Raw genomic sequence first — 55,463 nt, 5'->3', positions numbered from 1 at the left:
GCGACCGACGGCGACGCCGTCTTAGCTCACCGCGTCGCGACCGCGGTGGAGTCGGCTCGCACGATACGCGAAGCAGAGCGCCGGCGAGATCGTCTCGAGCGGTTCGTCGAGGTGGTCTCACACGACCTCCGCAACCCGCTTTCGGTCGCGCAGGGGCGGTTGGAACTCGCCCGTGCCGAGCGCGACGACGAGCACCTCGAGCCGGCCGCCGACGCGGTCGATCGGAGCCTCGCGCTGATCGGCGACCTCCTGACGCTCGCCCGCGAGGGCGAGACGATCGCCGAGATCGAACCGATCGCGCTCGCGGACGCGGTCGAGGCGTCGTGGACGAGCGTCGAGACGGCCGACGCGACGCTCGTTGTCGAGACCGACGGCGAGATCCGCGGACACCCCGGACGCGTGAGACAGCTTCTCGAGAACCTGCTCGGCAACGGCGTCCACCACGGCGGCGACGACGTGACGGTCAGGGTCGGGACCGTCGAGCCGATGTACACCTCGACGCGGGCTGAGAGCCACGGCGGGGCCGGGTTCTACGTCGCCGACGACGGCCCCGGGATCCCGAAGACCGACCGCGAGCGAGTGTTCGAGACGGGCTACACCACCGCCGAGGACGGTACCGGGTTCGGACTCAACATCGCGAAGGAGATCGCCGAGGCACACGGCTGGGAGATACGGGTCGAGGAGAGCCGCGAGGGCGGGGCGCGCTTCGAGGTCACCGGCGTCGACGTCGTCGGGTAGGCGGTCGCGGGGGCGGACGGAGCCGCGGTTACCGTTCCGAGAAGTAGTCGACCAGCCGCTCGGCGGCCTCGAGCGACCGCGGGGTGACGAGGGCGAACCGGAGCCAGTCGTCGCGGGCGGTTCCGAAGGTGTCGCCGGGCATGCCCGCGACGCCCGCCTCGTCGATCAGCCGCTTCACGTTCTCCATGGTGCCGGGAAAGCCCTCGAACCGCGCCAGCACGTAGAAGCCGCCGTCGGGCCGGGTGTACTCCGCGCCCGCTGCGTCGAGCGCCTCCGTGAACGCGTCGATCCGGTCGGCGAGCCGCTCGCGCGCCTCCGCGTAGTACTCCTCCTCGGTCGCCTCCAGGGCGTGTGAGACCGCGTACTGGGCGGGCCGCGAGCCCGCGATGTTCACGAGCATGTGGCGGGTCTTCGCGGCGTCGACGTGGGCGTCCGGGAGGATCGCGTAGCCGACGCGGAAGCCCGTGATCGCCATCGACTTCGAGAAGCCGCTGGTGACGATCACGCGGTCCGAGTCGAGCGAGAGCGCCGACTCGAAGGAGCCGGTGTGATCGAAGCGGTCGTACACCTCGTCGACGACGACGAGCGCGTCAACCGACTCCGCGATCTCGACGACCTCCCGCACCTTCTCGAGGTCGTAGACGGCCCCCGTGGGGTTGTTCGGGGTGTTGAGGACGATCAGCGCGGTCTCGGCGCTCGCCGCCTCCCGGACCGCGTCGACGTCGAGCCCGCCGTCGCGCTCGGTCGGGACGAGCGTCGGGTCGCCGTCGAGCAACTCGGTCTTGCCGGGGTAGTACGGGTAGACGGGGTCCATCAACAGCGCCTCGTCGCCGGCGTCGCGCTCCAGCGCCCGCGCCATCCCGAGGTAGTTGGCCTCGCCCGTCCCGTTCGTGAGGACGATCCGGTCGACGTCGACGCCTCGCCTGACCGCGATCGCCTCGCGAAGCTCCCGGATCCCCTCGCTCGGCGGGTACTGGAACTCGGCGGACGGCAGCTCAGCGTACGCCGCGACGGCCTCGCGGAGCGCGGCGGGCGGCTCCCAGTCGGGGTTGCCGCTCACCATGTCGATGACGTCGCGGTCGGCGTCCGCGCCGTACTTCATCACCTGAAAGAACTTGGGCTCCTCGTACTCCATGCCCGTTCATGGGGTGTGGCCCCCGTGGCTCTTTCGACGCCGGATCCGCGGCGTTCCCTCGACCCGGTTCCGCGGCGTTCCCCCGACCCGGTTTCGTGGCGTTCCCCTGACCCGGTTTCGAGTCGTCCCCGTCGGCTCCCGGTCGTCCCCGTCGGCCGCGATCCGTGCCTTTTCGGTCGACGCCGCGAGAGACGGGGGCATGAACAAACGCGGTCACGTGTTGAACGCGCTGCTTCTCGCCGTCGGACTCGGGTTCGTGCTGGAGCCCGGAGTCGACGTCGACACCGCCCGGAAGGTCGCCCAGATCACGGTGCCGATCGTGTTGGGCGCGCTCTTCCCCGACGTCGACACCGCCTTCGGCAAACACCGGAAGACGCTCCACAGCCTCCCGGTGCTCGCGGTCGTCTCCGCGTACCCGATCGTCTTCGACAACCTCCACTTCGTCTGGGTCGGCGTGGTGACTCACTACCTGCTCGACCTGTTCGGTAGTCGCCGGGGGATCGCGCTCTTTCACCCCCTCTCGGACGAGGAGTTCTCGATCCCGTTCGGCGTCACCACGAGCAGCAAGTACGCGGACCTCGTGACCGTGATCATCACCGCCCTCGAGATAGCCGCCTTCTGGGCGGTCACCACCTACGTCGTCTCGCTCGACGTGGACCTCTCGTCGGCGACCGCCGGATTCGGGATCTGAGGGCGGACGCAACTTCTGGGAAGAAGACGATCAGCGTGTTCGATCGGAAATCGGGGGAGATGCGCTGGCACTACGCGTTCGATCCGGACCTTCATCATCAAGTGATATCTCCACCAGTACTGGTCGACGGAGCTGTATTCTCTACCGCCACGCACACCGACGGCCCGGGCACCCTTGGCGACCTTCCTCCACGGGACGGATCGTGACTCACTGCCGTGTCTCTGCGGTGGTGTTCCCAAACTGAATGACGAGCTCCTCCACCGAGAGGGCGTAGACCGTCATCTCGATCCCCTTTCTAGAGTACCATGTGTCTACCGCCTCGATCAGGTCGGCCTCACGGAGGTGTCCCAAATGGTATTTGGCGTTCTGTACGGATGTACCGATAGCATCAGCGATGTCGGAGGCCGTCGCTGGTTCGTCATCGAGCGTTGCCAGTATCTGCTGTGCGGTATCCGAGGAAACGACCTGAAGCGTGTCGGTCGGCTGGTCGTCGATGACGATTCTCGACCGTTCACGCGGTGTGTGTTCGACAGGAGTCTGGTGGGGGAATGCGGTTGGCATGAGTTCGTCCGAGATGTGTTACCGTCCGGTGTACGCAGTCACACGATCGTCGAGTTCGATCTTCCCGTCGCGTCGGCGTATATACGCAACCAGTAGCAAGCCACCAAGGATGGCGAAGCCGACAAAAACGAGTCCCTCCTCACCAACCCAACGCGATGGCCCGACGATGTCGACAGCGAAGAGCTCTGGAGTTTGCTGTGAGTGACCGAGACCGAAAATCGCGGTTTGAGTGAAATTGTAGAACACATGAAAGCCGATACTGAGGGCGAGTTCGCCGGTCAGGACGTACGCTCCACTCAGTACCAGTCCAGCGATCAGGTAGTACCCGTATTGACTGAGATGCGTTACCTTCCCACCGTGTAGAAACGCGAACACGAGGGTGCTCAGAGCCACAGCAAGGCCGACAGCAACCCACTTGGGAACGTATCCGTTCGATCCCTCAGCGAGATTCTTCACCATCGCACCACGCAGAACGAACTCTTCCCATGCGGCCGCAAAAGCGATATACCCGAACACGATCCCCATCGCAGGCAAGAACGGTAGGTCGCCGGACCCACGCATTACGCCAGCGAACGTAGCCCAGTCGGCGCCGAGTGCCACGACGAGTGCGCCACCGTTGATCGCAGTGGCGACGAATCCACCGACGACAAACGAGCGCCACCAATCTCGGTCGAACGAGAGGCCGAATCCGCTCATGGGACGCCGGTCGATGATTCGTGTACTAAGAAGCACCGCGCCAATGAGAATGATGGCGATTCCAGTCAATTCGAGGAGCTCTCGTACCGGATGGACGAACCTGGCTCGGATCGTGGTCTGGAGGATTGCGAGGAGAAGAAAGGTAAGTACCGTCGGTAGGAGCGCACGGAGCGGCGCGCGCAAGCGGCGTTGTTCGGCGTTCCAGACCGGCCAGCAGAGTTGACGGATCCTCTCCGGGAGGGTAGTCGATAGGACCCGGCCAACCGTCGATTGTAACGACATACCTGGCGCAAGTATCCGGATATACCTAGCACCCCAGGCACGACTTCCGACCCGGAAGCTGTGACGGGTTTTTTACTGTTACCCGGATCTGGCATGGACATGGGCGAGGACGAGGACGCCGTCCTAGCGTTACTCGACGACGAGTACGCCCGAGCGATCCTCGCACACCTCACGATCGAACCGATGTCAGTCGATGAACTCTGTACGGCCTGTGAAATGTCCGATTCGACGGCGTACCGCCGTCTCGATCGGTTACATGACGCAGGCCTCGTGACCGAACGGCAGGAGTTCGATCCCGACGGCCATCACTACAAGCGGTACGTGGCCACCGTGGAGAACGTTACCGTCACGTTCACCGACGGGAGCTACGAGGTAGCCGTGTCACGCTCGACGGACCCTGCCGACCGGTTCACAGAACTGTTCGAGGGGTTATCTTAAGATGCTCGTAGGACAGGTGGAGACCACGGGGAGCGACCCACTCATCGCACTTGCCGTGCTTGCTCTCTCGGTGGTTTCGGTGGTGTTGTCGGTGACCATCGCCGCGGTGCTGATCCGTGGCTATCGTCGAGGACCGGCTCACCGCGAGATGCTCTGGCTCGCGGTGGGGCTCATCTTCCTGATCACGGTGCCCGAACTGCTTCGTGTCGCGTTGCCGACGGCGACGGACATCGGGAGTACCGGGCGTTCGATACTCGTTAGTGGCTGTGAATTAGTCGGATTGGGGACGATCCTGTGGACGGTGTACGGCGGTGAGATGCGATGATACCAGCGAGTTTGCTGACGATAGAACCGCTCAGTGTGGAGTTAGTAGCCCGTAGCGTAACTGCCGTTGTGGGACTGTTCGTCGCGACGCTGGCCTATCGTGGATACCGACGTAACGGCTCCACCAAGATGCGAGCGCTTGCCGTCGGTATCGCGTTACTAACCGCGGGCGTATACGTGGCAGTCATACTCACAGATCTGACCGGGGTGGAGGGAGGCATCGTCCTTCTGGTACGAGGTCTCGTGACAGTTCTCGGCCTTTGTGTCGTATTGTATGCGATGGTCGTAGCGTGACTTCTGGGAGAGAAGAGAACCGCACCTGAGACCGGCCGTCCTACTCCATGGAGTTCACGGCCCGATTCACGACGAGGAAAATGTCACCACGTCCTGTACGCAGATCGGGCATTTCGATCGGAATCTGGAAAATCAAGTCTCTCCAGCTCGTCCGCTGCCAGATCAGCGTGCCCGAGCGCGACGTTTGCTCGGTTCTCGACGTTGTGTCGGATCCGTTTATCTGCCCAGAGAGTGCTATCTCTCGGCTCGGACGGGGTCAATTCACAGATATTACCCAGTGGAGAGACGACGTCCAGATATGTATGAGACCGCGTTGTACTTGATGCTAATCGGATTATCTATCATCCTCGTTTTTTCGGGATCCTCAGATGGTACCCTTCCAGCCGTCCTCCAAGCTATCGGTGGATTCCTCGCTATCAGTAGTGGTGGGATGCTCCTCAGAGATGTGTTCAGTCACTCGAGAACTACCGAGTGAGCGCACTCGATCTAGCGATCGGTTCGAACGAAAACGGGTCGAACGATCGCCGCCTCGCTACTCGTAGACGGCCACGTCGTCGAACCGGCCCCGGTAAGCGACGTTCGAGGGAAGAGTGGGCTCCTCGCCGGAGAGGAACAGCCGGTCGGCCTTCATCCAGGTGTTCTCGTAGGCCAGATGCCCGAACTCGATCAGACCACGGAGTCGGTGCCCGGGACCGCTGCGCCGAACGACCGTTCGGGAACGTCCCTCGCGAAACGCCTCGACTACCGCCTCGGCGTCGGGGAGGACTCCCTCGAAAGCGGTCCAGGCCTCGCCGACGGTCGACCCGAGGTGCGCGTACGAGGACCCGAACCCGTGGAGGTCGAGGTCGTCCGCGATGTCGCGTGCGCGGTCGTTCTGGTGAGAGAGCAGCTTCGTGTTGTACGTCTCGATGGCATCGATCCGAGGGTCGTGAGCCGCGAGTTCGGGCCGGGTGAGCGAGATGGTCGCGAACGACGGGTGTGGGACGAGGACTGCCGCGTCCTGGCGTTCGAACTCCGCCATCGCCCCCTCGAAGGTGATGTAATCGGGGACGGGTTCCGCGAGCCCGATCGCGAGGAGGTGTCGGCGGTTTCCCCAGTCGCCGGTGAACACCTCGCGGCCGGGAACCACCGTCAGATCGTCGTCGGAGAACCGGGTCGCGCGCTCGCGGATCGTCGGCAGCCGGGTGAAATGCGGCGCGTACACGAGCGCGTCGATCCCGCGCTCCTTCGCGCGGGCGACGACGCGGTCGTCGAGGACCTTGACGTGGGCGTCGACGCGCGTTCGAGATCGGCTCACGATCGGAGGTACACACAGTCGCCCAAAGGCGTATCGTTCGTCGACGACTTCGGGTCTCACCGTTCGTCGCCGATCCGGGGTCCTCGGGGGAAACCGTTAATCCGCTCGGCGGGAACCGTGGAACATGGTTCCCTGGGCGTGCGGTATCGACGGGTGCGACGCCGTCTTCGAGGACGTGGAGTCGGCCGTGCTCCACCAGACGCGAGAACACCAGCGCCACGAGTGTAAGGTGTGCGGCACGATCGTTCCGGACGGCTACTTCGCGATCCGACACGCGTTCGACGAACACACCCGCGCGGAGTACGTCCGCGCGTACGACGCCGACTCCGCGGCGGTCCGCCGCCGAGAGAAAGTGAAACGAGAGATCGAGACCGAAGCGGACCTCCAGACTGTCGTCGAACGGCTCGACGGGTCGCCGTAGCCCGCTCGCCTTTCGGCCCCCGTCCCACCCGTCCCACCCGTGATCCCGGACCGACGGGTACACAAGTGCGCCGCCGCCAGTAGGGAGCATGGACGACATCGACGTCGAGCCCGTCGAACGCGTCGACGACGAGGACACGGGAAGCGAGGACCTTCCTCGGGGCGTCGACGCCCCGGAGTACGTGCTGTACGGCGGGAAGGGCGGCGTGGGGAAGACGACGATGGCGGCCGCGACCGGACTCTCCTCTGCGGCGGGAGGCGTCCCGACGCTCGTCGTCTCGACGGACCCGGCCCACTCGCTTTCGGACACCTTCGGAATCGACGTGCCCGCCGAGCCGGCAGTGGTCCACGAGGACGTGCCGCTTTACGCCGCCGAGATCGACCCCGACGCCGCGATGGAGGAGGGGATGTTCGGCGCGGACGGTGACCCGCTCGGCGGGCTGGGCGAGATGGGCGAGGCGATGGGCGGCATGCCGGGGATGGGCGGGATGGCGGACGCCGCCGACGGCACCGGCGGAGGCGACGGGGTCGACGGCGAGCCCGGTTCGCTGCTCGGCGGGACGATGCCCGGCGCGGACGAGGCCGCGGCGATGCGCCAGCTGCTCGAGTACCTCGACGACCCGCGGTTCGACCGGGTCGTCGTCGACACCGCACCCACCGGCCACACCCTCCGTCTCCTCCAACTCCCCGAGATCATGGACTCGATGATCGGGCGCGTGATGTCGCTCCGTCAGCGCTTCTCGGGGATGATGGACGGGATCAAGGGGATGTTCGGCGGGGACGACGACGGCCCCGATCCGAGCGCCGACCTCGAGGAGTTACGGACGCGGATCGAGCGCCTCAGGAACGTGTTACGCGACCCCGAACGGACCGACTTCCGCGTCGTGATGATCCCCGAGGAGATGAGCGTCGTCGAGTCCGAGCGACTCGTCGCCCGCCTCGACGAGTTCGGAATACCGGTGAACACCCTCGTCGTCAACCGCGTGATGGAGCGGGTGAGCGAGGTTGCCGACGTCGATCCGGAGTGGATCGTCGAGCCGGATCCCGAACACTGCGAGTTCTGCGCGCGACGGTGGGACGTCCAGCAGGCGGCGCTCCGGGACGCGACCGACCTCTTCCGCGGCCGCGACGTCAAACGGGTTCCGCTTCTGGCGAAGGAGGTTCGCGGTGAGGCCGCCCTACGCGTCGTCGCGGCCTGTCTCGACTGACGGAGGGACTCTCGCGTCAGCGGTCCGACTCACTTCCCGGAGCCGTCCGACCGCGCGAGGAGCCCCTCGCGGAACCGTTCCGCGACGCCGGTGAGGTGCGCCTGTCCGAAAGTCGCGACGAGGAGCGCCCCGACCGAGTTGTACATCAGGTCGAGGACGGTGTCGTCGAGCCCGTGTTGTGCCAGTGGCATGGTGACGCCGGTCGTGGCGGCGACGATGTCGAGCGCGAACTCGAACAGCTCCCAGACGACGCCGAACGCGAGGACGACGAGGAGGATGAAGACGAACGCGAACCGACTCGGGATCCGGATCCGGTCGCTGTGGAGGTCGACGGCGCGCAATGCCGTGTAGCCGACCCCGGCGACGAGCGAGGCCGAAAGCGAGTGCGTGAGGTGGTCCCACCACTCGATCCGCGTGTAGAGGGCGGCCGATCCCAAGGTGTGAAAGAAGACGGCGCTCGTGATCCACACGCCGAGCCAGGGGTCGATCGGGACCTCGTAGTTCCGCTCGAGCGCCGCCGGAACGAACGTGATGAGCAGCGCGATCCCGCCGTTGGAGATCGCCTTCGGCGCGCCCGCGACGACGCCGTAGACGAGGATCCCAGCGAGGACCGCCTGCATCGTCCGAGTGAGCCGTTTCTGGTCCCGGATCGACGGGCGGGGCAGGAGCGTCATTTTCGGACCACCCGTCGGATCGCCCGGCGGAGCCGAAGCCCGCGACGCCGGAAGTACGCGTCGAAGAGGACGCCGGCGGCGAGTCCGGCCAGCGTCACGTAGAGCCACTCGATCATGAGCGCCTCGTTCGTCGTCAGGAACTCGGTTCCGAGGGTCCGGTCCGCGTTCCAGCGGAGGATCGTCCACGCCGCCGCGGTGGCCATCGTGGTCATCACGACGAGGACGACCGCGAACCAGTGGGTCACCCGCAGCGACGTGAACATGTGTAAATCGACGGTGATGACGAGCGCGAGCGCGGCGATCGCGAGGTACACCGCGAAGACGCCGAGATCCCCGCCGAAGAGCGCGCGCACTAACACGGGCAACAGCGCGAGTCCGAGCAGCTCCCACGGGAGCATCGCTCGGGGGTCGCCGGCGGCGATCGCGGGCGCGACCACGACCGCGACCATGGCCGCGACGAGCGCCATCGAGAGGAGGTCGAACCCGAGCAGGCTCTCGAGGAAGACGCCGACGAGCACCGCGACCATCGCCCACGCGATCAGCGCGTTCCTCCGGCCGCTGCGGAACAGATCGATCGCCCAGCCGCCGTCGACCGCGTGCTCGGCGAGTTCCTCCTCCGGGGAGGCGCTCTCTCGCTCTTCAGTGTCGCCCAGTCGGTCCGATCCGTCCGACTCGGAGTCGCCCGGCCGGTCCGATCCGTCCGACTCGGAGTCGGTCCCGTCCGACCCGTCGTCGCTCCCGTCCGGTCCGGCGCGGTCGGCGTCCATACCGTCGATCCGAGGGGCGGACACTAATATCGGTTGCTCCGGTCGCTTCGGGCGCTCGAGCCGACCGGAACGAACGGCCTTTTATCGGACACGTGCCTCCGGTCGGTATGAACTGCCGGCGGTGTGGGATCCCCCTGGAGAAGCCCGGGGACTACTGTCTGACCTGTAACACCGCCAACAGCGACGCGGTCGTCGTCGAGTTCTCCGAGGAGCGCGCGGAGTTGACGGTGCTCGACGAGGACGACGTCGTCGGGGAGACGGCGGTCACGACCCGACCCGAGGCCGACGAGGAGCTGACGCACGTCCAACTGCGCAACTTCGCCGGCCGCGTCGCCGACGAGATCCGCCGGAAGCGCCCCGAGACGGTGTACGCGGCCGGCGCGCGCGAGCCCCTCCGGGAGACGCGCGCGCAGATCCACCACGAGTTCTACCGCGTGCCCGACGGGGACGCCGACGGCGACGTGGTCGCGTGGGTGCTCGACCGCCGCGGCGACCGCGCGCTGGAGGTGGTCGAGACGCCGCCGCGCGAGAAGATCGGCGGGTCGCACTCGACGCTCATCGGCGACCGCAAGGGTCGGCGGGCGGTACAGACGGTGGCCGAACACCCCCACGTCAAGAAGGTCGTTCCCGGGCCGATCGACGCCGGCGGCACCGGCTCGCGGACGGGGCTGCGCGCGAAGGCGACGCGCGCGGGCACGAACGGGAACGTCCGGCTCCTCCTCCGGGACGGCTCCAGCGTCCAGGAGAACCGGATCGTCACGACCGCGATGGACCGCGAGACGGGCGAGCGCGTCCGCGAGGACTTAAACGAGGCGCTGCGGGAGGCCGACCTCCAGGACGAGTAGGTTCGGTCGCGTTCAGTCGACGGCTCCCGACCGCGTCAGTCGACGGCTCCCGGCCGCGTCAGTCGTCGGCTTCGGGCTCCGGCGCGGGCTCGGCCGCACAGCGGTTCGGTCCCATCTCGAGTTCGATCGCCGCGACCTCGTCGGCCGGCGATTCGACCCCGCGGTTGGCCGCTATCACCGACTCGTAGTTCGGCGGTTTCTCCGGCAACGTCGCCGTGATCTCCTCGACGAACGCCTCCCGGTCCCGGTCGAGGATCCCGATTCCCGTTCGGGCCTCGCCCACCGTCGTCGCCACGGGCTCTCCCGGGACCGCGTCGCCGGTGGTCCCGTCGTTCGCGACCGAGAAGTGACCGGGCAACACGACGACGTCGTCGGGCTCCGCGAGGAGCGTGCCGTGGAGCGAGTCGTGGAGTCGCTCCGCGCCGGTTCGCGAGCCGGCGGATTCGCGTTCTCTCCCCTCGTCGCCCGCCGCGAACTGGAGTTCCGTCCGGCCGACGCTGTCGGTGAAGAGGGCGTCGCCGGTGAGAACCGCGGAGCGCCCGACGAGGTAGCTCGCGCCGTCGTCGGTGTGGCCGGGGGTCGCGAGCGCCTTCACGTCGACCCCGCCGACGTCGAGGACCTCGTTGCGCTCGAGCGCGTCGAAGTCGTACGCCACGTCGCGGTCGGCTGCCGCGGCCGGGAGGACGTAGGGGACGCCGAGGTCGTCCGCGAGCGCCCGGCCGCCGGAGAGGTGGTCGGCGTGGACGTGGGTGTCGAGCACGGCCGCGATCGACGCGTCGCGGGCGGCGGCCGCGGTCCGCCACTCCTCGCCGTGGCGGGAGACGTCGATAGCGACGGCGATACGGGAGCCGTCGGAATCAGCGACTGCGACGCGATCGTCGTCCTCGCCGTCCTCGCCGTCCTCGCCGTCGGCCGCGCGGCCGCCGACGATCAGGTACCCCAGACATCCCTTCGCGCGGCGCTGGATCTGGACGATCTCGAGAGTGTCGTCGCCGGCGTCGGGGAGGGGAATCTCGGCGTGGTCGTACACTGCCGACCAGCCGCGCATCCCGTCGTCGATGGCGTACACGTCCTCGTAGCCGGCGGCGGCGAGGTCGTCGGCGAGCGCGTGCGACGACTTCCCCTTCGCGCAGACGGTCACGACGGTCTCCTCGGGGCCGATCCCGGTCTCCGCCTCGAACCCGTCGCGGTCGAAGTCGTGGAAGGGCTTGTAGACGTAGTTGATCGACCCGGCGATCCGCCAGCCCGCGTAGCTCTCCTCCGGTCTGGTGTCGACGACGACGAACTCGCGTTCGCCACGTCGCGCCGCGTCGACCATGTCGCGGAACTCGTTCGCGGATATCGTCTCGACCATGGCGGAGTATTGATCCGAGTGAACAAAAGCGCTGTTCTCGGAGACGCCGAGGACGCTTCCCTCATGGACGGGATCTCGGGGAAGTCCGGCCACGTGCCGTTGGCGTGCCGATCGGACCGGCAACGGACACCTTTTAACGCGCCGACGCGGACGAGAGGGCATGGTCGAGGCGTTCGCGGTCGCCAGCGGAAAGGGCGGCACCGGCAAGACGACGAGCACGCTCGCGCTCGGCATGGCGCTCTCCGAGGAGCACGACGTGACCGTCGTCGACGCCGACACCGGGATGGCGAACCTGCTGTTTCACACCGGACTCGACGACGCGGCGGTCACCCTCCACGACCTCCTCGTCGAGGGGACCGCGACCGACGTCTCGGAGGCGACCTACGAGCGGTTCGGGCTCTCCGTCGTCCCCTGTGGCACCTCGCTCGCGGGCTTTTCGGCGGCCGATCCCGCGCGGCTCCGCGAGGTCGTCGCCGAACTCGCCCGCGACACCGACGTGCTCCTCCTCGATTCGCCGGCCGCGCTCGGATCGAAGTCCGCGGTGTTGCCTGTCGTCCTCGCCGACCGCGTCGTGATCGTGGTCGAGCCGACGATCCCCGCGCTCTCGGACGGGCTGAAGGTCCAGGAGTACGCCCGGTCGTACGGCACCGAGACCGCGGGCGTCCTGCTCAACAAGGTGCGGGATCCGGCGGCCGCGGTCGCGGAGCAGGCCGGCCGCCACTTCGGCGGTCCGGTGCTCGCGGAGGTGCCCGACAGCGACGTGGTCCGCGCGGCACGGCGGGCCGGGAAGCCCCTTCTCGCGCACGCGCCCGACAGCGAGCCCGCGGCGCGGTACCGCGAGGCGGCCGCCCGCCTCGAGGTGCGCGACGGCGACGAGGACGCGGTGGCGGCGCGGTTCAAGAGCGCGGTCGTCCCGGACACGCCATGAGCGGGCCGTCGGGCGGGTCGGGACGGTCGACCGACGCGACGGGATCGACGGACGGAGTAGGGGGCTCGACCGACCAGCCGGTCCTCGAGATCCCCCGTGGCGACCTCCTCCGGTCGCGAGTCGTCTCCGACATCGGGACCACCCTCGCCGCCGCGCTCGACCGCGATCTGACCGGCTACGCCACCGTCGTCCCCCAGGAGACGCTGCTGCTCGCCGGCGACGCCCGCGGCGTGCTCACCTTCGAGGCGGGCGTCCCCGTGTTGGCGTACAACACCGTGACGGACAGCGGCGGCCCCGACGCGCTCGCCGAGCTGGCCGTGCCCGGCCCGTACCGCGTCGAGCTGTACGCGGTCGCGCCCGACGCCCTCCGGGCGGCCCACGCCGAGGAGTCGCTCAGGATCCCGCCGGCCGCGGCGGCGACGGAGCTCGCCGACGATCCCGACCTCGCGGACCGGACCCGCGAGGCCGCACCGGCCGAGCGACTGGCGGACGACGACGGCGAGGAGGCCGATGCGGTCGCGGCGTTCCTCGCGGACGACGACCGGATTGCGGCGATCCGCGAGCAGGCGCGCGCCGAAGCCGAAGCGCGCGCGAGCGAGTGGGGACTGGACGACGCGCTCGCGGACGGCGGGGACGACGAGCCGAGCGGCGACGACGAGCCGAACGACGACGACGCGCTCGCGGACGGCGGGGACGACGAGCCGAGCGGCGACGACGAGCCGAACGACGACGACGCGGACCGGGCGGAGCGGTTTTGACCCGGCCGCCCCTACGCTCCCCATCACCGTCCTCCGCCTCCTCCGATCGACCGAACCGCAGGACTTCGCCGACTGGTACGCCGCGAGCCGCGCGTACACCCGCCACGTCGCCGAGGGGATGGGATTTCCGGGTGCCGCCGACCTCGACGGGGACCGGATCGCGGCGCGGCTCGCCGCGGACCCGACCGACCTCTCGCCGGCGTCGGCGCGCTCGGTGGCGACGACGCTGCTCGCGGACGGCGTCTTCTCGGAACCCTACTGCGAGTGGATGCCGCTGTGGTACGAACTCGGCCTCATCGCGCCGGTCCGATACGGCGAGTGGCGGCTCCGCCGGGTGGCGCGCGAGGTCGCCGCCGCCGGAGGCGTCACCGTGAGCGCCCCGCACTTCTCGCGCCCGCGGGACGTCGTCGTCGACGGCCGCCCCGCGCTCGCGGGGCTCTCCGGCTTCCGCGAGCGATTTTTGGCGGCGGCCGCGCTGTTACACCTCGAGTGGTTCGTCCACGTCGCGGCCGCAGACGGGATCGCGGTCCCGAGCGACCTCGTCGAGCGGACGCGCGAGGAGTCGCTGTCGTACTACGCCGGCGACCGCGACCGCCTCTCCCCGGAGGTCCGGCGGTTCCAGCGACTGCTCTTCGCCGACGACGCTTGGGTCGCTCGGGTGGACGAAGCCTACGGCCTCGACAGCCGCCTGTTCGGACTCTGGGAGCGTCTCCTTCGGACGGAGCGGCGGCGGCTGGCGGGCGAGTGATCCGTCTGCCGCGCCGGTCGCGCTCGCCGTCCGTGTCGACAGTGATGTTACAGCACCTGTAACACGTGTTCGGACCGATCATTCGATCAGCAAGTAAGTATAGGTCACCCGAAGGCGTGTGGGAAGGTACGGACCGTCTCTCGGTTCGTCACACCCGCGACGAACTCGGCCCTCTTTCGCTTTCGAACCGCCGTTTACCTCCTTCCATCGAAACACGACGATCTCGAGTCGAGACGACGGACGGCCGCTGACAACTCGCTCGCGAGTAACATTTATTCGGCGCCGTTCGGTTCGGAAGATTCATACGGCGGGTCGTGGATCCACCGGACATACGAATGGCAGTACTCTGGCTGGACGACGTCGACGCCGACGACATCGGGACCGTCGGTGGCAAGGGGGCTTCGCTCGGCGAACTCATCGGCGCGGGGCTGCCGGTCCCGCCGGGATTCGTCGTCACGGCGGGGACCTACCGCGAGTTCATCGAGGAGGCGGAGATAGACGAGGAGCTGTTCGCCGCCGTCGACGTGGACCCCGAGGATTCCGCCGCGCTCCGGGAGGCGGAGGCGACCGCTCGGGAGCTGATCACCGAGACCCCGTTCCCCGACGAGGTCCGCGAAGGCATCGTGGAGAGCTACCGCGAGATGGGCGAAGACGGCGAGGAGGCGTTCGTCGCCGTGCGCTCGTCGGCGACCGCCGAGGACCTTCCCGACTCGTCGTTCGCCGGCCAGCAGGAGACGTTCCTCAACGTCCGCGAGGCCGACCTCCTCCGGCGCGTGAAGGAGTGCTGGGCGTCGCTTTTCACCCAGCGGGCGATCTACTACCGCCAACAGCGCGGGTTCCCCCACGAGGACGTCGACATCGCGGTGGTCGTCCAACGGATGGTCGACGCCGAGAAGTCGGGCGTGCTGTTCACGAGCCACCCCTCGACGGGCGACCCACAGATGACGATCGAGGCCGCTTGGGGGCTCGGCGAGGCGGTCGTCTCCGGCACCGTCTCCCCGGACAACTACGTGTACGACCGCGGCCGCGACCGCGTCGAGGACGTGACGGTCGCGGACAAGAAAGTCGAGATGGTGAAAGACCCCGAGTCGGGCGAGACGGTCCAGCTCGACGTCGAGGAGGACCGGCGCACGGCGCGGGTGCTCTCCGACGACGAGATCGACGAGCTGGTCGGACTCGGCGAACTCGTCGAGGACCACTACGGCACGCCACAGGACGTCGAGTGGGCGATCTACGACGACGAGGTGTACATGCTCCAGTCGCGGCCGATCACCACGATCCGCGAGGACGACGACGCAAACGGGTCGGTCGACGACGAGTCCGGCGGCGACGACCTCAGCGCGGCGGTGGCCGGCAACGGCGGCGGGGAAGCCGGCGACGGCGGCGACGGAGACGGAGACGCGGCGGACGTGCTCGTGGACGGTCTCGGCGCGAGTCCCGGCGTGGTCTCCGGCACCGTCCGGATCGTCACGAAGCTCGACCACCTCGACCAGGTCCAGGAGGGCGACGTGCTCGTGACCGAGATGACGATGCCGGACATGGTTCCCGCCATGAAACGCGCCGCGGGGATCGTGACCGACGAGGGCGGGATGACGAGTCACGCCGCGATAATCTCCCGCGAGCTCGGCGTCCCGGCCGTCGTCGGCACGGGCAACGGGACCCGCGTGCTGGAGGAGGGCGGCGGCGTCACGATCGACGGCGACAAGGGGAGCGTCCGGGCCGGGGCCGACGAGACGGCCGAGCCCGCGGAGGAGTTCGAACCGGTGGAGGCCGCGCGGCCGGAGACCCCCGTCAAGCCGATGACGGCGACGGAGGTGAAGGTGAACGTCTCGATCCCGGAGGCCGCCGAGCGTGCGGCCGCGACCGGCGCGGACGGCGTCGGACTGCTCCGGATCGAGCACATGGTACTCTCGCTCGGGAAGACGCCGGAGAAGTACATCGCGGACCACGGCAAGCGGGCGTACCAGGACGAGCTCATCGACGGCGTTCGACGGGTCGCCGACGAGTTCTACCCGCGACCGGTCCGGGTCCGGACCATCGATGCGCCGACGGACGAGTTCAGCGAGCTGGAGGGCGGCGACGGCGAGCCGAACGAGCACAACCCGATGCTGGGCTGGCGCGGGATCCGCCGGAGCCTCGACAAACCCGAGCCGTTCCGCCAGGAGCTCGCCGCGTTCGCGCGGCTCATCGACATGGGCTATGACAACCTCGAAGTGATGTTCCCGCTCGTCAACGACGCGGCCGACCTCGAGGGCGTGAAACGCCACATGCGCGAGGCGGGGATCGATCCCGAGACGCATCGGTGGGGCGTGATGATCGAAACGCCGGCGAGCGCGCTCCAGATCGACGAGCTCGCCGAGGCGGGGATCGACTTCGCCTCCTTCGGCACCAACGACCTCACCCAGTACACCCTCGCGGTCGACCGCAACAACGAGCACGTCGCCGACCGCTTCGACGAGCTTCACCCCGCCGTCTTGCGACTCATCGGCGACACCATCGAGCGGTGTCGCGAGCTGGACGTCGACACCAGCATCTGCGGGCAGGCGGGCTCGAAATCGGAGATGGTCGACTTCCTCGTCGAGGAGGGCGTCTCCTCCATCTCCGCGAACATCGACGCCGTCCGCGACGTTCAACACGAGGTGAAGCGGGTCGAACAGCGGCTGCTCCTCGACTCGGTTCGCTGAGGCCGATCGGGGGCGAACGACGGACGCGGAACGACGGACGTGGGCGATCGGAACCCGTCCCTCGTCGTTTCCGAGCGAGCGGAACCAACATATTCACTATCGGCGGTGACGAACTCGGATCTATGAGCACGGACGACGTCTCTCGGCGCACGTTCATGCGGACCGCCGGCGGCACGGCTGCCGCCGTCGGCGGAGCCACGGCCGCGACGGGAACTGCCGCGGGACAGGAGGGTGGCGGCGGCAGCGTGGAGCCGGACTGGCCGAGCGGGGCGAACCAGAACCTCGGGACCTACCAGGACGCCCGCGGACAGGACGCGGTGACGATATCGGTCGGTGCCGGCGATCAGGGGCTCGCGTTCGATCCCTCACTGGTGTGGGTCGATCCGGGGACGACGGTCACCTGGGAGTGGACCGGAAGCGGCGGCGCGCACAACGTCCAGACCGTCGAGGAGGGCGGCCCCGCCTCGCTCGACAGCGGCGACGCGATCGACGAGGAGGGTCACACCTACGAGTACGAGACGAGCGAGGAGGACGTCGGCATCACCCACTACCACTGCGTGCCCCACACCGCGGTCGGGATGCACGGCGGGCTCGCCGTCGGCGAGGACATCCCGACGGTCGACACCGGCGGCGGGGAGAGCAGCGCGGTGTTCGTCCCCGACGGCGCGCGCGCGCTGACTATCGCCACCTTCATCGCCATGGTGAGCACGCTCGGGCTCGCGTTCGTCTTCATGAAGTACGGCGGGACGATCGCTCCCGACGAGGCCTGACCGGCGGCGCCGTCCGCTCCGTTCTCTCCGTTCGTTGGCTCGGAAGATCGCGAGCCGTCAGCTCTCGTCGAGTTCGCGGTAGGCCTCGACGTATCGGTCGAGAACCGCACCGCGATCGTACGTCTCGAATCCGGTATCGATCGTTCGTCGATCGAGGTCGCCGACGGTCGCGATCGCGTCGGCCAGCTCCGCCGGACTGGTGACGAGCCGTCCGCGCTCCCGCCCCTCGACGAGTTCGTGTGCGCTCGAATCGGCCTGATACTCGACGAGCCCGACGCACCCGCAGGCTAACGCCCACAGTAGCTCCGTCGGGAACGTCTCCCAGCTCGCGGTCTGCGCGAAGACGTGGGTCCCCTTGAACACCGAGACTCGCTCGTCGAGCGGCAGGTCTCCGAGGAAGGTGACCCGGTCGTCGAGCCGGAGGTCCTCGGCCGTCGATTCGATCCGGTTTCGCTCGGGACCGTCGCCGATCACCGCGGCGCTCCAGTCGCGACCGCGACGCTCGGCGAGCGCCAGCAGGAACGTCTCGACGTTCGCGTGGCGGTCGAGTCGTCGGGAGTAGACCGCGTCGAAGCGGTCGTCCGGCTCCGCCTCCTCGACCAGGTCGAAGTCGACGCTCTCGGGGATCACGCGGACCGTCGACCCGTCCGCGCCGTGTTCGCGGATCCGCGTCTTCGTCGTGCGCGAGGGCGTCGAGACCGCGTCCGCGCCGCGTGCGAGAAGCGGGTAGACCCGCCTCGAGTCCGCCGGATGGTCGCGCCACCAGTCGACGAGGACCGGCGACCCGCCGAGCCGGCCGGCGAGCGTGGTCGCGAGCGCCGGCGTCGGCGGGCTGTTGACCGCGTGGACGACGTCCGGGTCGAGCCGACGGACCGCCGCCGGAACCCGCGCCGCGAACGCCGAAGGCGACGGGTCGACGACGACGGAGCGATACGTGATCCCGTCCGTCTCGAACGTCGACGCCTCGCCGCCCCACCAGCGGGCACACAGCCACGTCACGTCGTGGCCGCGGTCCGCGAGTCCCGCGGCGGTCCGGCGCGTCCGGGAACGCGCCGGCGTGTCGCCGTGTTCGGGGGTGAAAAGCGAGACGAACGCGACGCGCATACGCCGACCGGAGGACGGGGCCGAACAAAAAGACCCGCGATCCGCCCGGAACGCGCACGCCTCGTCCGCCGAGAGGGCTCGGCCGATCCACCCGAAACGGTTTCTCCCCGGCGGCGGAACGATGCGTATGCACAGATACGACGTCGAACGCTACCTCAACGTGCGGGGCGCGGGCGGCGCGACGCTGGGTCCCGACGGTCGGCTCTCCTTCCTGCTCGACGCCACCGGCACCTCGCAGGTGTGGTCCGTCGACCGCCCGCTCGGGTGGCCCGAACAGCACACGTTTTTCGAGGAGCGCGTCACGTTCGTCGACGCCTCGCCGGAGCGCTCGGAGGCCGTCTTCGGCATGGATGAGGGCGGCAACGAGCGCGCACAGCTGTACCGGCTCGAGTTCGGATCTGGAGAGATCACCGACCTCACCGAGCGTCCGGGAGCCAAACACCGGTGGGGCGGCTGGGCGGGCGACGGCGAGCGCTTCGCGTTCGCGTCGAACCGGCGCGACGAGTCCGTCTTCGACGTCTACGTACAGGGACGCGAGGGAACGGGCGACGACGCGGAGCTCGTCCACGAGGGCGACGGCTGGCTCTCGGTGGCCGGCTGGTCGCCCGACGACGACCGACTGATCGTCCACGAGGCGCACTCCTCGTTCGATCACGACCTGTACACCCTCGACGTCGAATCGGAGGAGTTGACACACCACACGCCCCACGAGGGCGACGTTCGGTACGGCAGCCCCGAATGGGGGCCCGACGGGGAGGCGATCTACCTCGTCACCGACCGCGAGAGCGACACGCTCCGGCTCGAGCGGCTCGATCTGGAGACCGGCGAGTTCTCCGTCGTCGTCGACGGCAACGCCGGGGACGGGAACGTGCCGGGTGGTTCCCCGCCCGGCGGCGACGGCTGGAACGTCGACGGCGTCGCGGTCCACGAGGAGTCCCGCCGGGTCGTCTACTCGCGCAACGTCGACGGCTACACCGAGGTCACGGTCGGCGAGCTGGTCGCGCCCGATCGGATCGACGAGTTCCCCGCCCCCGACCTGCCGCGGGGCGTCGCCGGCGGCGTGAGCTTCGGCCCCGCCGGGGACCGGTTCGCGATCACCGCCACGGGCGGCACCGACAACGCGAACGTTCACGTCGTCGAGACGACCACGGGCGAGACCGAGCGGTGGACGAACGCCTCCACGGCGGGGATCCCGCGTGACACGTTCGTCGAGCCCGAACTCGTCCACTACCCGACCTTCGACGGGCGGGAGATCCCCGCGTTCTTCTCGACCCCCGAGAGCGAGGCGCCCGAGTCGGGCTACCCCGTCGTCGTGGACGTCCACGGCGGGCCGGAGTCACAGCGCCGCCCCTCCTTCGGCGCGGTCAAACAGTACCTGTTGAACGGCGGATACGCCGTCCTCGAGCCGAACGTCCGCGGATCATCCGGGTACGGGAAGGCGTACGCCGCGCTCGACGACGTCGAGAAGCGGATGGACTCGGTGGCTGACCTGCGGGCCGGCGTCGAGTGGCTCCACGACCACCCCGAGGTCGACCCCGACCGGATCGTCGCGATGGGCGGATCCTACGGCGGGTTCATGGTGCTCGCGGCGCTGACGGAATATCCCGAGCTGTGGGCCGCCGGCGTCGACGTCGTCGGCATCGCGAACTTCGTCACCTTCCTCGAGAACACCGGCGACTGGCGGCGCGAGCTCCGCGAGGCCGAGTATGGCTCGCTCGCCGAGGACCGGGAGTTCCTGGAGTCGATCTCGCCGATCAACAACGTCGACCGGATCGAGTCGCCGCTCTTCGTCCTCCACGGCGCGAACGACCCGCGGGTCCCCGTGAGCGAGGCCGAACGGATCGTCGAGGAGGCGCGTGAACGGGACGTCCCGGTGCGGAAGCTGATCTTCGAGGACGAAGGGCACGGCTTCTCGAAGCTGGAGAACCGGATCGAGGCGTACCGCGCGATCGTCGAGTTCCTCGAGGAGCACGTGTAGGGCGGACCGCGGCGCTCGGTTCGCGCCTCCGCTGGGCGACGCCCGCGGTCCGAAACGACCTTACCCCGCCGGCCCGCCTCACCGGTATGGTCGAGAACGTCGTGTATCCCGCGTACTTCGACGCCGACCGCTCGCGCTCGGAGGGTCGCCGCGTCCCGACGGATCTCGCCGTCGAGGAGCCGACCGTCGACGAGATCGCGAAGGCGGTCCAGCAGGTCGGCTACGACGCGGTGATCGAACGGGAGAAGACGTACTCGAGAGAGTACGAACCCCGCGGCGCGGTGGTGGTGCGCGGCACCGACGACACCGCGAAGAACGACCTCGTACAGGCGATCGCCGCCTACCTCGGGATCCTCCGCGAGTGACGATGCGTCGCGTCGGAACCGTGGTCCGAACCGCTCAGGGCCTCGCGATCGCCCGGGCCGATCCCGGGGAGGAACCGCCGGACATCGGTGCCGGCGTCGTCGACGAGTCCCTCTCGCGTGTCGGCCGGGTCGTCGACGTGTTCGGCCCGGTCGGACACCCGTACGTCGCCGTCAGCCCCGACGACGGAACGTCGCTCGCCACGCTCGTCGGCGGACCCTTGTACGCGCGGTAGAACCGACTCGAACCGCGGAGCGGCGCCGCCCCTCACTCCACGATCGTGAAGTCCGCGAGCGTCTTCGTCGACCGCACGAGACGTTCACACACCACGAGCTTCTCGGTCCGGTCCAGTCGCTCCCAGTCGATCCCCGCGGGTGCCGACTCCTCGAACGTCCGGAACTGCCGGTACACTTCCTCGTTGACGAACCGCTGGAAGGAGCCGCAGTTCGGACACGTCACGGAGAGGTGGGAGACGTCGAACGCCCGATCGATCGTGTGCTCGAGACAGTTCAGACAGCGGTACTCCCTGTTGGTCACGCCCCCACTCGGGCCCGCGCTCGGTAATACCTGCGGATACCGGCGGGCGAGAAGCGAAGCGAAAAGTGGGTGACGACCCGATCAGAACAGCGCCGCGGCCGCGGCCTCGGCCGCCTCGATGACGGGCCCGAAGCCGGGCAGGAGCAGCACGGTCGCGACCGCCGCGAAGACGACCGCCGCGTACAGGGCGGTCGGCCGCACGTCGATCGCGTCCAGCGCGCTCGGCGTCGCGGGGTCGTCGAGGAACATCGCCCGGACGACCCGGCTGTAGTAGTACAGCGACACGACGCTGTTCACCGCGCCGAGCCCCGCGAGCCAGAGGAAGCCGTTCTCGATCGCTCCCATGAACAGGAAGTACTTCGAGAAGAACCCGGCGAAGGGCGGGAGCCCGGCCAGCGAGAACATGAAGACGGCCATCGCCGTACACGCCACGGGGGCGCGCCGAGCGAGGCCGGCGTAGTCCTCGAACGTCCGGCCGATGCCCCACCGCTCGGCCATCGCGACGAAGAGGAACGCGCCGGTGTTCATGAAGCCGTAGACGAGCAGGTGCGCCATCGCGGCACCCATCACGGCCTCGTTTCCGGCGCTGCCCGTCGAGAGCGCCGCGAGCCCGATGAGCGCGTAGCCGGCGTGGCCGATCGAGGAGTACGCCAACATCCGCTTGACCTCCTCTTGAACGGCCGCCGCGAAGTTACCGAGCGTCATCGTCACCGCCGCGACGACGGCGAACGCGAGCGCCCAGTCGATGCCCGCCGCGACCGACGCCCCGAGCGGGAACGCCTCCGTGAACACGCGGAAGGCGACGACGAACCCGGCGGCCTTCGAGGCCGACGAGAGGAACGCGCTCACTGGCGCGGGCGCCCCCTCGTACGCCTCCGGCGCCCAGAAGTGGAACGGCACGGAGGCGGTCTTGAACGCGACGCCGCCGACGATCATCACGATCCCGACGCCGGCGACGCCGGCGAGCGCGTCGAGCGACTCGACCGCGCTCGCGACCTCGCCGAAGATCAGCGACCCGGTCGCCGCGTACACCAGCGAGATCCCGAACAGGAACACCGCCGAGGAGAGCGCCCCGACGAGGAAGTACTTCAGCCCCGCCTCGACGCTGCCGCGGTCCTTCTTCAAGAACGCCACGAGCGCGTACGACGGCAGCGACACCATCTCGAGGGCGACGAAGACGACCGCGAGCGAGTTCGCGACCGCCAGAAGCGCCATCCCCGTCGCGGCGAACAGCGTCAGCGAGTAGAACGCCGCTGGACGCTGGTGGTCGTGGAAGTAGTCGTGTGCGGCCACGACGACGAGCGCCGTCACCGACGCGAAGATCGCGGTGAAAAACAGCGCCAGCGTGTCCACCTTCACCGCGCCCTCGAGCAGCGTGATCGCCCCGCCGGCGTCGGCGTGCCCCGTGCCCGCGATCACGAACCAGACGGTGACGGAAAGCGACGCGAGCGCGCCGAGCGCGCTCACGACGGCCATCGACGTGTTCGACCGCTCGTTCGGGCGGATCGTGTCGACCAGCAGCAGCGCGAGGCCGGTGAGTCCGAGCAGCAGCGCCGGCGACAGCGCGGTCCACGCGGGAGCCACGCTAGACATCGACGCTCACCCCCTCGACCACGGGCATCGCGGCGTCACGTATCATCTCGAAGAAGATGTCCGGCGCGACCCCGAGCACGATGATCGCCGCCAGCAGGACCGCCAGCGGCGCGACGTCGTGGAACGGGGCGGGCCCGATCTCGTAGTCGGTCTCGAGCCGGAACGGCCCGAACAGCGTCTTCTGCATCGCCGACAGCAGGTAGCCGGCGACGATGACGATCCCGAACATCGCGAGCGCCGTGAAGACTGGCGCGTACGGGAGCGACGGCGCGCCGAACGCGCCGACGAAGATGAAGAACTCCCCGGCGAAGCCGGCCATCAGGGGAAGCCCCATGTAGCCGAACGCGCCGGCGACGAGGATGCCGACCGTGACCGGCATCCGGTCGGCCATGCCGGCCATGTCGCCGACCATCCGGGTGTGCGTCGCGTTGTAGACGACGCCGACGGCCATGAACATCAGCCCCGAGATGAGGCCGTGTGCGACCATCTGGAACGTCGCTCCGCCGACGCCGTACTCGGTGAACACGACGAGTCCGAGGAGGACGTACCCCATCGACGAGACGGAGGAGTACGCGACGATGCGCTTGAGGTCCTTCTGTGCCAGCGCCAGCATCGCGCCGTAGATGACGCTTATCACGGCGATGGCGGCGATCGGGATCGCCAGGGTCGACGCCTGTTCGGGCAGCATCGTGAAGTTGAACCGCAGCAGCGCGTACGTCCCCATCTTCAGCAGGACGCCCGCTAAGAGCACCGACACCGGCGTCGGGGCCTCGACGTGGGCGTCCGGCAGCCACGTGTGGACGGGAACGATCGGGACCTTCACCGCGAACCCGGCGAACATCGCGAGGAACGCGATCATCGCCATCCGGCCGGGCGAGATGCCGAACCAGGTCTCGAGGCCGCCGTCGGCGAGCGCCTGCGTGATCTCCGGGAGCGCAAGCGATCCGATCGAGTCGCCGAGCGCGAACGTCAGCGACATGAACCCGATGAACATCAGAAGCGACGCCGCGTTCGTGTACACGAAGAACTTGATCGCGGCGTACTTCCGGCGGGGGCCGCCCCAGATCCCGATGAGGAAGTACATCGGGACGAGGACCGCCTCCCAGAAGACGAACCAGAGGAAGAAGTCGAGCGCGGTGAACACGCCGAGTAAGTTCGCCTCCATGAACAGCATCAGCCCGTAGAACTGGCTCTGTCGCGAGTCGACTGGCGTCCACGCGCTGAGGATCGCGAGCGGGACGAGGAACGTCGTGAGCACGACGAGCGGTAGGCTGATCCCGTCGAGCCCGACGAACCACGACACCGTCCGGCCGCCGACTTCGACCCACTCGTAGCGCGACTCGAAGGCGATCGTCCCGCCCGTGAGCGCGTTCCCGACCGCGTCGAATTGCGACCAGAGGTAGAGGCTCCCGGCGAAGGGAACCGCGCTGAGCGCGAACGCGAGCCGGCCGGCCCACGCGTTCGGCGCGAGCAGGACGACGAGCGCGGCGAGGAACGTGAACCCGATGAGCGCCTCGAGTATCACAGGAACCACCCCCCGTTGACGCCGAGGAGGACGAGCAGCGCGATCAGCCCCAGCGTGAGCATCGCGGCGTACTGCGTCACCAGCCCGGTCTGTATCCGCCGAACGCGGCTCCCGCCGAGGAGGCTCACCGAGGAGACGCCGTTGACGACGCCGTCGATGATCCCCTGATCGAAGGTGTCCGCGCCGCCCGCGACGTCTTCGGTTCGATACGCGATCCAGACTTGGAGTTCGTCGAGGTAGTAGTTGTTGTACAACACGTCCTTGATCCCGCCGAGTTTCGCCGTGTGCTCCGTCGGCGACGCGACGTTATAGAGCCGCCACGCGAGGCCCAGCCCCGCCAGCGCCAGTCCGAGCGAGACCGCCGCGCCGACGAGCACGGTCGGGACCTCCCCGCCCGCGATGTATCCGCTGCTGTACGGTCCCAGGTCGGCGTAGTGGTGCGAAGAGAGCCCTTCGATGCCGCCCCACTCGTTGTCGAGCCAGCGGTGGAGGTAGTCGATACCCTCGAGTCCGAGGACCTTCTGGACCGGAACCATGTTGATGAAGCCGGTCACGACCGCGAGCGTCCCGAGCACCGAGAGCGGTCCCTTCACGTTCCAGCGGACCGGCTCGGGATCGCGTGCGGTCGCCGAGCGCGGCTCGCCGTGGAAGGTCAAAAAGACCATCCGGAAGGTGTAGAAGGCGGTGACCGGTACGGCGAGCAGCCCCATGAGGTAACCGCCGAGAAGCAACGGCTCGTTCAGGCCGTGGACGAGCGCCTCGTAGAGGATCTCGTCTTTCGACCAGAAGCCCGCGAACGGGAAGATCCCCGCGAGCGCGAGCGACCCGGCGAGGAACGTGTAGTAGGTGACGGGCATCTTCGCTTTCAGCCCGCCCATGTCCCACATGTCCTCGTTGTGGTGCATCGCGATGATGACCGAGCCCGCGCCCAGGAACAGCAGCGCCTTGAAGAAGGCGTGCGTCGTCAGGTGGAAGACGGCGGCCACGTACCCGCCCGCGCCGAGCGCGAGCATCATGTATCCGTACTGTGAGATCGTCGAGTACGCGAGCACCTGCTTCAGCTCGTCCTTCACCACGCCCATCGTCGCCGCGAACAGCGCGGTGAAGCCGCCGATGAAGGCGATGACCGCGAGCGTCGTCGGTGTCAACACGTAGAAGCCGTACATCCGCGCGACGAGGTAGACGCCGGCCGCGACCATCGTCGCCGCGTGAATGAGCGCGGAGACGGGGGTCGGACCCTCCATCGCGTCGGGCAGCCAGGTGTGAAGCGGGAACTGTGCGGACTTCCCGACCACGCCGCCGAGCACGAGCAGGCCGACGACCGTGAGCCAGGTCTGAAGCTCGAGCCCGCCGGGCGTCCAGACGTCGCCGGAGCCGGCGAGCGCCGCCTCCGCGAGCGCGGGGAACGACCCCTCGCCCGCGAACGCGGCCGTGCCGAACGTCGCGAACACGGCGACGACGCCGACGAGGAAGAAGTAGTCGCCGAAGCGGGTGACGAGGAAGGCCTTCTTCGCCGCCGAGGGCGGGCCGGGCTCGCGGAAGTGGAACCCGATGAGCAGGTACGAACAGAGGCCGACCAGCTCGAAGAACATGAACGCCATGAGCAGGTTGTCGGCGACGACGAACCCGAGCATCGAGGCCGTGAACAGGCCAAGTCCCGCGTAGTAGCGCGGGAGCCCCGTCTCGCCCTCGTCGTTCATGTAGCCGAGCGAGAAGACGTGAACCAACAGCGCGACGAGCGTCACGATGACGAGCATGAGCGCCGACAGCGGGTCGATCAGCGCGCCGAACGTGAGCTCGAACTGGTCGCCGGCCGCCCAGGTGTATAACGTCTCGTTGTAGGCGCGGCCGCCGGCGACGGCCGTCGCGATCCACAGCGACAGCAGGAACGACCCCGCCGTCGCCGCGATCCCGCCGAAGGCGCCGCCCTTCGGGAGGTACTTCCCCGCCCCGAGCGCGACCAGGAACGAGAAGAACGGTAACAACACGACGGCCGGTACGTAGGCGAATGCGTCCACCATCTTACCACCTCATCTCCGTCGGAACGGTCACGTCGATGTCTCCGAAGTTGCGGTACAACACGAGGATGATCCCGATCCCGATCGCGACCTCCGCGGCCGCCAACGCGATCACGAACAGCGCGAACACCTGTCCGGTGAGGTCGCCGTAGTACAGCGAGAACGCGACGAAGTTGACGTTCGCCGCGTTCATCATGAGCTCGACGCTCATGAGGAAGTACAGCGCGTCGCTCCGGGTGAGGACCCCGAACAGCCCGATACAGAAGATCCCGGCCGCCAGGATGAGGTACCACTGTGCCGGCACCATCACCGCTCACCCCCGTCGCGACCGCCGTCGGTGAGCGCCTCGCCGATCGCCGCGCTCACGGAGCCGCCGTCCTCGCGGCGCGCGAGGTAGATCGCCCCGTCGACGGCGACGTCAAGCGCGACCGCGACGATCAGGAAGGCGGCCAGGAATCCCTCGGAGGGGATCGACGCCGCCTCGCCCAGGTTGAACAGGGCGTACCCCACGTTGTGGACGATCGACTCGCCCTCCGGGAAGCCGGTCGCCTCGGCGAAGCTCGCCGACAGGAACGTCGCGGCCATCACCGCGAACAGCGCGATCACCGTGATCGCGGGCAGGATCCGGGTTCCGCCGGAGTCGTCAGTCATCCGCTACTCACCTCCACATCGTCCGTTCTATCCGATCGCGTGAGCATCACGGCGAACGTGACGAGTATCAGAACCCCGCCCACGTAGACGAGGATCTGCATGGCGGCGATGAACTCCGCCTGTAACATCACGTAGTGCACCGCGACGCTCGTCAGGGCACCGCCCAGAAGCAACGCGGCGTGAAACACGTCGCGCGCTAAGACGACCCCCAGGCTGAACGCCAGCGTGACTGCGGCGAACAGCGCGAACGCGATGGTGTCGTAAACCATTGTGTAACCCTCCAATCAGTGTCCCTTTGAAGATTTCGAGATACGCCCGTTACTGGTAGTCGACCTCGCCGTCTCCCTCCCCGATCCACGCGCCGCGATCGGGGTTCCGGGATTCAAGCGGGTCGATTCCCTTGTACCACGGGACGTTCTTGAGCTGTTCTTTGTTGTAGACGAACTCGTCCTTCGAGTCCGCGGTGAACTCGAAGTTCTGCGTCAACAGGATCGCGTCGACGGGGCAGACCTCCTCGCACAGCCGGCAGTAGATACACTGCCCGATGTGGAGGTTGTACTGCTCACCGTTGCGCTGGTCGTCTTGAACGATCTGGATCGTGTCGTTCGGGCAGACGTTCTCACACTGCCGACACCAGATACACCGTTCCTGGCTGAACTTGTGGACCCCGCGGAACCGCGGGCTCACGTCGGGCGCGTCCTCCGGGTATTCCACCGTGAACGTCGACCCGTCCAGCGCGTGTTTCATCGTCGTCGCCATCGATTTCATGAGTCCGATCATATCAGGCGATCACCCCCACGATCACGGCCGTGAGAACCAAGTTCGCGAACGACAGCACCAGCATTCCCTTCCAGCCGATCTCGATCAGCTGGTCGATACGGACGCGCGGCAGCGCCGAGCGCGCCCACTGCGTGAACAGGAAGAATCCCCAGATCTTCACCACGAACCAGAGGAAGCCGATGCTCTCCGGTCCGGGACCCGACGCCCCGCCGAGGAACGTCACGGCGAGGATCGCCCCGCCGAGGAAGACGTGGACGAACTCTCCCAGGTAGAACAACACGAAGTACGCCGAGGAGTACTCCGTCTGATACCCCGCGACGATCTCCGTCGGCGCCTCCGGGATGTCGAACGGGTTCCGCCCGATCTCCGCCATGTTCGCCGTGAGGAACAACACGAACGCGAACGGGTTGACGAAGGCGTACCACGTCGGGACGTCGAAGCCGCCGACGCTGAACAGGACGTCGGTCTGTGCGGCGACGATGCCGCTCATCTGGAGCGTCCCCGCGAAGATCACGACGGACATCGCGGTCACGATGAGCGGTATCTCGTACGCGAGGTTCTGTGCGACCGCGCGGAGCCCGCCCAGCATGGAGTACTTGTTGTTCGAGGCGTAGCCGGCCATCACCAGCGACACCGAGGCGATGGAGGCGAACGCGAACACCAGCGCCAATCCGACCTCGGGGTCGGCGATCTGGAGGTTCACCGGGCCGAGCCGTCCCATCGGGATCACGGAGAAGCCGAGCAGCGCCGACGCAGGCAACACGATCGGCGCGAGGTCCCACGTGGGGCGGTCGACGCCCTCGGGGACGATGAGCTCCTTCGCGAGCAGCTGGACCGCCGCCGCCGGGATGATGAGCAGCCCGAACGGACCGATCCGGTTGACGGCGATCCGGTCGGTGAACGCCGCCGTGATCTTCCGTTTCGCCCACGGGCCGGCGACGCCGGTGAACGCGAGCACGATGTTCCCGACGACCGCGGCGGCGACGAGCGAGCCGACGACGTCGCCGAGCACGCCCGAGAGCCCCAGGGTTTCCGAGATGAACTCCGGGAACAGCTGTACCGTGCCCATCAGCGGTCCACCTCCCCGAGCACGATGTCGAGGCTACCCAACGCGGCGATCACGTCGGGGATGTACTCGCCGTTCGCCATCTCCGGCAGCGTCTGGAGGTTCGAAAAGCACGGCGACCGGATCTTGAAGCGGGCGGGTTTGTCGGTGCCGTCCGCGCGCATGTAGATGCCGAGCTCGCCCTTGGCGGCCTCGACCGCGCGATAGATCTCGGTGTCGTCGTCGGGCCGCAGCGTCCGCGGGACGTTGGCCTGGATGTTGCGCTCCTCCTCGGGCCAGTCCTCGAGCAGGTCGATACACTGCTCGATGATCTTCGCGGACTCCTCGACCTCGCGCATCCGGACGAGCAGTCGGGAGTAGTTGTCACAGCCGTCCTCGGTCACCACGTCCCACTCCAACTCGTCGTAGTAGCCGTACGGGTCGTCGCGACGCAGGTCGTAGTCGACCCCCGAACCGCGGGCGACCGGACCGGTCGCGCCGTAGTTCTTCGCGACCTCCGGCGGGAGGATCCCCGTGTCGATCGTCCGCATCTGGAATATCTCGTTCGCGGTGACCAGGTCGTGGTACTCCTCGACGGAGCCGGGCAGCTGGTCGAGGAAGTCCCGCGTCTTCGAGAAGAACTCCCCGCGGGGCTCGGGTAAGTCCCAGACGACGCCGCCGAGCCGGAAGTAGTTGAACATCAGCCGCTGGCCCGTCAGGTCCTCGAGCAGGTCCTGGACGCGCTCGCGGTCGTTGATCGCGTACATGAACGTCGCGGTGAAGTCGCCGTTCACGTCGAGCGCGAACGTCGCGAGCGCGAGCATGTGCGCGGCGATCCGACACATCTCCGCGCCCATGGTGCGGATGACCTGCGCGTACTCGGGAACCTCGATGTCCGCGAGGTCCTCTGCGGCACGCGCGTACGCCCACTCGTTGAGCAGGCCCGCCGAGATGTAGTCCCAGCGGTCGGGGTACGGCATGATCTGGTGGCGGTACGTGCCCGACTGGGCCATCTGTTCCTCACAGCGGTGGAGGTAGCCGATGTCCGGCTCCACGTCGATCACCTGCTCGCCGTCGAGGATCGTCTTCAGGTGGAGGACGCCGTGGGTCGCCGGGTGGTGCGGCCCGATGTTGAGGAACATCGTGTCCGACTCCGAGTCGTGGTGATGGTCCTCGAGCGGGTTGGCGTGCTCCGGCAGCGTGGCGATCTGCGGACGGTCCTTGTCGTAGTCCATCGACAGGGGGTGACCCTGCCACGTCTCCGGAAGGAGGATCCGCCGCAGGTCGGGGTGGTCGTCGTACTCGATCCCGATCAGGTCGTACGCCTCCCGCTCGTGCCAGTCCGCCGTGCGGAAGACGGCGTCTCCCGACTCCGAGACGGGGTCGTCCTTGTCCGCGGGGACGACGACGCTGACCTCCTGGGTCGGGTCGTCGAACTTCTTCAGGTGGTAGATCGACTCGTATCGGTTCTCGTACTCCTGAGCCGTGACGAGCGATAGGTGGTCGTAGCCCGCCTCCGACTTGAGTCTCGAGAGCGTCTCCTGGACGGCATCGGGCCGGATCACGAAACCGGGCGCGTTCAGGTGGTCGTCGCGGTCGATGACGAGGTCGCCGAGCAGGGCCTCCAGCTCGTCGGGGGTCCGCTCCGGGACCTCGTCCGTCTCTGTGGTGTCTGGTGCTTCGAGGCTCATGGTGAATCGGCGAAGTTGTACCGCATGACGAGTTCGTCCTCGTCGATCTGGTCGGCGAGCGTCTCGACGAGCTCGTCCTTCTCGAGGTCGGAGAACTCCTCGAGCTCGTACGGCTTCACCGTCACGGGGGCGGCCTCCCCGTTCGCGATGCGCTCCTGAAGCTTGACGACCCCGTAGACGAGCGCCTCCGGACGCGGCGGGCATCCGGGGACGTGGATGTCGATCGGAATGACCTCTTCTGCGCCCTTGATCACGTTGTATCCCTCCTGGAACGGGCCGCCGGAGATGGTACACGATCCCATCCCGACGACGAACTTCGGCTCGGGCATCTGGTCGTAGACGCGCTTCATCCGCGGAGCGAACTTCGAGACGATCGTCCCGGGAACGATCATCACGTCGGCCTGTCGCGGCGAGGCGCGGGGGACCCCGCTGCCGAAGCGGTCGAGGTCGTGTTTCACCGCGTAGGTGTGCATCATCTCGATGCTACAGCAGGCGATGCCGAACTGTAGCATGAACATCGAGGAGCCGCGACACCAGTTCAGGAACTTGTCGAACTTGGTGAGGATGAAGGGCGAGGAGCCGAACGCCTCCCGGAGCCGGGAGTTGAAGCGGTCCCCCTGTCCCGTCATGCGGCTGTCGCGGGTCTCTGTTACCACGCGCGATTCGTCGGTGATGAACGGTTGATCGCTGCTCATGTGTTGATGTCACGCTCCGTCTTCCTGCTGGCCGCACGGGAGCTGCGGGCCCACTCGACCGCGCCGGTCCGCCACGCCCAGCCGAGCCCGATCGCGAGGATCCCGACGAAGGTCAACATCGGCCACAGCAGGTCGACCATGGGGACGCCCGCCTCGATCGCCGGACGGTAGATGACGGCCCACGGGAACAGCAACACGGTCTCGATGTCGAAGACGACGAACAACAGCGCGACCATGTAATACTGGATGTTGAACCGGATCCGCGTCCCGCCCGTCGGGGTCTCGCCGGACTCGTAGGTAGTACTTTTCCCGGTCTCAGGCACGCTCGGACGGAGCAACGCCGAAACCGTCATCATCCCTATCGGGATGAGGAGGCCGACGGCCGCCAAGGCGCCGATCGCTATCCAATCACTCATATAGGTCTCCGTAACGTGCTGGGGTTTGAACCGCCCCCTCATAAGCGTTGAGACTCGTGCGCGCGAGGCCGCTGTGTCGCGAAACCGGCCCCTCGAAAGCGACGGGATCGGCACCTCGGGGCCCTGCGAACGCTACTCCTCGCGGGACGCTCTGAAGCCGTCTCTCCCCATGTCGTGGAGGTCGGCGGAGACGTCGGCGACGTCGCCCTTGAGATCCTCGTGGTACTCGACAAGCCGCTCCTCGATCTCGTCGTGTTCGCGCGCGAGAACCTGGGCGGCCGACAGCCCCGCGTTGAACGACTTGCCGGCGTCGACGGCGACGATGGGCGCGCCGGTCGGCATCCCGATCACCGAGTCCACGGACTTCTCCTGGACGGGAACCCCGATCACGGGGATCGGGTACGCGATCGACGCGGTCATGTTCGGGAGGTCCGCCGACTTCCCGCCCGCGCCCGCGACGATCACGTCGAGTCCGCGGTCCGCGGCGGTCTCGCCGTAGGCGTACATGAGCTCGGGGGTGCGGTGTGCGGAGACGACGTAGCTCTCGAAGGTGAACCGCGCGTCGGGCGCGTCGTGGAAGTCGGTCTGTTCCGCGAACCCGAGCTCCGAGAGCGCGTCGTAGGATCCCTCCATCGTCGGGAGATCGGAGTCCGATCCCATGACGATCCCCACGTCGGGGGTCGTCTCCGGGTCGGCGTCCGCCGTCGCCTCCGTCTCGAGCCGGTCGATGAGGTCCTGGACCGTGGTCATGGATCCGGGATCGGCCGGCGGGATGTAAGTCGTTGCGGCTTCGCGTCCCCCGCGGCGGCGTCCCTTCGTTGCCACGCGCTGAGGCGATGGTTTATCACGCGGGCGCTACCTGTCACGGGTATGACCGAGCAGGAGACGATCCACGTCGCGGACGTCAGCGAGGGGATCGGCGGCGACGCGACGGCGGAACCGGGGTCGCCGGTGGAGCTTCCGGTGGTCGACGTGCTCACCGGCCGCTCGTTCATCACCGGCAAGAGCGGCTCCGGAAAGAGCAACACCGCGAGCGTCGTCATTGAGAACCTGTTATCCAACGGTTTTCCCGTCATGATCGTTGACACAGACGGTGAATATTACGGTTTAAAGGAAGAGTATGAAATTCTTCACGCCGGTGCCGACGAGGAGTGCGACATCGTCGTCTCCCCGGAACACGCCGAGAAGCTCGCGAACCTCACGTTGGAGCAGAACGTCCCGATCATCCTCGACGTCTCCGGCTACCTCGAGGAGGACACCGCCAACGAGCTCCTCTTAGAAGTGGTCAAACAGCTGTTCGCCAAGGAGAAGCGCCTGAAGAAGCCCTTCCTGCTCGTCGTGGAAGAGTGTCACGAGTACATCCCGGAAGGCGGCGGGATGGACGAGACGGGCAAGATGCTGATCAAGGTGGGAAAACGCGGCCGGAAACACGGCCTCGGGATCGTCGGGATCAGCCAGCGGCCCGCCGACGTGAAAAAGGACTTCATCACCCAGTGCGACTGGCTCTGTTGGCACCGGCTCACCTGGGACAACGACACGAAGGTCGTGGGCCGGATCCTCGGCTCGAAGTACGCGAGCGCCGTCGAGGACTTAGGCGACGGCGAGGCGTTCCTGATGACCGACTGGGACGAGTCGATCCGTCGGATCCAGTTCCACCGCAAGGAGACGTTCGACGCGGGCGCGACCCCCGGACTCGACGACTTCGAGCGGCCGGAGCTCAAGTCGGTCTCCAGCGATCTCGTCGGGGAGCTCCAGTCCATCTCCGACGAGGAGGCGCGTCGCGAGTCCGAGCTCGCCGACCTCCGACAGGAGCTCGAGAAGAAGGACCAGCGGATCCGCCAGCTCGAGGGCGAACTGGAGGAGGCTCGCGACCTGAGTAACATGGCGGACCAGTTCGCACAGGCGCTTCTGGGCAAGGCGGAGGCCCCCTACCGCGGCGGCTCCGGCCGATCCGTCGCCTCGGAGAAGCGGCTGGACCAGTCCGGACTCGGCGAGTACGACGAGGAACCGACGGACGAGACGGTCGGGGTTGACGATGATTCCGGCGGCTCGGAGGGCGACGTTCTCGACCCGGACGACGGAACCGACGATCCCGCCGGCGGCGGTGACGACGGCGGTGACGACGGAGGGATCCGAGACGACGGAGAGATCCGGGACGACGGGAGGGACCCGGGCGACGAGCGCCGGGACGGTCACGCCGAGAACGAGATCGCGGCGGCAGCCGACGTGGATCCGGTGACGCGTGCGGACGTGGCAGAGGGCGCGCTCCGGTTCGACGACGCGATCGAGCTCGGCACCCGCGAGGCGGTGATCGACGAACTCCGCGGGCGGATCGAGTCGCTCCCCGAGCTGTCGCGGGGGATGTTGCGACACTACCGGCGCGAGGGTGTCTCCGACCCGGTGGCCGCTCACATCGACGCCGGCGGCGACGGCGACGCCGGCCACGCCTACAGCCGCCACCGACCGATCCGGAAGGCCGGGCTCATCCGCCACGCCGGGCGCGGCCACTACGCGTACGCCGTGCCCGACCTGATCCGCGAGGCGTACGCCGACCGGTTGGACGAGCCGGCCGTCCGCGAGACGGTTCGGGAGGTGGAGACCGCGTTCGTCCCCTCCGGGGAACGGTCGTACCCGCCGGACGCGACGCCGGAGGAGATCGACGAGATCGACGGCGGGATCGCATCGGTTGAGGAAACTGCGGGGAGCGGAAGCGACGACGACGGTGAAATCGCGGTCGAGGACGGAGCGGACCGCGGGATCGACGGCGAAACGCCGCCGGCCACCGGCGGACTGAGCGAGGCGGCCCGCCATATCGCGGAACGCGGTTCCGAGAGGCGAGGTGACGGAGACGACGTCGCCGAGAACTGACCGAAGGAACGTCCGCGAAACGAAGGAGATCCGGCGGCGCGGATCGATACCGGGCGAGCGGGAATCGGCGGTAGATACTTTCTCGTCGGTCCCTGAGATACGGTATGACCGACACGATCCTCGTTCCCGTCGAACTGCCCGACCCCGAGCCGATCGCACCGGTTCTCGTGCGGGATCTCGCTTCGCTCGACATCGTGGTTCTGGGTCACTTCGCGGTCCCCGAACAGACGCCGAGGGAGGCGGCTCGCGAGCAGTTCGAGGGGGAGGCGCAAGCGACCCTCGATGCGATCGCGGAGCCGTTCCGCGAGGCGAGCCGTTCGGTGCGAACTCGTCTGGTGTTCGGAAAGGATCGGGCGACCGCCATAGACCGAGTGATGCTCGAGGAGGACTGCGCGGCGGAACTCAACCCGGCCCCGACGGAGGGAATCGATCGGATCCTCGTTCCGATCCCGGCGGTCGCGGAGTTCTCTCGGCTTCCGGCGTTCGTCAACGTGCTCTGTGAGGACTCGACCCGGGAGGTCACGCTGTTTCACGTGGCGGAGGGCGGCGAGTCCAGAAAGCGCGCGGAATCGATCGTCGAGGAGACGCGCGAGGGGATGATCGAGGCCGGGCTGGACGCGGACCTGGTCGACACCCGCGTCGTCGAAGGGGAGGAACACGACGAGGAGATCCTCCGGCTCGCGGACGAGTACGACGCCGTCGTGATGTACCAGGCGGAATCGCGGTTGGGTGACCGGATCTTCGGGACGCTACCGGACCGGATAGCCGACCGAACCGGCGATCCGGTGATCGTCGTCCGACGGGACTACGAGCCCGAAGAATCGACGGACGGCGAGGCGGAGTCGACGTAGGGAGCAGACTCGACGTAGGGGCTCCGCGCTCGACCCGCGCGACGATCAACTCACTCGGTGGAATCCGGTTCCTGGAACGCGTCGAGCGCCTCGTCGGCCGCGACGGTCCGCGGGATCAGCGTGACGACGTCGTCCGCCTCGATGACGGTCGTCTCCTCGGGTTGGACGATCCGGCCGTCCCGTTCGATCGAGATCAACACGACCTGATCCGCGAGCGTTCCGTCCTCGCGAGCCGCTTCGAGACTCGTTCCGGCGATCGGCGCTCCCTCGGCGACGGCCACTTCGAACACGTCGGTGCCGTCGCCGAGGGTCACGAGGTCTGTCGCCTCCGCCGCACCCGAGACGTCGTCCGGGCCGAAGGCAGCGTACGGGCTCCGGATCTCCGTTTGAACGAGTTCCTCGTCCTCGATCCGGATGTCGAGCTCGGAAAGGGAACGGGCGATCTCCCGGAGGTCCCGCGTGTCGTTTCCGACGGCGACGACCTGGAGGTCGCGCCGACCGGCCATCAGCACCCGGACGTTGATCACGCCCGGGATCGACCGGGCGGCCAGCGCGAGTCGCTCGCGCTCGGCGGCGGGGACCGTACACATGTACAGCGACGTCAGTCGCCCGCCCGCCTGCTCGAAGTCGATGGTCGCCGTGTACCCCTGAATGATTCCGGCCTCCTCGAGCCGGTCGATCCGATTCCGGACGGTGCCCGCGGAGACGTTCAGTCCCTCGGCGATCATCGGGGCGGAGGTGTTGCGCGCGTCCTCCATCAGCGCGTGGACGATACGTCGGTCGATCTCGTCCATTCGATACGTCATACCCGAACCCCCGAGAGGGCGGTGCTTATCGGTTGTGCCTCCGGAACGCTCCGAGAGTTGCCGACGGCCGTCGGGTCGGTCATTCCGCCTCCGTCGAGGCGATCCCGTCGTCCTCCTCGCCGCGACGACGGTGGACGATCGTCCCGAGCGCGCCGGTCCGTTCGGTCCGGGATCGGCCGTAGAGGAAGTACATCAACGCGCTGCCGACGATGATCCCGACCGCTCCGAGGATCGGTAGCGTCCCCATCTGCGTGAGCAGGCCCAGTCCGGCGAGGAACCCGAACAGCTGGACGTAGGGGTATCCGGGGGCGGTGAAATCGGGATCGTAGGACGGGACGTCGGCGACGCGAAACGCCACGAGCGCCAGGTTCTCGAACGAGAAGACGAGGATCTGGAAGGCGCTCGCCAGTTTCGCGAGTTCGATGACCGGGACGAACGCGATGAGCGATAACAGTACCGCACCGGTGAGAAGCACCGAGTTGCGCGGCGTCTTGAACCGGGCGTCGATCCGTCCCAATCCCGGCGGGAGCAAGTCGTCCCGGCTCATCGCGAGCGGGAACCGCGAGGAGGACAACACCCCGGCGTTCGCCATGCTCGTGAGCGCCACGACGGCTATCACGGAGATGAAGACGACACCGAACCCGCCGAGGAGCGTGCCCGCGCCGTCGGCCATCGGCGTGAGTGAGGCCGACCCGCCGGGGCCGCCCGTCGTCAGTACCTCGGGATCGCTCAACCCGACGATCGCTCCGACCACCGCGACGTACAGAACCGTCATGACCGCCATCGAACCGAGCATCGCGCGAGGGAGGTTCCGACCGGGGTCTTTCACCTCCTCGGCCACGCTCGCGACCTTCGTGACGCCGGCGTAGGAGACGAAGACGAACGCGGCCGCGGTGACGACTCCCATCCGTCCGTGGGTCGCGAAGGGGGTGTAGGAGGCGGTGTCGATCGCGAAACCGGCGTCGACGGTGTACGCCAACAGTCCGGCGACGACGGCCGTGACGACGACCGCCTGGATCGTTCCACTGAGCTTCGTCCCGGAGACGTTCAAGGCGACGACGAGCGCGCCCAGCGCGAGGGCGACGTACACGACCGCGGCCTGCGGGACCGGCGCGAAGAGGAGGAGGTACGCGCCAAGGCCGACGAGCGCGAACGAGCTCTTGAACACGAGCGAGAACCACGCGCCGATCCCGGCTATCGTCCCGAAGAGCGGCCCGAGCGCGCGATCGATGTAGAGGTACGTTCCCCCCGATTCCGGCATCGCCGTGGCCATCTCCGCCTTCGACAGCGCCGCGGGCAACACGACGAGCGCGGCGAGCAGGTACGCGAGTATCACCGCCGGCCCGGCCTTCGCGTAGCCCAGTGCCGGTAACACGAAGATGCCGCTACCGATCATCGCTCCCATGCTGATCATCATCGTCGGGAACAGTCCGAGGCTCCGATCCAAGTCGTTCGCAGTCATGTGTATACTGTACAATTATATTCCGAGAGTATACTTCCTTCGGATCGCGAAATCTATCCGGGTCGAAATTACGCATTACGGAAACAGGCGCGATCCTCTCCCCCGAGGACGTTCGTCGGCGGTTCGACCACCCGACGGCGACCGTCGCCTCTCCGGTCCTACCGAAGACGACGATCCGGCCGGGAACGACGGCGACGGAGAGCCTGGCCCGCCGCCGTGACCGGGGAGCTGAGTGAAGCGGCACGGCGGATCGCCGACCGCGATCGGAGCGGCGACGAGTGAGTGGATCCGCGCGGAGTCCGTCCTATCGACCGCGAGAGAGGAGGCTCCGCACCTTCGAGAGGACCGCCCACCGGGATCCGTCCGCCGGATCCGATCGGTCCTCCTCGGTGAGCCGGCGGTTCTTCTCCGCGAGGAGCCGCTCGTACTGCCCGATGACGTGCTGGAGGCGTTGCTCTTTCCGTTCCAGTTCGGCCTCGAGGCGTTCGACCTCTCGAACCTCCGTCCCGTCCGGGGTGGAGGGCTCTCCGGCGGGCTGATCGGCCGGTCGGTCCGACGGGCCTTCTCGCTGAGTCGGCGGACGATTCCGACGGTTCTCCCGATCGGACGACTCGCTTCGGAGGGCGGGGGGCGATCCGGAGGGAGTCTGGAGCCCGTCCCGCTGGTTCCCGTTCCAGTCGTCTCGACCGTGGACGCTCGCGACGGGGAGATCGGAGATCATGTGTCGGGATATCACATACCATGTCATCTCACATAAACTCCAGTCAGACGAGCGGCATGCCGCCGTCGGCCACAGCACTTCGTCGGCGTTTGAGACCGTCGAACGGACGGATCCGTTCACTCCGATCGCCGACCGACAACGACGGTACCGAGTCCCGAGGGATCCGGGTCAGTCGGATCGTCCGCGTTCGGCTTCGGTTTCGAGCTTGTCGTCGGCGACGTCCCCCGTCCCGTCCTCTCCGGCCGTCCCGTTCGCCTTCGCCTCGGCGTCCTTTCGCGCTCGGTCGGCGGCGAGTTCGCGGTCGATGTCGTCCTCGACGTACGTCATCGATTCGACGGTGACGACGTTGCCGCCGCCGGGGTCGACGACCATCACTTCCTCGCCCTCCTCGATGGTCCCCTCGATGGAGCGCGCCGAGTAGTGCGGGTTGAAGCCGCCGCCCTCGAGTTTTACCTGCCCGCCACGCGGAGTCACGGTCTCCGAGACGGTCCCGAGTTTTCCCTTCAGGCTGTCGCTGTCGCTGGTCTGGGCCTGTCCCTTGCCCCCGTAGAGGTCGAACTCGCGGTAACCGTAGAACGCGGCCGCGCCGACGACGACGGTGAGGAGGGCCATCGCGAACACCAGGCCGCCGAAGGCGACGCCGAGCGCCGAGAGCAGCAGTCCGCCGAGGCCCGCACCGATGAGCGCGATGCCGACGACGATGAAGTTCGCACCCGGCGCGAGCGCCTCGGCCATCGCCAACAGGAGCCCCGCCGTCAACAACAGCAGGGGAAGGGTGTCCGGACCGATCAGGTCCGCCTGTAAGAGCACGTCCATGCCCCGCCGTAGGGCTGGGAAGCGGATAAGTGGTGGTACGACGGCGCCACGGGGCCCGCCCTCAGTACTCCGCCAGTCCCGCCTCGATCCGGTCGAAGCCCTCCTCGATCCGCTCGGTGGAGTTCGCGAAGGAGAGCCGGAGCCGGCCGGGCGTCGAGTCGCCGAACCCGTCGCCGGGCGCGAGTACGACGCCGTGTTCCCGCAACAGGAACTTCGCGACGTCGATCGCGGGCGCGTCGAGGCCGGGGTCGAGGTAGGCGTAGAACGCGCCCTCCGGGCGGGGACACGAGAGGCCGTCGATCTCCTCGACGCGGTCGACCACGAGATCCCGTCGCTCACGGAAGGCGTCGTACATCTCCTCGTACGGTTCCTGCGGGCCGGTGAGCGCGGCGATCGCCGCGTTCTGGGCGACGCTCGACGCGCAGGCGGTCGTCGACTCGTGGACGCGGACCACGTCGTCGATGACGTGGTCGTCGCCGGCGAGCCAGCCGAGCCGCCAGCCGGTCATGGCGTACCGCTTCGAACAGGAACCGACCGTCAACACGTGGTCGGGGTGGCCGGTGTAGGCCGCGATCCCCTCCGCGGGGCCGTCGTAGGTGAGTCCGAGGTACACCTCGTCGGCGATCACGTAGGCGTCGTGGTCGGCGGCGGCCTCGACGACCGCCCGGCACTCCTCGGGGTCGAAGACGCGGCCGGTCGGGTTCGAGGGGGTCGTGAGCACGACCGCCGCGGTATCGTCGCTCATCGCGTCGATCACGCGGTCCGCGTCGAGGTCGAACCCGGTCTCGGCGGGCATCGGCACCTCGCGGAAGGTCCCGTCCGCGAGCGCCGCCTGCGTCGCGTAGTTGGGCCAGGTCGGACCGGGAACGAGCAGCTCCTCGCCCGGCGAGACGGTCGCGAGCGTGGCGAGGTGGAGCGCCTCCATCCCGCCGACGGTGACGACGATCTCGTCGGGGTCGTGTTCGACGCCGTAGTCGCGCGCGAGCGTGTCGCTGATCGCCTGGCGACAGTCGAGCATCCCGGCGTTGGAGGTGTAGTGGGTCGCGCCGCCGCGGGCGGCGTCGGCGGCCGCGTCGATCACGTGTTCGGGCGTGTCGAAGTCGGGCTCGCCGACCTCGAGTCTTACGAGGTCGCCGCCCTGCTGCTGTGCGAGGTCGTACATCACGCGGATGCTCGATCGGTCTGCGTTCCGGACGCGGTCGGTCGGGGTGGGCATACGATACCCACGCGGATCGGTCCCAAAAGGAGTCGGGTCGCGGAAATCGTCGGGCCCGGAAACACGCCGAGCCGGTGTCACACCATGTCGCCGCGCACCGACGACCCGTCTTGGTCGGCACGCTCGGCCGCGAGCGCGTTCGCGACCGCGTCGGCGACGTCGTCGTCGACGCCGAGCGACGAGAGCGCGGCGGGCAGCGTCGGCATCGCGAACGACGCCGCTCGGAGGCGCTCGAGCGCCTCGTCGTCCCGGCGGCCGTCCGCCCACAGACAGACGCCGCGGGGGTCCAACACCTCACCGTAGGCCTCCCGAGCGAGCGCGCCTTTCAGCCGCTGGGTCACGTTGTCCCCGAAGCTCGCGTTACACACCTCGAAGTGGAGCGGCGCGTCGTCGGCGTCCGCGTCGTTGCCGTCGGCGTCCGCGTCGATCCCGGCGAGTAGCTCGGCCGCGAGACACTTCTCGGGAGCGGCGTACCCGTTGTCGCTGGCGCGCACGCGGTCGGGATTCGACTCCGCCCACGACGCGCGGACCGTCGTCCCCACGCCCTTGATCCCGTACTCGTCCTCGAACGCCGCGGCGGCGTCCGCGTCGCTCTCCATCAGCACGTCCTTCGTGAGGTAGACGTCGAGCCGGTCTATCGGATCGAGTCCGAGCGCCACGTCGCCGAACGCCCACACCTCGCGGACGGGGACGGGCATCTCCTCGTCCTCGACGCGGTCGACGATCGCCTCCAGCCGGTCGACGGCCCGCTCCAGGTCCATCGGCCCGCCGTACGGGCGGGTCGGGCATACCGGTTGCGCTCGGGGACCGCGTGTGGAGTCGCGCGGGCTGTGTCGGCGCGGTCGCCTACGCGAGGAACTCCCGGAGGTCGGCGAGCGGGTACGCGTTGAGTACGTCGGCGGTCTCGGCCCAGCCGCGACGTGCGGTGTGGACGCCGTACCGGGCGTTGTCCAGCTCCCGGGGCGCGTGCGCGTCGGTGTTCACCGCGACCGTCGCCCCCGCCTCGACCGCGGCGCGGACCGCGTTGCCGTCGGCGTCGAGGCGAGCGGGGTTCGCGTTCACCTCGATCGCGACGCCCTCTCTCGCGGCCGCGGCCGCGACCCGTTCCATGTCCGGATCGAGCCCCTGACGCTCGTTGATGAGTCGGCCGGTGGGATGGCCGAGGACGTCGACCTCGGGGTGCTCGACCGCGCGCACGAGCCGCTCGGTGGCGGCCTCGCGCTCCGCGTCGAGCGCGGCGTGCGGGGAGGCGACCACGACGTCGAGATCGGCGAGCGTCGCGTCGTCGGTGGTGATCGCGCCGTCGGCGTCGATGTTGGCCTCGATCCCGTGAAGCACCTCGATCTCGGCGTCGACCGCGTTGGCCGCCTCGGCGACCGCTGCCGCCTGCTCCGCGATCTCGTCCTCCTCGAGCCCGACGTTCCCGAAGACGCCCGATCCGGCGGCGTGGTCGGTGACGGCGTGGTACTCGTGGCCGCGCTCCGCGGCGGCCTCGATCATCTCCCGGATCGTGAACCCGCCGTCGGACCAGTCCGTGTGGGTGTGGAGGTCGCCGCGAAGCTCCTCGAGACCGACGAGGTCCGGAAGCTCCCGCGCGGCCGCGGCCGCGACCTCCCCGGTGTCCTCGCGAAGCTCCGGCGGCACGTACGCCATGTCGAGCGCGTCGTACACCCCCGTCTCCGTCTCGCCGGCGACCCGCTCGCCGACCCGCCGGCCGGCGTCCGGGTCCTCGACGTCGCGCACGTCGAAGAGGCCGTACTCGTTGAGCTTGAGCCCGCGGTCGATCGCGCGGTTGCGGACCGCGACGTTGTGCGCCCTCGAGCCCGTGAAGTACTGGAGGGCCGCGCCGAACTCCGTATCGTCGACGACCCGCAGGTCGACGCGGGTGCCGTCCGCGCGGACGCTCGCTTTCCCAGTGCCCGCCTCGATCGTCGCGTCAGCCGCCGGCCAGTCGACGAAGGCCTCGACGATCGGCTCACCGTCGTCGCTCGCGACGAGCAGGTCGACGTCGCCGATCGTGTCCTTCCACCGGCGGATCGACCCGCACACCTCGGCCCGTGAGACGCCGTCCACGGCCGCGAGGTACGCGAGGGCGTCGTCGGCGACGGGGCGGGCGTCGCCGAGCCGGGTCCGCTCCTGCGACTCGCGCGCGAAGGGGAGGTTCTCGAGGATCGATTCCTCGGTCTTCGCGCCGAACCCCTTCACCTCGCGGATCTCGCCCGCCTCGGCGGCGGCCTCCATCTCGTCGAGCGTCGTGATCTCGAGCGCCTCGTACAGCGTCCCGACGGTCTTCGGGCCGACCCCCTCGATCGCGGTCAGCGCCCCGATATCGACCGGCAGCTCCTCCCGTAGCTCCTCTAGTTCCGCGATCTCGCCCGTCTCGACGTACTCGACGACCTTCGCGGCGATGGCGTCGCCGACGCGGTCGATCTCGGCGACCGCCTCCTCGCCCTCGGCCGCCAGGTCCTCTATCGGCGTCGGGTGCTCGCGGACGTTCTCGGCCGCGCGACGGTACGCCGTCGGCTTGTACTCGACGCCCGTCGCCTCGAGGCGGTCCGCGAACTCCTCCAGGAGCGACGCGACCTCGTCGTTCCGGCTCATTCGACCGATCGTTCGGCCGGATGGGTCTTATATCGTCGGCCGTGCGGGTCGATCGCGGAAGGAGTCGCTCAGTATAGACGAAGGAATGGGCGATCGATTGCGGTCGGCGGGCCGGTGAGCGCCCGAAGGGCGCGAACCCGACCGCGAGGGACGCTGCGAGCGCTCGAAGAGCGCGAGCAGCGAGGCTGGGGAGGCGTGAGGTGCGGTCCCGCGAGCGAAGCGAGCGGGAGTACGGAAGTCGCAGCGCCGAGCGGAGCGAGGCGATCGTCTTCCGGTGGTGCTGTGCTGTCGGGTGGGACTCAAAGGGGCAGTCCCGGCGGCGCTGCCGCCGACTGGGGCTTTGGAGACGTTCACCGCGCCAGCAACGATCCCGTTCTACTCACCTCGATCTCCATCGAAACATCCGTAACGCCGGCGCTCCCCTCACGTCCTCGAGTCGGTCAAAAAAACCGGCTACCGCGACGCCCTCAGTCGTCCGACGGCGAGGACTGCTGTTGGGTCCGCGTCGCCTGCGGAACCAGGTCCTTCCGGCTGGCGTCCCACTCCGAGAGCCCGTAGACGAGCCCGTAGAGCAGGCCGACGCCGATCGGCAGCAGGACGAACGGCGTGATCCGGGTCGCGCCCCAGACCAGCAGCATCATCGAGGCGACGAGGATGACGGTCACCGCGTAGTACATCTGCGTCCGCACGTGGTCGATGTGGTCCGCCCCGGTGAACGTCGACGACAGGATCGTCGTGTCCGAGATGGGCGAACAGTGGTCGCCGAAGATGGCGCCGCTGAACACCGTCCCCACCGCGACCGGCAGGAGCGTCGGGGCGGAGCCGCCGATGCTCCACGCCAGCGGGATGGCGATCGGCGTGACGATGGCCATCGTCCCCCACGACGTCCCGGTGGAGAAGGCGATCACCGCCGAGGCGAAGAGGATGACGACGGGCAGGAGCATCGGGGAGATGATCGTCTCCGCGACGTTGGTCACGTAGATCCCCGTCCCGAGTTCGGTCGTGACGGTTCCGATCGTCCACGCCATGACCAGGATGGACGCGGCCGTAAGCATCATGCTGAAGCCGTCGATGATCGTCTCCATCGCCTCCTCGAGGTCCATCAGACCGCCGGCGACACCGGTGATGAGCCCCATCGAGACCATCGAGAACGACCCCCACAACAGCGCGTCGACGAACGCGGCGCTGCCGACGATGTCGACGAGCGCCGCGCCTTCACCGGCGCCCGAAACGCCCGTGTAAGCGGAGCCGACGAAGACGACGGTGATGAGCGAGCCGACGGGAAGGAGGAAGTACCGGAGCTGCGGCGAGTCGGTCGCCATCTCGCCCAGGCTGTCCTCCGCGCTCTGCATCGGAACCGCGTTGTCGCGGAGCACCTTCCCGTGTTTCCACGAGCGGTGTTCGGCGTCGAGCATCTCGCCGAAGTCGCGCTGCGTGATGATGATGATCCCCACCATCACGATGGCGAACAGACAGTACATGTTGAACGGGATGCTCTGGAGGAACAGGCTGAACGCCTCGGGCGCCTGTCCGGAGATCCCGGCCGCCTCGTACCCCTGTTCGATCATGCTCAGCTGGTAGACGACCCAGCTGGAGATGCCGAACGTCGCCACCGGCGCGGCGGTGGAGTCGATGATGTACGAGAGCTTCTCCCGCGACATCCGCATCTCGTCGGCCATGTCGCGCATCGTCGTGCCGACGATGGCGGTGTTGGAGTAGTCCCCGAAGAACCAGAGCATGCCGAATATCCACGTCGCGAGCCCGACTTTCCGCTGTGAGTCGAGCCGCGAGGTGGCGGCGTTCGCGATGGCTTTCGCCCCGCCGAGCCGCCAGATCATGGCGACTCCCCCACCGAGGAACATGACGATGGTGAGGATCTTGGCGTTGAACAGGCTCTCTCCGAGCGACGAGACCGTCCAGTTGAGCGTCTGGACGATCCCGTGGCTTCCGGTGAAGATGATCCCGCCGGACCAGATCCCGAGGAACAGCGAGAGGATCGCTCGACGAGTCACGATCGCCAGAACGATCGCGAGGAGGGGCGGGACGACCGAGATCGCCCCGAACGTCTCCGCACCCGTCATCCGTCACCCTCCACGCCGCGGCGCGTTTCGAGACGACGACCCCCGTCCACCGGGTCCTCTCTCGGCCCGTACTCCGCTTCCGGTCGGGTAGTTAGGCTGTTTACGTGTAACATGTGCTACTCCCTACCATGTCCGATGTAGTGTCGCGACAAGATCTACATAAACCCACCGATGTTCGAATAAATGTGTTAATCTAAACAGTAAATCCGTGAACGGCAACCGGATCGGCGACTTTCATCGCTTGATCGGCGAGACACGTACCGTGGAGCCCCGGTTTTATGGCGGATCGTTCACCGGCGAAATCGCCCGCGATCGGTACTCACCGCCGGCCACGGCGCTCACATCGGCGGATCACGGCGTCGGAGGATCACGACGTCGGCGGGGTCACTCGGTCGCCCACAGTCCCGCCGCCGCCAGCGCGGCCAACGCGACGGCTCCCGCGAGCAGCGCGAACGCGGGTCGAAATCCCGCGACGTCCGCGGTCGCGCCGACGATCCCCGGCGCGAGCGCCCCGGCGACCATGAGCAGGGTCCGGACGACCCCGAGCCCGCCGCCGGCGAGCCGCTCCGGGAGCTCCTCGACCAGGTACGCCCCCCGGACGGGTCGATATCCGTGCGAACCGATCCCGAGGACGGCGACGAGCACGCCGAGAACGATCGGACCGGCGTCGACGAGGACGACGACGCCGACGAGCGAGACCGCCGCCAGCCCGAGCGCGATCGTCATCACCGGAAGGCGGCCGAGCCGGTCGGAGAGGTCGCCGGAGACGAGCTGGACGAACGTGACCGCGAACAGCACCGAGTACAGGAGGCTCGCCGTCGACGTGGAGAGGCCGGCGGCCTGAGAGAGGTACAGCGGGAAGAAGGCGACGGCCCCGTTGTACGCGAACGAGGAGGCGATAGTCACGAGCACGAACGCCGTCATCCGCCGGTCGCGAAACAACACGAGGTAGTCCCGCGCGCTCGGTTCGGGCCCCTCGCGAGGCTCTCCCCGGTCGGCGTCCTCGGGGAGTCGGTCCGGGACCCGGAGGGCGAACGCGGCCGCCACGGCGAGGACGACGACCCCGGAGACGACGAACAGCCCGCGCCAATCGGCACCCGGCAGGCGCGCCAGCACGCTCGCGAGAACCGGCGGGGCCGAGAGGAAGAGGACGACCGCCGCGGGCGCTGCGACCCCGCCGAGCGCGCCGAGCGTGTCGTGTGCGCCGAGCGCGCGTCCCGTCCGCGCCGGGTAGACGCGCGCGAGCAGCCGCACCGCGACCGTCTTGTGCGCGCCCGTCCCGCCGCCGATGACGAGCATCACGGCCGCGAGCGCGACGAAGGGGGCGTCGACGGCGAGCGCGAGCGCCCCGACCCCCGCGACGGCCGCACCGACGGCCATCACCCGCACCGCGCCGACCCGGTCGGCGAGCGCGCCGCTCGGGAACTGCATCAGCGCGTACACGAGCATGAACCCGGTGTACGCCGTGCCGACGGCGGCGTTGCTCACGCCGTAGCTCGCCTGGAGGGGCTCGAACAGCGGCGGGAACGCGTACCGGAGGAACTTGCCGAGAAACCACAGCAGCGCCGTCAACAGGAGTACGTCGTACTCGGCGAGCCGCCGGAGGTCCATCGGCCGCCCTTGTCCGGTCGGACGGTTAAAAGAGCGGAAGTCGGCAGAGTTGGCGGTCGGGGGAACGCGCCGGTCCGAAGTCGCTTCGGGCCTACCCGAACGGTCCCTTGCCGCCGCCCATCATGTCGCCGAGGCCGCCACCGCCGCCGCCGCCCATCTTCTTCATCATCCGTTGCATGTCGCCCTCGCCCATCCCCTGGAACTGCTCGATGGTCCGCTCCATCATCGAGTGCTGTTCGAGCAGCTGACGGACCGTCTCCTCGTCGGTTCCGGAGCCGCGGGCGATCCGCCGGGTTCGCTCCTGACCGACGACGCGGGGATTCTCGAGTTCCTCGTCGGTCATCGAGTCCATGATCCGCTCGAACTTGCGCATCCGGTCCTGGGTCACGTCCATCGCGTCGTCGGGCAGTTGGTCCATCATCCCCCCGCCGAGCCCGGGGATCATGTCCATCACCTGATCCAGCGGCCCCATCCGGTTCATCGCGTCCATCTGCTTTTTCATGTCCTTCAGGGTGAAGCTCCCCTCCAGCATGTCCTCCGGGTCCCAGTCGTCGTCCTCTTCCTGGGTCTCCTGCATCGCGCGCTCGACCCGCTCGGAGAGCTGCTTTAAGTCGCCCATCCCGAGCAGCCGCGAGATGAACCCGGAAGGCTCGAACCGCTCGATGTCCTGGACCGTCTCGCCCGAGCCGAGGAAGGCGATCGACGAGCCCGTCTCGTTGACGGCGGTGAGCGCCCCGCCGCCCTTCGCGGTCCCGTCAAGCTTGGTGATCACGACGCCGTCGATCCCGATCGACTCCTCGAACTGGCGGGCCTGATCCTTGGCCCCCTGGCCGATGGCGGCGTCGAGGACGAGCAGCGAGCGGTCGGGGTCGACCTCGCGTTCGATCTCCTCGATCTCGGCGATGAGGTCGTCCTCGAGGGCGTGTCGGCCCGCCGTGTCGACGATGCGCACGTCGGCGTCGGCGGTCGCCTCCATCCCCTCGCGGGCGATCTCGACCGGGTCGTCGCCGTCGGGATCGCCGTAGAAGTCGACCTCGGCCCGCTCGGCCATCTGCTCCGCCTGATCGTACGCGCCGGGCCGGAAGGTGTCCGTCTGGATCACCGCCGGGCGGAGCCCCTTCGTCGAGAACCACCACGCCATCTTGGCGGCGGAGGTGGTCTTCCCGGAGCCCTGAAGCCCCGCGAGGAGGATCGTCTGCGGCTCCAGCGGCAGCGCCGTGGAGTCGCCGACGAGTTCGACCATCTCCTCGTAGACGATCTTGAGGACGTGGTCGCGGGCGGTCGTGCCGCCGGGCGGCTCCTCCTCCAGCGCGCGCGTCTCGATCGAGTCCGACAGCTCCATGACGAGGGAGACGTCGACGTCGGCGGAGAGCAGCGACCGCTGGATCTCCTTGACGATCTCCTCGACGTCGTCCTCGTCGAGACGCGTCTTCCCCTGGAGCGTGTCGAGGCTGCTCCGCAGGGACGTTCCGAGGTCGTCGAGCACCATTTGCCGGAGGTAGGCGGGCCACGCGGTAAAGGCTTTGTTCGTCGCGGGCGTCGCCCCCGCCGACTATTTTCGGACGGCCCGTCCGGGCAGGTTTCCGGTGGTTTCGACGTCCCGAACCACGAACTCGCCATTCACGAGCACGTGGTCGATCCCTTTCGGATGCCGTCGCGGGTTCTCGAACGTCGCCCGGCTCTCCACCGTGACCGGGTCGAACACAACCAGGTCAGCGTCCATCCCCGACCGGAGAATCCCCTTCCGGTCGAGCCCCATCGCACGCGCCGGCAGCGACGTCATCTTTCGTACCGCCTCCTCGACGGTCAGGAGGTTCCGCTCGCGGACGTAGTGTCCCAGAATTCGCGGGTACGTTCCGTAGACGCGAGGGTGCGGTTTGCCGCCGAACAGTCCGTCGGACCCGACACAGACCCGCTCGTACGAGAGAATGTCTTGTACGTCCGACTCCTCGAGCATGTGGATCGTCATGCTGACGGCGAGGTCCTCCTCGAGGAGGAGGTCGCAAACCGCGTCAACGGGCTCGACGTCGCGCTCCGCGGCGATCGCGGCCACGTTCATCCCCTCAACGCGTTCGTTCGCCGCCGTCTCGACGTTCGCGATGACGACGTTCTCCCACCCAGTGAGCTTACCGATGTTCTCCCACCCGTCGATGCGCCACTCCTCAATGTCGCGACGGATGCGTTCCCTGGCCGTCTCGTCGGTCAAGAATTCGAGCGTCCCATCCGGCCCCTCCGCGTGAACCCACGGTGGGAGAACGGCCGAGAGCATCGTGCTACCGGCCGTATAGGGGTACTGTTCGGCCGTGAGGTCGACGCCTCGCTCGCGGGCGGCCTCGACGAGCGCTGTCGCGCGGTCGACCTTACCGTGTTGCATCGGGCCCGCGACCTTGAAGTGTGAGAGATGGAGCGGGACGTCCTCCTCAGCACCGATGTCGACGAACTCGTCGAGCGCTTCCCAGATCCATCGTCCCTCACTCCGGATATGTGCGACGAACGGCCGCCCGTACGGCCCGAGACGGGCGGCCAGCTCCCGTATCTCGCGTGTGTCCGCGTAGGTACACGGCGTGTAGATCAGCCCCGTCGAGAAGCCGACCGCCCCGTCCTCCAACGCCTCGGTGACCAGGTCACCCATCTCGTCGAGCTCGTCGTCGCTGGGGGCGCGGTCGGCCATGCCGAGCACGTCGAACCGAACGGCCCCGTGTCCCACGAGGAGCGCCACGTTGGGCGCAGCGCCGTTCTCCTCGACGGCGTCGAGGTAGTCGGCGACGCTTCCCCAGGTCCACTCGACATCGACGTCGCCGGCGAGCGCACCGAGCTGTTTCGCCCACTGGTCGGCACCGCCCTCGCGGTACATCGGGGCCATGGAGAAGCCGTCCTGCCCCAGTATCTCGGTGGTGATCCCCTGTCGGATCTTGGGCGCGAGCGTGGGATCCTCGAACAGCTCCAGATCCGAATGCGAGTGCGTATCGATGAATCCCGGACACACCACGTTCCCCTCGGCATCGAGCGTCGCCTCCGGATCGACGTCGGGGGACGACGTGCGGTGTATCGACTCGATCCGGCCGCCCTCGACGGTCACGGCACCGCGGAACCACGGTGCGCCCGTTCCGTCGACGACCCGAGCGTTCTCGATGAGCAGGTCCGTCATGCGAGGTGGTCCCGTTCCGTCCTAGAAAAACCCACCCCCGTCCATTCTCGGGTCGGAGCAAGCGAGGCACTTCACCCGACGGCGACGAGGATCCGACGGCGACGGGGAGACGTTTCGGCGTTCACTCGCCGTCGGGTCGCTCGTTCGCCTTCTCGACGGCCGCGTTCAGGAGGACGTTCACGCCGGTGACGACGTCTTCCCACTCGGTGAACTCGTCCTCGGTGTGGCTGACGCCGCCGACGCTGGGGACGAACACCATCCCGGTCGGACAGACGCGGTTGAGGTAGCTCGCGTCGTGGCCCGCCCCGCTGACGAGTCGGGTGGCGTCGGCGTCGAGCGCGGCGGCGGCGTCGGCGACCGCCTCGATCACGTCGTCGTCGAACGACTGAGATTCGATCCGCATGATAACTTCGTGTTCGGCCTCGATCCCCTCGCGTGCGGCGGCGTGGTCGATCTCCTCGCGAACCCGGTCGGCCGCTCGATCGACGACCGCGTCGTCGTAGGACCGGAAGTCGACGGTGAACTCCACACGCTCCGGGATGACGTTGATCGAGTTGGGGTCGATGTCGAGCGATCCGACCGTCCCCACGAGGTCGTCGCCGCCCGTCCCGGCGATGCGCCGGACCGACTCGATCACGTCGCCAGTCGCGACCAGCGCGTCGTTCCGCAGGTGCATCGGCGTCGGTCCGGCGTGGTCCGCGCTGCCCGTGAACGCGGCGTCGAACCAGACGAACCCGTAGACGCCCTCGACGACGCCGACGACCAGGTCGCGATCCTCGAGCTTCGGTCCCTGTTCGACGTGGAGCTCGAGATAACAGTGGAGGTCGCGAGGTTCACACGGTTCCTCGCCGCGGTAGCCGATCCGCTCCAACTCCTCGCCGAAGGTGTTCCCCTCCTTGTCCTCGAGAGAGTACGCGAACTCGAGGTCGAACTTCCCCGCGAACACCCCACTTCCCAGCATGTCCGGCTGGAACCGGACGCCCTCCTCGTTGGTCCAGGAGACCACCTCGATGGGCCGTTCCGTCTCGATGCCGGCGTCGTTCAGCGTCTCGACGATCTCGAGGCCACCGAGCACGCCGATGACGCCGTCGTACCGGCCGCCGTTGTACTGGCTGTCGACGTGCGATCCGACCATCACCGGCGGGAGGTCGTCATTTCTCCCCTCGCGCCGCCCGAAGAGGTTCCCCATCTCGTCGACGCGTACCTCGAGGCCCGCCTCCTCGAACCACTCGACCAGCGTGTCCCGTGCCCGCGCGTTCTCGTCGGAGAGCGTCGGCCTGTTCACGCCACCCCGCTCCGTCGCCCCGATCTCGTTGAAGCGATCGAACCGGTCCCGGAACCGTTCGCCCGATATCGTTCGTGGCATGGTTCGATGGAACGGCCGTCCCGGCTTTCACTCCTCCGCCTCCCATGTGTGGGGGTGCGGTTTAGCGTGACGGGCGGGTTTCCCCGTCCATGACCGAGGACGTCGAGTTCAGCGGAGCGACCGTATACGACGGGTCGGGCGCCCCGGCGATCGAGGCGAACGTTCGACTCGTCGACGGACGGATCGACGAGGTATCCGCCGACCCGATCGGAGCCGAGCGCGTGATCGACGTCGACGGGGCCGCACTCGCTCCCGGCTTCGTCGACATGCACGCACACTCCGAGCTTCGCCTGTTGGATCGGCCCGAGGCGGTCGAGAAGGTGACGCAGGGCGTGACATTGGAGGTGTTAGGACAGGACGGCGTTAGCGTCGCACCCGTCCCCGAGGGGAGACGCGAGGAGTGGGCTCGCCGCGTCCAAACGCTCCTCGGGATCCACGAATCGTGGGGATGGCAGACGACGGACGGATTCCTCGACGCGCTCGAGGAAGTGGAGCCGGCGGTGAACTGCGCGTACTACGCCCCGCACGGGAACCTGCGGTCGTTGGCCGCGGGATTCGAGGACCGACCGCTCGAGCTCGTCGAGCTCGAGCGGGTCTCGGACGCGCTCGATACCGCGATCGACGACGGCGCGTTCGCGCTCTCGACCGGAATGATCTACCCGCCGAGTTCGTACGGGAGCGACGAGGAGCTCGAGACGCTGGGCGAACGCCTGGCGACCCGCGACTCGTTCATGGTCTCGCACGTCTGGAACGAGAGCGACGCGGTGGTCGATTCCATCGACAGGTTCGTCCGGCTCTGTGAGTCCGCCGGCTGTCAGCCGCATGTCTCCCACCTGAAGGTCGCCGGCGAGGATAACTGGGGAGCCTCGGAAGAGATCCTCGGGGTCTTCGACGCCGCGAACGAGCGCGGCGTCCGGGTGACGTTCGACCAGTACCCGTGGACGGCGGGGAGCACGATGCTGACGGCGCTCCTCCCGCCGTGGGCGCGAACGGGCGAGACGGACGAGATCCGCGAGCGACTGACCGATCCCGACGCCCGCGACCGGATCCGACGTGACATCGAATCCGGTGACGGCGACTGGGAGAACCTCGCGAAGGCCGCCGGCTCGTGGGAGAACGTCCTCATCACCGACACCGGAAGCGGGCGAGCCGAGGGCGAGACCGTCGCGTCGATCGCGGCCGAACGCGACGCGGACCCGGTCGACGCGGTCTGCGACCTCCTCGTCGAGGAGGACCTCGACGTCACCATGGCGGACTTCGTGATGGACGACGAGGACATCGACCGGTTCCTCTCCGACCTCCGCGGGACGATCTGCACCGACGGGATCTTCGGCGGAAAGCCTCACCCACGGGCCGTCGGAACGTACCCTCGGCTGCTGGAGCGGTACGTCCGTGACCGCGAGGTGCTCCCGCTCGAGGACGCGGTATACAAGGCGGCCGGTCACCCGGCCGACGTGCTCGGCCTCCCGGACCGTGGTCGCGTGTTCGAGGGATACGTCGCCGACCTGGTCGTTTTCGACTCGGATCGAGTCCGGGCGAATGCGACGTTCAACGACCCGATGCGGCTATCGGACGGGGTCGAACACGTCGTGGTCGGCGGCGAGTTCGTCGTCGAGGACGGCGATCCGACCGGAAACCGCCCGGGGCGGGTGCTCCGCTCGGTCAAGGAGTGGGACGACCCGCGTCGTCCGGACTTCTCGGACCGGTGATTCGGGATCCCGTTCGGGTCACGCCTCGTCGGGATACCGGTCGACCACGTCGTCGATCTCCGGGGCGATCGCGTCGACCTCGCCGCCGGCCCGCATCGCGCTCTCGGTGTCCTTCAGCCCGTTTCCGGTGACGACGACGACGACCGAGTCGCCCTCGTCAACGATCCCCGCCTCGCGGGCCTTGCGGAGGCCGGCGACCGGGGTGGCCCCTGCGGGTTCGGCGTAGATCCCCTCGGTCCGTCCCAGCAGCGACTCGGCGGCGAGGACCTCCTCGTCGCTCACGAGGACCGACTCGCCGCCGCTCTCCTCGAGCGCCCTACAGGCCTTGAGCGTGTTCCGCGGACGACCGACGGAGATGCTGTCCGCGACGGTTTCGGCGACCTCGTCGATGTCGTCGTGACCGTGGAAGGCGTCGTGGATCGCGCTCGCGCCCTCGGCCTGAACGCCGAGCATCCGCGGCGTCCCCTCGACGAGGTCGAGATCGGCAAACTCGCGGAATCCCTTCCACCCGCCGGCGATCGTACAGCCGTCGCCCATGGAGAAGACGAGCCAGTCGGGGACGTCACCGCGCGTCTGCTCGGCCAGTTCGTGGCCGACGGTCCGTTTCCCCTCAACCTGGAAGGGGTTGACGGCGGCGTTGCGGTTGTACCAGCCGAAGCGCTCTGTGACCTCCATGCTGAGGTCGTACGCCTCGTCGTAGCTCCCACGGACCCCGAGCACGTCCGCGCCGTAGACGAGCGGCTGTGCCAGCTTCCCCTCCGGCGCGTCGCCGGGGACGAAGAGTCGACAGTCGAGTCCGCCCCGGGCGGCGAAGCCAGCGAGCGACGCCGCCGCGTTCCCGGTCGAGGCGCAGGTGACGACCTCCCGTCCGAACTCCCCCGCCTTCGTCACCGAGACCGAGGTGGCCCGGTCCTTCAACACGCCCGTCGGGTTCCGGCCGTCGTCCTTCACGCGGAGGTCGACGCCGAGCTCCGTCCCGAGTCGGGGCGTCTCGAGGAGGGGAGTCCCCCCCTCGCCGAGGGTCACGGGCTCGACGTCGTCGGCGACGGGGAGGAACGCCCGGTACTTCCACTGCGAGCGGATGTCCCCGTCGAGGGGTTCGTCGAACCGGTCGACGACGGCGTCGTAATCGTACGTGACCTCGAGGATGCCCTTCACGCCGGAATGGTTCGGACACGTGTAGATCACCTGGTCGGGGTCGTACTCCGCACCACAGAGGGTACACTCCAACGTTTCGACGTGGTCCATACACCGCGGTCGGGCGGGAACGAAGAGAATCCACCGCCTCTCATGGACGGCACCGATCGGTAGCGATATCTAGTCCATCTTGCCGAGAATTTTGGCCTCCGCCTTACGGAGGTGTTCGAGGAAGGTCGTCTTCGAGATGTCGACCTCGTCCGCAAGATCGGTGGCGGACGTCTCGCGGGGCCACATGTAGTACCCCTCCTGCTGTGCGAGCTCGAAGATCTCCCGCTGTCGTTCCGACAGCTGATCGTTTTGTTGGCGCTGAGCGGTAGTCGTCTGTGCCGATTTCATTCCTTCAATCCGGATCTCGGCGTCCATCTCTTGGCGGATCTCGTCCAACCGCTCCTGGATCATGTTCCGGGACGCACGGACGATGACGGTCCAGTACTCAAAGCCGTCGTTCATCCGGATCTCCTCTTCGGGAACGAAGCCACGCGAGACGAAGGCGTCGTGGATGCTATTTTCCGGCTCGTATTCGACGAGGAGCTCCTGTGTGGCGTTTCCGGCCGGATTCGTCTGTAATCCGGGATTGAAATACTCGTTGATCACTTTGGCTCGTTCGGTCAACGGTGACGCCTTGATCTCTGCTACGAGGTCGTCGATCCGATCGGTGGTGTCTGCATGAGCCGTCAGTCGCGCACTCACGATGTCGTCGTACTCGTAGACCCCGTGTGCGATGAGTCCGGCGTCGACGGCCGCGGTCGTCTGTAGCGTCCAACAGTCCGGATGCCAGATGCGGAGCGCGAGTTGCGACGTCCGAGGGATCGTAGTTGATGATCTATTGAGAGCTTCTCCCATGCCATCAGGCGCCAGATGTAGGATTATAAATGTTTCGTCTGCTTTGTTGAATCCGATGACGGCGTGGGGATCACTGTTTGAGAGCCTGTTCGAGGTTGTAGACTACGGCGGTCAACACGAGCTCGCGGAACTCGCGGTACCACGCGCGAGGGTGGA

General features: G+C 68.0%; 54 protein-coding genes (1 of these 54 running past the window's edge). 19 read left to right on the top strand and 35 right to left on the bottom strand.

All coding sequences use genetic code 11. The annotated features are described in order from the left end of the window. Positions 1–738: the 3' portion of a sensor histidine kinase gene (locus tag FN829_RS11195; RefSeq protein WP_142987062.1), read on the top strand. The gene continues 360 nt to the left of window position 1, outside the view; 738 of the gene's 1,098 nt are visible here — the last part of the coding sequence; its start codon lies off the left edge, out of view; the stop codon is at positions 736–738. 28 nt (positions 739–766) lie between these two features. On the opposite strand, the gene FN829_RS11190 is transcribed toward FN829_RS11195, so the two are convergent. Continuing rightward, positions 767–1,873 carry a pyridoxal phosphate-dependent aminotransferase gene (locus tag FN829_RS11190; protein WP_142987061.1) on the bottom strand — a complete coding sequence of 369 codons (1,107 nt, stop codon included), beginning with the start codon at positions 1,871–1,873 and terminating at the stop codon, positions 767–769. Between the two features lie 199 nt (positions 1,874–2,072). Between FN829_RS11190 and FN829_RS11185 the strand changes: the two genes are divergently transcribed. Beyond that, a complete protein-coding gene (locus tag FN829_RS11185) occupies positions 2,073–2,564 on the top strand; it encodes a metal-dependent hydrolase (protein WP_142987060.1) in 492 nt (163 codons plus the stop codon). A gap of 207 nt (positions 2,565–2,771) precedes the next feature. On the opposite strand, the gene FN829_RS11175 is transcribed toward FN829_RS11185, so the two are convergent. Next, entirely contained in the window at positions 2,772–3,125 is a 354-nt protein-coding gene (locus tag FN829_RS11175) for an ArsR/SmtB family transcription factor (RefSeq protein ID WP_142987059.1), read from the bottom strand. A gap of 18 nt (positions 3,126–3,143) precedes the next feature. Continuing rightward, positions 3,144–3,821 (bottom strand): CPBP family intramembrane glutamic endopeptidase, encoded by a 678-nt coding sequence (locus FN829_RS11170; protein ID WP_246066518.1) that lies wholly within the window; start codon positions 3,819–3,821, stop codon positions 3,144–3,146. A gap of 381 nt (positions 3,822–4,202) precedes the next feature. On the opposite strand from FN829_RS11170, the gene FN829_RS11165 reads away from it, so the two are divergent. Genes FN829_RS11165 through FN829_RS16450 form a run of 3 tightly spaced genes read left to right on the top strand, consistent with a single transcriptional unit; the run spans position 4,203 to position 5,159 of the window. Next, positions 4,203–4,541, top strand: coding sequence for an ArsR/SmtB family transcription factor (locus FN829_RS11165; RefSeq protein WP_142987057.1), 339 nt, complete (start codon positions 4,203–4,205; stop codon positions 4,539–4,541). 1 nt (position 4,542) lies between these two features. After that, complete coding sequence (locus FN829_RS11160; RefSeq protein WP_142987056.1) at positions 4,543–4,866, top strand: hypothetical protein; 324 nt, start codon at positions 4,543–4,545, stop codon at positions 4,864–4,866. Next, a complete protein-coding gene (locus FN829_RS16450) occupies positions 4,863–5,159 on the top strand; it encodes a DUF7521 family protein (RefSeq protein ID WP_142987055.1) in 297 nt (98 codons plus the stop codon). The genes FN829_RS11160 and FN829_RS16450 overlap by 4 nt, the downstream gene beginning before the upstream one ends. A gap of 532 nt (positions 5,160–5,691) precedes the next feature. Here the strand turns inward: FN829_RS16450 and FN829_RS11150 are convergent. After that, a complete protein-coding gene (locus tag FN829_RS11150; protein ID WP_142987189.1) occupies positions 5,692–6,459 on the bottom strand; it encodes a PHP-associated domain-containing protein in 768 nt (255 codons plus the stop codon). 121 nt (positions 6,460–6,580) lie between these two features. Here FN829_RS11150 and FN829_RS11145 point away from each other — a divergent pair, with 121 nt between their 5' ends. Further along, positions 6,581–6,877, top strand: coding sequence for a DUF7565 family protein (locus tag FN829_RS11145; RefSeq protein ID WP_142987054.1), 297 nt, complete (start codon positions 6,581–6,583; stop codon positions 6,875–6,877). Positions 6,878–6,965: 88 nt separating this feature from the next. Beyond that, complete coding sequence (locus tag FN829_RS11140) at positions 6,966–8,084, top strand: ArsA family ATPase (protein ID WP_142987053.1); 1,119 nt, start codon at positions 6,966–6,968, stop codon at positions 8,082–8,084. Between the two features lie 29 nt (positions 8,085–8,113). On the opposite strand, the gene FN829_RS11135 is transcribed toward FN829_RS11140, so the two are convergent. Together FN829_RS11135 and FN829_RS11130 are read right to left on the bottom strand one after the other, a co-directional pair. Continuing rightward, complete coding sequence (locus tag FN829_RS11135) at positions 8,114–8,758, bottom strand: hypothetical protein (RefSeq protein ID WP_142987052.1); 645 nt, start codon at positions 8,756–8,758, stop codon at positions 8,114–8,116. After that, positions 8,755–9,525, bottom strand: a complete 771-nt coding sequence (locus FN829_RS11130; RefSeq protein WP_142987051.1) for a hypothetical protein — start codon at positions 9,523–9,525, stop codon at positions 8,755–8,757. Before FN829_RS11130 ends, FN829_RS11135 begins: the two co-directional genes overlap by 4 nt. 107 nt (positions 9,526–9,632) lie before the next feature. Here FN829_RS11130 and FN829_RS11125 point away from each other — a divergent pair, with 107 nt between their 5' ends. After that, positions 9,633–10,370: a DUF2103 domain-containing protein gene (locus FN829_RS11125; protein WP_142987050.1), complete on the top strand. Its 738-nt coding sequence runs from the start codon at positions 9,633–9,635 to the stop codon at positions 10,368–10,370. A gap of 58 nt (positions 10,371–10,428) precedes the next feature. Here FN829_RS11125 and FN829_RS11120 read toward each other — a convergent pair whose 3' ends face one another. Beyond that, positions 10,429–11,724, bottom strand: a complete 1,296-nt coding sequence (locus FN829_RS11120) for an MBL fold metallo-hydrolase (RefSeq protein ID WP_142987049.1) — start codon at positions 11,722–11,724, stop codon at positions 10,429–10,431. Between the two features lie 160 nt (positions 11,725–11,884). Between FN829_RS11120 and FN829_RS11115 the strand changes: the two genes are divergently transcribed. From FN829_RS11115 to FN829_RS11095, 5 genes are all read left to right on the top strand, one after another. Continuing rightward, positions 11,885–12,652, top strand: coding sequence for a nucleotide-binding protein (locus tag FN829_RS11115; protein ID WP_142987048.1), 768 nt, complete (start codon positions 11,885–11,887; stop codon positions 12,650–12,652). Further along, a complete protein-coding gene (locus FN829_RS11110; protein WP_246066517.1) occupies positions 12,649–13,410 on the top strand; it encodes a hypothetical protein in 762 nt (253 codons plus the stop codon). Before FN829_RS11115 ends, FN829_RS11110 begins: the two co-directional genes overlap by 4 nt. Positions 13,411–13,528: 118 nt before the next feature. After that, positions 13,529–14,158, top strand: coding sequence for a hypothetical protein (locus tag FN829_RS11105; protein WP_142987047.1), 630 nt, complete (start codon positions 13,529–13,531; stop codon positions 14,156–14,158). Between the two features lie 335 nt (positions 14,159–14,493). Then, positions 14,494–16,842: a phosphoenolpyruvate synthase gene (ppsA, locus tag FN829_RS11100; RefSeq protein ID WP_142987046.1), complete on the top strand. Its 2,349-nt coding sequence runs from the start codon at positions 14,494–14,496 to the stop codon at positions 16,840–16,842. A 122-nt stretch (positions 16,843–16,964) separates the two neighbouring features. Then, positions 16,965–17,612, top strand: coding sequence for a halocyanin domain-containing protein (locus tag FN829_RS11095; RefSeq protein ID WP_142987045.1), 648 nt, complete (start codon positions 16,965–16,967; stop codon positions 17,610–17,612). 57 nt (positions 17,613–17,669) lie between these two features. Here the strand turns inward: FN829_RS11095 and FN829_RS11090 are convergent, their stop codons facing one another. Next, positions 17,670–18,716 carry a glycosyltransferase gene (locus tag FN829_RS11090; RefSeq protein WP_142987044.1) on the bottom strand — a complete coding sequence of 349 codons (1,047 nt, stop codon included), beginning with the start codon at positions 18,714–18,716 and terminating at the stop codon, positions 17,670–17,672. A gap of 127 nt (positions 18,717–18,843) precedes the next feature. Between FN829_RS11090 and FN829_RS11085 the strand changes: the two genes are divergently transcribed. The 3 genes from FN829_RS11085 (at position 18,844) to FN829_RS11075 (ending at position 21,292) form a co-directional block, all read left to right on the top strand. Further along, a complete protein-coding gene (locus tag FN829_RS11085) occupies positions 18,844–20,694 on the top strand; it encodes a S9 family peptidase (protein WP_142987043.1) in 1,851 nt (616 codons plus the stop codon). An 86-nt stretch (positions 20,695–20,780) separates the two neighbouring features. Beyond that, the gene (gene srp19 / locus FN829_RS11080; RefSeq protein WP_142987042.1) at positions 20,781–21,059 is read left to right on the top strand and encodes a signal recognition particle subunit SRP19; all 279 of its coding nucleotides are present in this window, start codon (positions 20,781–20,783) and stop codon (positions 21,057–21,059) included. Positions 21,060–21,061: 2 nt separating this feature from the next. Beyond that, the gene (locus FN829_RS11075; protein WP_142987041.1) at positions 21,062–21,292 is read left to right on the top strand and encodes an H/ACA ribonucleoprotein complex subunit GAR1; all 231 of its coding nucleotides are present in this window, start codon (positions 21,062–21,064) and stop codon (positions 21,290–21,292) included. Between the two features lie 32 nt (positions 21,293–21,324). Here FN829_RS11075 and FN829_RS11070 read toward each other — a convergent pair whose 3' ends face one another. From FN829_RS11070 to purE, 13 genes are all read right to left on the bottom strand, one after another. Further along, complete coding sequence (locus FN829_RS11070) at positions 21,325–21,594, bottom strand: hypothetical protein (protein WP_142987040.1); 270 nt, start codon at positions 21,592–21,594, stop codon at positions 21,325–21,327. 81 nt (positions 21,595–21,675) lie between these two features. Beyond that, entirely contained in the window at positions 21,676–23,187 is a 1,512-nt protein-coding gene (locus FN829_RS11065; RefSeq protein ID WP_142987039.1) for an NADH-quinone oxidoreductase subunit N, read from the bottom strand. Beyond that, a complete protein-coding gene (locus FN829_RS11060; RefSeq protein WP_185955747.1) occupies positions 23,180–24,712 on the bottom strand; it encodes a complex I subunit 4 family protein in 1,533 nt (510 codons plus the stop codon). The genes FN829_RS11065 and FN829_RS11060 overlap by 8 nt, the downstream gene beginning before the upstream one ends. Then, the gene (gene nuoL, locus FN829_RS11055; RefSeq protein WP_142987038.1) at positions 24,709–26,733 is read right to left on the bottom strand and encodes an NADH-quinone oxidoreductase subunit L; all 2,025 of its coding nucleotides are present in this window, start codon (positions 26,731–26,733) and stop codon (positions 24,709–24,711) included. Before nuoL ends, FN829_RS11060 begins: the two co-directional genes overlap by 4 nt. A 1-nt stretch (position 26,734) precedes the next feature. Beyond that, positions 26,735–27,037 carry an NADH-quinone oxidoreductase subunit NuoK gene (nuoK, locus tag FN829_RS11050; protein WP_142987037.1) on the bottom strand — a complete coding sequence of 101 codons (303 nt, stop codon included), beginning with the start codon at positions 27,035–27,037 and terminating at the stop codon, positions 26,735–26,737. After that, complete coding sequence (locus tag FN829_RS11045) at positions 27,037–27,381, bottom strand: hypothetical protein (protein ID WP_142987036.1); 345 nt, start codon at positions 27,379–27,381, stop codon at positions 27,037–27,039. The genes nuoK and FN829_RS11045 overlap by 1 nt, the downstream gene beginning before the upstream one ends. Continuing rightward, positions 27,378–27,650 (bottom strand): NADH-quinone oxidoreductase subunit J, encoded by a 273-nt coding sequence (locus tag FN829_RS11040; RefSeq protein ID WP_122105269.1) that lies wholly within the window; start codon positions 27,648–27,650, stop codon positions 27,378–27,380. Before FN829_RS11040 ends, FN829_RS11045 begins: the two co-directional genes overlap by 4 nt. A 49-nt stretch (positions 27,651–27,699) precedes the next feature. Then, complete coding sequence (locus FN829_RS11035) at positions 27,700–28,161, bottom strand: NuoI/complex I 23 kDa subunit family protein (protein ID WP_066414169.1); 462 nt, start codon at positions 28,159–28,161, stop codon at positions 27,700–27,702. A 1-nt stretch (position 28,162) separates the two neighbouring features. Then, positions 28,163–29,230: a complex I subunit 1/NuoH family protein gene (locus tag FN829_RS11030; protein WP_142987035.1), complete on the bottom strand. Its 1,068-nt coding sequence runs from the start codon at positions 29,228–29,230 to the stop codon at positions 28,163–28,165. Then, a complete protein-coding gene (locus tag FN829_RS11025; protein ID WP_142987034.1) occupies positions 29,230–30,897 on the bottom strand; it encodes an NADH-quinone oxidoreductase subunit D in 1,668 nt (555 codons plus the stop codon). Before FN829_RS11025 ends, FN829_RS11030 begins: the two co-directional genes overlap by 1 nt. Then, positions 30,894–31,592, bottom strand: coding sequence for an NADH-quinone oxidoreductase subunit B (locus tag FN829_RS11020; protein ID WP_142987033.1), 699 nt, complete (start codon positions 31,590–31,592; stop codon positions 30,894–30,896). The genes FN829_RS11025 and FN829_RS11020 overlap by 4 nt, the downstream gene beginning before the upstream one ends. After that, positions 31,589–32,008, bottom strand: coding sequence for an NADH-quinone oxidoreductase subunit A (locus tag FN829_RS11015; protein WP_142987032.1), 420 nt, complete (start codon positions 32,006–32,008; stop codon positions 31,589–31,591). The genes FN829_RS11020 and FN829_RS11015 overlap by 4 nt, the downstream gene beginning before the upstream one ends. A gap of 132 nt (positions 32,009–32,140) precedes the next feature. Then, positions 32,141–32,758: a 5-(carboxyamino)imidazole ribonucleotide mutase gene (gene purE, locus FN829_RS11010; RefSeq protein WP_142987031.1), complete on the bottom strand. Its 618-nt coding sequence runs from the start codon at positions 32,756–32,758 to the stop codon at positions 32,141–32,143. Between the two features lie 120 nt (positions 32,759–32,878). Here purE and FN829_RS11005 point away from each other — a divergent pair, with 120 nt between their 5' ends. Both FN829_RS11005 and FN829_RS11000 read left to right on the top strand, forming a co-directional pair. Further along, positions 32,879–34,876, top strand: a complete 1,998-nt coding sequence (locus FN829_RS11005) for a helicase HerA domain-containing protein (RefSeq protein ID WP_142987030.1) — start codon at positions 32,879–32,881, stop codon at positions 34,874–34,876. Between the two features lie 104 nt (positions 34,877–34,980). After that, the gene (locus FN829_RS11000) at positions 34,981–35,727 is read left to right on the top strand and encodes a universal stress protein (protein ID WP_142987029.1); all 747 of its coding nucleotides are present in this window, start codon (positions 34,981–34,983) and stop codon (positions 35,725–35,727) included. A 50-nt stretch (positions 35,728–35,777) separates the two neighbouring features. On the opposite strand, the gene FN829_RS10995 is transcribed toward FN829_RS11000, so the two are convergent. From FN829_RS10995 to FN829_RS10940, 12 genes are all read right to left on the bottom strand, one after another. Continuing rightward, positions 35,778–36,533, bottom strand: a complete 756-nt coding sequence (locus tag FN829_RS10995) for an Lrp/AsnC family transcriptional regulator (protein WP_142987028.1) — start codon at positions 36,531–36,533, stop codon at positions 35,778–35,780. A 79-nt stretch (positions 36,534–36,612) separates the two neighbouring features. Next, positions 36,613–37,995: an APC family permease gene (locus FN829_RS10990; protein WP_142987027.1), complete on the bottom strand. Its 1,383-nt coding sequence runs from the start codon at positions 37,993–37,995 to the stop codon at positions 36,613–36,615. Positions 37,996–38,299: 304 nt separating this feature from the next. Then, positions 38,300–38,716 (bottom strand): V-type ATPase 116kDa subunit family protein, encoded by a 417-nt coding sequence (locus FN829_RS10985; RefSeq protein WP_142987026.1) that lies wholly within the window; start codon positions 38,714–38,716, stop codon positions 38,300–38,302. Positions 38,717–38,884: 168 nt separating this feature from the next. Continuing rightward, on the bottom strand, positions 38,885–39,532 hold the full coding sequence (locus tag FN829_RS10980; RefSeq protein ID WP_142987025.1) for an NfeD family protein: 648 nt from the start codon (positions 39,530–39,532) through the stop codon (positions 38,885–38,887). A gap of 61 nt (positions 39,533–39,593) precedes the next feature. Further along, positions 39,594–40,748: a pyridoxal phosphate-dependent aminotransferase gene (locus FN829_RS10975; protein ID WP_142987024.1), complete on the bottom strand. Its 1,155-nt coding sequence runs from the start codon at positions 40,746–40,748 to the stop codon at positions 39,594–39,596. A gap of 77 nt (positions 40,749–40,825) precedes the next feature. Then, positions 40,826–41,509 carry a DUF7095 family protein gene (locus FN829_RS10970; protein ID WP_142987023.1) on the bottom strand — a complete coding sequence of 228 codons (684 nt, stop codon included), beginning with the start codon at positions 41,507–41,509 and terminating at the stop codon, positions 40,826–40,828. A gap of 85 nt (positions 41,510–41,594) precedes the next feature. After that, on the bottom strand, positions 41,595–43,349 hold the full coding sequence (gene polX, locus FN829_RS10965; protein WP_142987022.1) for a DNA polymerase/3'-5' exonuclease PolX: 1,755 nt from the start codon (positions 43,347–43,349) through the stop codon (positions 41,595–41,597). 467 nt (positions 43,350–43,816) lie between these two features. Next, positions 43,817–45,430, bottom strand: a complete 1,614-nt coding sequence (locus tag FN829_RS10960; protein WP_142987021.1) for a Na+/H+ antiporter NhaC family protein — start codon at positions 45,428–45,430, stop codon at positions 43,817–43,819. A gap of 384 nt (positions 45,431–45,814) precedes the next feature. Then, positions 45,815–47,041, bottom strand: a complete 1,227-nt coding sequence (locus tag FN829_RS10955) for an MFS transporter (RefSeq protein WP_142987020.1) — start codon at positions 47,039–47,041, stop codon at positions 45,815–45,817. A gap of 91 nt (positions 47,042–47,132) precedes the next feature. Further along, positions 47,133–48,530, bottom strand: a complete 1,398-nt coding sequence (locus tag FN829_RS10950; protein ID WP_142987019.1) for a signal recognition particle protein Srp54 — start codon at positions 48,528–48,530, stop codon at positions 47,133–47,135. A 63-nt stretch (positions 48,531–48,593) separates the two neighbouring features. After that, positions 48,594–50,189 (bottom strand): N-acyl-D-amino-acid deacylase family protein, encoded by a 1,596-nt coding sequence (locus FN829_RS10945; RefSeq protein ID WP_142987018.1) that lies wholly within the window; start codon positions 50,187–50,189, stop codon positions 48,594–48,596. Positions 50,190–50,310: 121 nt separating this feature from the next. Beyond that, entirely contained in the window at positions 50,311–51,555 is a 1,245-nt protein-coding gene (locus FN829_RS10940) for a Zn-dependent hydrolase (protein ID WP_142987017.1), read from the bottom strand. An 89-nt stretch (positions 51,556–51,644) separates the two neighbouring features. Between FN829_RS10940 and FN829_RS10935 the strand changes: the two genes are divergently transcribed. Next, on the top strand, positions 51,645–53,264 hold the full coding sequence (locus FN829_RS10935) for an N-acyl-D-amino-acid deacylase family protein (RefSeq protein WP_142987016.1): 1,620 nt from the start codon (positions 51,645–51,647) through the stop codon (positions 53,262–53,264). Between the two features lie 18 nt (positions 53,265–53,282). On the opposite strand, the gene thrC is transcribed toward FN829_RS10935, so the two are convergent. Both thrC and FN829_RS10925 read right to left on the bottom strand, forming a co-directional pair. After that, complete coding sequence (gene thrC / locus FN829_RS10930; protein WP_142987015.1) at positions 53,283–54,512, bottom strand: threonine synthase; 1,230 nt, start codon at positions 54,510–54,512, stop codon at positions 53,283–53,285. A gap of 69 nt (positions 54,513–54,581) precedes the next feature. After that, positions 54,582–55,307, bottom strand: a complete 726-nt coding sequence (locus FN829_RS10925; RefSeq protein ID WP_142987014.1) for a helix-turn-helix domain-containing protein — start codon at positions 55,305–55,307, stop codon at positions 54,582–54,584. Between the last annotated feature and the right edge of the window lie 156 nt (positions 55,308–55,463).

It is taken from the genome of Halorubrum cibi, from assembly GCF_900182635.1.
In the GTDB taxonomy this organism is placed as follows: Archaea; Halobacteriota; Halobacteria; order Halobacteriales; family Haloferacaceae; genus Halorubrum; species Halorubrum cibi.
The sequence above is the reverse complement of the archived record's forward strand: the minus strand, read 5'-3'. Positions and strand labels throughout refer to the sequence as shown.

What these genes read in the sequence shown, in the direction of transcription:
- FN829_RS10985 (WP_142987026.1), bottom strand. Translation starts at nt 38,716, where the DNA reads ATGATCTCCGATCTCCCCGTCGCGAGCGTCCACGGTCGAGACGACTGG.
- FN829_RS10940 (WP_142987017.1), bottom strand. Translation starts at nt 51,555, where the DNA reads ATGCCACGAACGATATCGGGCGAACGGTTCCGGGACCGGTTCGATCGC.
- FN829_RS11095 (WP_142987045.1), top strand. Translation starts at nt 16,965, where the DNA reads ATGAGCACGGACGACGTCTCTCGGCGCACGTTCATGCGGACCGCCGGC.
- FN829_RS11090 (WP_142987044.1), bottom strand. Translation starts at nt 18,716, where the DNA reads ATGCGCGTCGCGTTCGTCTCGCTTTTCACCCCCGAACACGGCGACACG.
- FN829_RS11015 (WP_142987032.1), bottom strand. Translation starts at nt 32,008, where the DNA reads ATGAGTGATTGGATAGCGATCGGCGCCTTGGCGGCCGTCGGCCTCCTC.
- FN829_RS11175 (WP_142987059.1), bottom strand. Translation starts at nt 3,125, where the DNA reads ATGCCAACCGCATTCCCCCACCAGACTCCTGTCGAACACACACCGCGT.
- FN829_RS10970 (WP_142987023.1), bottom strand. Translation starts at nt 41,509, where the DNA reads ATGGACCTGGAGCGGGCCGTCGACCGGCTGGAGGCGATCGTCGACCGC.
- FN829_RS11085 (WP_142987043.1), top strand. Translation starts at nt 18,844, where the DNA reads ATGCACAGATACGACGTCGAACGCTACCTCAACGTGCGGGGCGCGGGC.
- FN829_RS11005 (WP_142987030.1), top strand. Translation starts at nt 32,879, where the DNA reads ATGACCGAGCAGGAGACGATCCACGTCGCGGACGTCAGCGAGGGGATC.
- FN829_RS11040 (WP_122105269.1), bottom strand. Translation starts at nt 27,650, where the DNA reads ATGGTTTACGACACCATCGCGTTCGCGCTGTTCGCCGCAGTCACGCTG.
- FN829_RS11140 (WP_142987053.1), top strand. Translation starts at nt 6,966, where the DNA reads ATGGACGACATCGACGTCGAGCCCGTCGAACGCGTCGACGACGAGGAC.
- FN829_RS11160 (WP_142987056.1), top strand. Translation starts at nt 4,543, where the DNA reads ATGCTCGTAGGACAGGTGGAGACCACGGGGAGCGACCCACTCATCGCA.
- FN829_RS10935 (WP_142987016.1), top strand. Translation starts at nt 51,645, where the DNA reads ATGACCGAGGACGTCGAGTTCAGCGGAGCGACCGTATACGACGGGTCG.
- FN829_RS11125 (WP_142987050.1), top strand. Translation starts at nt 9,633, where the DNA reads ATGAACTGCCGGCGGTGTGGGATCCCCCTGGAGAAGCCCGGGGACTAC.
- FN829_RS11030 (WP_142987035.1), bottom strand. Translation starts at nt 29,230, where the DNA reads ATGGGCACGGTACAGCTGTTCCCGGAGTTCATCTCGGAAACCCTGGGG.
- FN829_RS11110 (WP_246066517.1), top strand. Translation starts at nt 12,649, where the DNA reads ATGAGCGGGCCGTCGGGCGGGTCGGGACGGTCGACCGACGCGACGGGA.
- FN829_RS11145 (WP_142987054.1), top strand. Translation starts at nt 6,581, where the DNA reads ATGGTTCCCTGGGCGTGCGGTATCGACGGGTGCGACGCCGTCTTCGAG.
- FN829_RS11000 (WP_142987029.1), top strand. Translation starts at nt 34,981, where the DNA reads ATGACCGACACGATCCTCGTTCCCGTCGAACTGCCCGACCCCGAGCCG.
- FN829_RS10980 (WP_142987025.1), bottom strand. Translation starts at nt 39,532, where the DNA reads ATGGACGTGCTCTTACAGGCGGACCTGATCGGTCCGGACACCCTTCCC.
- FN829_RS10950 (WP_142987019.1), bottom strand. Translation starts at nt 48,530, where the DNA reads ATGGTGCTCGACGACCTCGGAACGTCCCTGCGGAGCAGCCTCGACACG.
- FN829_RS11020 (WP_142987033.1), bottom strand. Translation starts at nt 31,592, where the DNA reads ATGAGCAGCGATCAACCGTTCATCACCGACGAATCGCGCGTGGTAACA.
- FN829_RS10925 (WP_142987014.1), bottom strand. Translation starts at nt 55,307, where the DNA reads ATGGGAGAAGCTCTCAATAGATCATCAACTACGATCCCTCGGACGTCG.
- FN829_RS10975 (WP_142987024.1), bottom strand. Translation starts at nt 40,748, where the DNA reads ATGCCCACCCCGACCGACCGCGTCCGGAACGCAGACCGATCGAGCATC.
- FN829_RS11185 (WP_142987060.1), top strand. Translation starts at nt 2,073, where the DNA reads ATGAACAAACGCGGTCACGTGTTGAACGCGCTGCTTCTCGCCGTCGGA.
- nuoK (WP_142987037.1), bottom strand. Translation starts at nt 27,037, where the DNA reads ATGGTGCCGGCACAGTGGTACCTCATCCTGGCGGCCGGGATCTTCTGT.
- FN829_RS11170 (WP_246066518.1), bottom strand. Translation starts at nt 3,821, where the DNA reads ATGAGCGGATTCGGCCTCTCGTTCGACCGAGATTGGTGGCGCTCGTTT.
- FN829_RS11045 (WP_142987036.1), bottom strand. Translation starts at nt 27,381, where the DNA reads ATGACTGACGACTCCGGCGGAACCCGGATCCTGCCCGCGATCACGGTG.
- FN829_RS11035 (WP_066414169.1), bottom strand. Translation starts at nt 28,161, where the DNA reads ATGATCGGACTCATGAAATCGATGGCGACGACGATGAAACACGCGCTG.
- purE (WP_142987031.1), bottom strand. Translation starts at nt 32,758, where the DNA reads ATGACCACGGTCCAGGACCTCATCGACCGGCTCGAGACGGAGGCGACG.
- polX (WP_142987022.1), bottom strand. Translation starts at nt 43,349, where the DNA reads ATGAGCCGGAACGACGAGGTCGCGTCGCTCCTGGAGGAGTTCGCGGAC.
- FN829_RS11105 (WP_142987047.1), top strand. Translation starts at nt 13,529, where the DNA reads ATGGGATTTCCGGGTGCCGCCGACCTCGACGGGGACCGGATCGCGGCG.
- FN829_RS11130 (WP_142987051.1), bottom strand. Translation starts at nt 9,525, where the DNA reads ATGGACGCCGACCGCGCCGGACCGGACGGGAGCGACGACGGGTCGGAC.
- ppsA (WP_142987046.1), top strand. Translation starts at nt 14,494, where the DNA reads ATGGCAGTACTCTGGCTGGACGACGTCGACGCCGACGACATCGGGACC.
- FN829_RS11120 (WP_142987049.1), bottom strand. Translation starts at nt 11,724, where the DNA reads ATGGTCGAGACGATATCCGCGAACGAGTTCCGCGACATGGTCGACGCG.
- FN829_RS11165 (WP_142987057.1), top strand. Translation starts at nt 4,203, where the DNA reads ATGGGCGAGGACGAGGACGCCGTCCTAGCGTTACTCGACGACGAGTAC.
- nuoL (WP_142987038.1), bottom strand. Translation starts at nt 26,733, where the DNA reads ATGGTGGACGCATTCGCCTACGTACCGGCCGTCGTGTTGTTACCGTTC.
- FN829_RS16450 (WP_142987055.1), top strand. Translation starts at nt 4,863, where the DNA reads ATGATACCAGCGAGTTTGCTGACGATAGAACCGCTCAGTGTGGAGTTA.
- srp19 (WP_142987042.1), top strand. Translation starts at nt 20,781, where the DNA reads ATGGTCGAGAACGTCGTGTATCCCGCGTACTTCGACGCCGACCGCTCG.
- FN829_RS11135 (WP_142987052.1), bottom strand. Translation starts at nt 8,758, where the DNA reads ATGACGCTCCTGCCCCGCCCGTCGATCCGGGACCAGAAACGGCTCACT.
- FN829_RS10995 (WP_142987028.1), bottom strand. Translation starts at nt 36,533, where the DNA reads ATGACGTATCGAATGGACGAGATCGACCGACGTATCGTCCACGCGCTG.
- FN829_RS10945 (WP_142987018.1), bottom strand. Translation starts at nt 50,189, where the DNA reads ATGACGGACCTGCTCATCGAGAACGCTCGGGTCGTCGACGGAACGGGC.
- FN829_RS11065 (WP_142987039.1), bottom strand. Translation starts at nt 23,187, where the DNA reads ATGTCTAGCGTGGCTCCCGCGTGGACCGCGCTGTCGCCGGCGCTGCTG.
- FN829_RS11115 (WP_142987048.1), top strand. Translation starts at nt 11,885, where the DNA reads ATGGTCGAGGCGTTCGCGGTCGCCAGCGGAAAGGGCGGCACCGGCAAG.
- FN829_RS11075 (WP_142987041.1), top strand. Translation starts at nt 21,062, where the DNA reads ATGCGTCGCGTCGGAACCGTGGTCCGAACCGCTCAGGGCCTCGCGATC.
- FN829_RS10990 (WP_142987027.1), bottom strand. Translation starts at nt 37,995, where the DNA reads ATGACTGCGAACGACTTGGATCGGAGCCTCGGACTGTTCCCGACGATG.
- FN829_RS11190 (WP_142987061.1), bottom strand. Translation starts at nt 1,873, where the DNA reads ATGGAGTACGAGGAGCCCAAGTTCTTTCAGGTGATGAAGTACGGCGCG.
- FN829_RS11025 (WP_142987034.1), bottom strand. Translation starts at nt 30,897, where the DNA reads ATGAGCCTCGAAGCACCAGACACCACAGAGACGGACGAGGTCCCGGAG.
- FN829_RS10955 (WP_142987020.1), bottom strand. Translation starts at nt 47,041, where the DNA reads ATGGACCTCCGGCGGCTCGCCGAGTACGACGTACTCCTGTTGACGGCG.
- FN829_RS10960 (WP_142987021.1), bottom strand. Translation starts at nt 45,430, where the DNA reads ATGACGGGTGCGGAGACGTTCGGGGCGATCTCGGTCGTCCCGCCCCTC.
- thrC (WP_142987015.1), bottom strand. Translation starts at nt 54,512, where the DNA reads ATGGACCACGTCGAAACGTTGGAGTGTACCCTCTGTGGTGCGGAGTAC.